At 44.4% G+C, this 47,855-nt stretch carries 46 protein-coding genes and 3 pseudogenes; 26 read left to right on the plus strand and 23 right to left on the minus strand.

Going from position 1 to position 47,855, the window contains the following annotated elements:
• Nucleotides 1-167: 167 nt before the first annotated feature.
• The 4 genes from QUA80_RS23470 to QUA80_RS23485 form a co-directional block, all read right to left on the minus strand.
• Nucleotides 168-2,522: a hypothetical protein gene (locus QUA80_RS23470; RefSeq protein ID WP_333427426.1), complete on the minus strand. Its 2,355-nt coding sequence runs from the start codon at nucleotides 2,520-2,522 to the stop codon at nucleotides 168-170.
• A 110-nt stretch (nucleotides 2,523-2,632) separates the two neighbouring features.
• A complete protein-coding gene (locus QUA80_RS23475) occupies nucleotides 2,633-3,055 on the minus strand; it encodes a plasmid mobilization protein (RefSeq protein ID WP_333427427.1) in 423 nt (140 codons plus the stop codon).
• Nucleotides 3,056-3,540: 485 nt separating this feature from the next.
• A complete protein-coding gene (locus tag QUA80_RS23480; RefSeq protein ID WP_333427428.1) occupies nucleotides 3,541-3,798 on the minus strand; it encodes a hypothetical protein in 258 nt (85 codons plus the stop codon).
• Between the two features lie 1,255 nt (nucleotides 3,799-5,053).
• On the minus strand, nucleotides 5,054-5,176 hold the full coding sequence (locus QUA80_RS23485) for a hypothetical protein (RefSeq protein WP_333427429.1): 123 nt from the start codon (nucleotides 5,174-5,176) through the stop codon (nucleotides 5,054-5,056).
• Nucleotides 5,177-5,319: 143 nt separating this feature from the next.
• On the opposite strand from QUA80_RS23485, the gene QUA80_RS23490 reads away from it, so the two are divergent.
• On the plus strand, nucleotides 5,320-5,526 hold the full coding sequence (locus QUA80_RS23490; protein WP_333427430.1) for a hypothetical protein: 207 nt from the start codon (nucleotides 5,320-5,322) through the stop codon (nucleotides 5,524-5,526).
• A 103-nt stretch (nucleotides 5,527-5,629) separates the two neighbouring features.
• On the opposite strand, the gene QUA80_RS23495 is transcribed toward QUA80_RS23490, so the two are convergent.
• Complete coding sequence (locus QUA80_RS23495; RefSeq protein ID WP_445302281.1) at nucleotides 5,630-8,236, minus strand: Tn3 family transposase; 2,607 nt, start codon at nucleotides 8,234-8,236, stop codon at nucleotides 5,630-5,632.
• 102 nt (nucleotides 8,237-8,338) lie between these two features.
• Between QUA80_RS23495 and QUA80_RS23500 the strand changes: the two genes are divergently transcribed.
• The 4 genes from QUA80_RS23500 to QUA80_RS23515 all read left to right on the plus strand — a co-directional run bounded on the left by QUA80_RS23500 (nucleotide 8,339) and on the right by QUA80_RS23515 (nucleotide 12,938).
• Nucleotides 8,339-8,965, plus strand: a complete 627-nt coding sequence (locus QUA80_RS23500; protein WP_333427431.1) for a recombinase family protein — start codon at nucleotides 8,339-8,341, stop codon at nucleotides 8,963-8,965.
• A gap of 783 nt (nucleotides 8,966-9,748) precedes the next feature.
• Entirely contained in the window at nucleotides 9,749-10,426 is a 678-nt protein-coding gene (locus QUA80_RS23505) for an Npun_F0813 family protein (protein WP_333427432.1), read from the plus strand.
• Nucleotides 10,427-10,582: 156 nt separating this feature from the next.
• Entirely contained in the window at nucleotides 10,583-11,647 is a 1,065-nt protein-coding gene (locus QUA80_RS23510) for a hypothetical protein (RefSeq protein WP_333427433.1), read from the plus strand.
• A gap of 298 nt (nucleotides 11,648-11,945) precedes the next feature.
• On the plus strand, nucleotides 11,946-12,938 hold the full coding sequence (locus QUA80_RS23515; protein WP_333427434.1) for a hypothetical protein: 993 nt from the start codon (nucleotides 11,946-11,948) through the stop codon (nucleotides 12,936-12,938).
• 61 nt (nucleotides 12,939-12,999) lie between these two features.
• Here QUA80_RS23515 and QUA80_RS23520 read toward each other — a convergent pair whose 3' ends face one another.
• On the minus strand, nucleotides 13,000-13,257 hold the full coding sequence (locus tag QUA80_RS23520) for a hypothetical protein (RefSeq protein ID WP_333427435.1): 258 nt from the start codon (nucleotides 13,255-13,257) through the stop codon (nucleotides 13,000-13,002).
• Nucleotides 13,258-13,660: 403 nt separating this feature from the next.
• Between QUA80_RS23520 and QUA80_RS23525 the strand changes: the two genes are divergently transcribed.
• Complete coding sequence (locus QUA80_RS23525) at nucleotides 13,661-14,014, plus strand: IS630 transposase-related protein (protein ID WP_333427436.1); 354 nt, start codon at nucleotides 13,661-13,663, stop codon at nucleotides 14,012-14,014.
• A gap of 81 nt (nucleotides 14,015-14,095) precedes the next feature.
• Nucleotides 14,096-14,608 carry an IS630 family transposase gene (locus tag QUA80_RS23530; protein ID WP_333427465.1) on the plus strand — a complete coding sequence of 171 codons (513 nt, stop codon included), beginning with the start codon at nucleotides 14,096-14,098 and terminating at the stop codon, nucleotides 14,606-14,608.
• Here the strand turns inward: QUA80_RS23530 and QUA80_RS23535 are convergent.
• Nucleotides 14,593-15,048 carry a transposase gene (locus QUA80_RS23535; protein WP_333427466.1) on the minus strand — a complete coding sequence of 152 codons (456 nt, stop codon included), beginning with the start codon at nucleotides 15,046-15,048 and terminating at the stop codon, nucleotides 14,593-14,595. The genes QUA80_RS23530 and QUA80_RS23535 overlap by 16 nt on opposite strands.
• Entirely contained in the window at nucleotides 15,026-15,562 is a 537-nt protein-coding gene (locus tag QUA80_RS23540) for a winged helix-turn-helix domain-containing protein (protein ID WP_333427437.1), read from the minus strand. Before QUA80_RS23540 ends, QUA80_RS23535 begins: the two co-directional genes overlap by 23 nt.
• 427 nt (nucleotides 15,563-15,989) lie before the next feature.
• Here QUA80_RS23540 and QUA80_RS23545 point away from each other — a divergent pair, with 427 nt between their 5' ends.
• Nucleotides 15,990-18,005: a PatA/PatG family cyanobactin maturation protease gene (locus QUA80_RS23545; RefSeq protein ID WP_333427467.1), complete on the plus strand. Its 2,016-nt coding sequence runs from the start codon at nucleotides 15,990-15,992 to the stop codon at nucleotides 18,003-18,005.
• A gap of 110 nt (nucleotides 18,006-18,115) precedes the next feature.
• A complete protein-coding gene (locus QUA80_RS23550; RefSeq protein ID WP_333427438.1) occupies nucleotides 18,116-18,307 on the plus strand; it encodes a DUF5837 family cyanobactin class RiPP in 192 nt (63 codons plus the stop codon).
• Between the two features lie 31 nt (nucleotides 18,308-18,338).
• On the opposite strand, the gene QUA80_RS23555 is transcribed toward QUA80_RS23550, so the two are convergent.
• Nucleotides 18,339-18,875: a transposase gene (locus QUA80_RS23555; protein WP_445302284.1), complete on the minus strand. Its 537-nt coding sequence runs from the start codon at nucleotides 18,873-18,875 to the stop codon at nucleotides 18,339-18,341.
• A gap of 115 nt (nucleotides 18,876-18,990) precedes the next feature.
• Between QUA80_RS23555 and QUA80_RS23560 the strand changes: the two genes are divergently transcribed.
• The 8 genes from QUA80_RS23560 to QUA80_RS23595 all read left to right on the plus strand — a co-directional run bounded on the left by QUA80_RS23560 (nucleotide 18,991) and on the right by QUA80_RS23595 (nucleotide 28,986).
• Entirely contained in the window at nucleotides 18,991-19,224 is a 234-nt protein-coding gene (locus QUA80_RS23560; RefSeq protein ID WP_333427439.1) for a cyanobactin biosynthesis system PatB/AcyB/McaB family protein, read from the plus strand.
• A gap of 52 nt (nucleotides 19,225-19,276) precedes the next feature.
• Nucleotides 19,277-21,025 carry a LamG-like jellyroll fold domain-containing protein gene (locus QUA80_RS23565; protein ID WP_333427440.1) on the plus strand — a complete coding sequence of 583 codons (1,749 nt, stop codon included), beginning with the start codon at nucleotides 19,277-19,279 and terminating at the stop codon, nucleotides 21,023-21,025.
• Between the two features lie 147 nt (nucleotides 21,026-21,172).
• Nucleotides 21,173-21,373 carry a DUF5837 family cyanobactin class RiPP gene (locus QUA80_RS23570; protein ID WP_333427441.1) on the plus strand — a complete coding sequence of 67 codons (201 nt, stop codon included), beginning with the start codon at nucleotides 21,173-21,175 and terminating at the stop codon, nucleotides 21,371-21,373.
• Nucleotides 21,374-21,705: 332 nt separating this feature from the next.
• A complete protein-coding gene (locus tag QUA80_RS23575; protein ID WP_333427442.1) occupies nucleotides 21,706-22,515 on the plus strand; it encodes a class I SAM-dependent methyltransferase in 810 nt (269 codons plus the stop codon).
• 1 nt (nucleotide 22,516) lies between these two features.
• Nucleotides 22,517-24,817 (plus strand): TOMM precursor leader peptide-binding protein, encoded by a 2,301-nt coding sequence (locus QUA80_RS23580; protein ID WP_333427443.1) that lies wholly within the window; start codon nucleotides 22,517-22,519, stop codon nucleotides 24,815-24,817.
• Nucleotide 24,818: 1 nt separating this feature from the next.
• A complete protein-coding gene (locus QUA80_RS23585) occupies nucleotides 24,819-26,231 on the plus strand; it encodes a SagB family peptide dehydrogenase (protein WP_333427444.1) in 1,413 nt (470 codons plus the stop codon).
• Nucleotides 26,232-26,283: 52 nt separating this feature from the next.
• On the plus strand, nucleotides 26,284-28,641 hold the full coding sequence (locus QUA80_RS23590; protein ID WP_333427445.1) for a PatA/PatG family cyanobactin maturation protease: 2,358 nt from the start codon (nucleotides 26,284-26,286) through the stop codon (nucleotides 28,639-28,641).
• Nucleotides 28,642-28,863: 222 nt separating this feature from the next.
• The gene (locus QUA80_RS23595) at nucleotides 28,864-28,986 is read left to right on the plus strand and encodes a hypothetical protein (protein ID WP_333427446.1); all 123 of its coding nucleotides are present in this window, start codon (nucleotides 28,864-28,866) and stop codon (nucleotides 28,984-28,986) included.
• A gap of 100 nt (nucleotides 28,987-29,086) precedes the next feature.
• Here the strand turns inward: QUA80_RS23595 and QUA80_RS23600 are convergent, their stop codons facing one another.
• Complete coding sequence (locus QUA80_RS23600; protein ID WP_333427447.1) at nucleotides 29,087-29,266, minus strand: hypothetical protein; 180 nt, start codon at nucleotides 29,264-29,266, stop codon at nucleotides 29,087-29,089.
• A 366-nt stretch (nucleotides 29,267-29,632) separates the two neighbouring features.
• Here QUA80_RS23600 and QUA80_RS33915 point away from each other — a divergent pair, with 366 nt between their 5' ends.
• Together QUA80_RS33915 and QUA80_RS23605 are read left to right on the plus strand one after the other, a co-directional pair.
• Nucleotides 29,633-29,911, plus strand: coding sequence for a DUF4277 domain-containing protein (locus QUA80_RS33915; protein ID WP_445302282.1), 279 nt, complete (start codon nucleotides 29,633-29,635; stop codon nucleotides 29,909-29,911).
• Nucleotides 29,912-29,951: 40 nt separating this feature from the next.
• A pseudogene (locus QUA80_RS23605) lies at nucleotides 29,952-30,683 on the plus strand (IS1634 family transposase); the annotation flags it as partial.
• A gap of 12 nt (nucleotides 30,684-30,695) precedes the next feature.
• Here the strand turns inward: QUA80_RS23605 and QUA80_RS23610 are convergent.
• Complete coding sequence (locus tag QUA80_RS23610; RefSeq protein ID WP_333427448.1) at nucleotides 30,696-31,229, minus strand: IS66 family transposase; 534 nt, start codon at nucleotides 31,227-31,229, stop codon at nucleotides 30,696-30,698.
• Between QUA80_RS23610 and QUA80_RS23615 the strand changes: the two are divergent.
• Nucleotides 31,219-32,397: pseudogene (locus tag QUA80_RS23615) on the plus strand (IS1634 family transposase); the annotation flags it as partial. The gene QUA80_RS23610 and the pseudogene QUA80_RS23615 overlap by 11 nt on opposite strands.
• 522 nt (nucleotides 32,398-32,919) lie before the next feature.
• Here QUA80_RS23615 and QUA80_RS23620 read toward each other — a convergent pair.
• The 3 genes and pseudogenes from QUA80_RS23620 to QUA80_RS23630 all read right to left on the minus strand — a co-directional run.
• Nucleotides 32,920-33,705: pseudogene (locus tag QUA80_RS23620) on the minus strand (transposase); the annotation flags it as partial.
• Nucleotides 33,706-33,747: 42 nt separating this feature from the next.
• Nucleotides 33,748-33,906 carry a hypothetical protein gene (locus QUA80_RS23625; protein WP_333427450.1) on the minus strand — a complete coding sequence of 53 codons (159 nt, stop codon included), beginning with the start codon at nucleotides 33,904-33,906 and terminating at the stop codon, nucleotides 33,748-33,750.
• 176 nt (nucleotides 33,907-34,082) lie between these two features.
• A complete protein-coding gene (locus QUA80_RS23630) occupies nucleotides 34,083-37,985 on the minus strand; it encodes a hypothetical protein (protein ID WP_333427451.1) in 3,903 nt (1,300 codons plus the stop codon).
• A 145-nt stretch (nucleotides 37,986-38,130) separates the two neighbouring features.
• Here QUA80_RS23630 and QUA80_RS23635 point away from each other — a divergent pair, with 145 nt between their 5' ends.
• Nucleotides 38,131-38,361, plus strand: coding sequence for a hypothetical protein (locus QUA80_RS23635; RefSeq protein WP_333427452.1), 231 nt, complete (start codon nucleotides 38,131-38,133; stop codon nucleotides 38,359-38,361).
• A gap of 79 nt (nucleotides 38,362-38,440) precedes the next feature.
• Here the strand turns inward: QUA80_RS23635 and QUA80_RS23640 are convergent, their stop codons facing one another.
• Nucleotides 38,441-38,632 (minus strand): hypothetical protein, encoded by a 192-nt coding sequence (locus tag QUA80_RS23640; protein WP_333427453.1) that lies wholly within the window; start codon nucleotides 38,630-38,632, stop codon nucleotides 38,441-38,443.
• A gap of 237 nt (nucleotides 38,633-38,869) precedes the next feature.
• Here QUA80_RS23640 and QUA80_RS23645 point away from each other — a divergent pair, with 237 nt between their 5' ends.
• Nucleotides 38,870-41,635: a HEAT repeat domain-containing protein gene (locus QUA80_RS23645; RefSeq protein ID WP_333427454.1), complete on the plus strand. Its 2,766-nt coding sequence runs from the start codon at nucleotides 38,870-38,872 to the stop codon at nucleotides 41,633-41,635.
• A gap of 147 nt (nucleotides 41,636-41,782) precedes the next feature.
• The gene (locus tag QUA80_RS23650) at nucleotides 41,783-42,022 is read left to right on the plus strand and encodes a hypothetical protein (protein ID WP_333427455.1); all 240 of its coding nucleotides are present in this window, start codon (nucleotides 41,783-41,785) and stop codon (nucleotides 42,020-42,022) included.
• Between the two features lie 302 nt (nucleotides 42,023-42,324).
• Here QUA80_RS23650 and QUA80_RS23655 read toward each other — a convergent pair whose 3' ends face one another.
• The 4 genes from QUA80_RS23655 to QUA80_RS23670 all read right to left on the minus strand — a co-directional run bounded on the left by QUA80_RS23655 (nucleotide 42,325) and on the right by QUA80_RS23670 (nucleotide 44,194).
• Nucleotides 42,325-42,597: a hypothetical protein gene (locus QUA80_RS23655; RefSeq protein WP_333427456.1), complete on the minus strand. Its 273-nt coding sequence runs from the start codon at nucleotides 42,595-42,597 to the stop codon at nucleotides 42,325-42,327.
• A gap of 115 nt (nucleotides 42,598-42,712) precedes the next feature.
• Nucleotides 42,713-43,405 carry a siphovirus Gp157 family protein gene (locus tag QUA80_RS23660; protein ID WP_333427457.1) on the minus strand — a complete coding sequence of 231 codons (693 nt, stop codon included), beginning with the start codon at nucleotides 43,403-43,405 and terminating at the stop codon, nucleotides 42,713-42,715.
• Nucleotides 43,406-43,408: 3 nt separating this feature from the next.
• Nucleotides 43,409-43,660 (minus strand): hypothetical protein, encoded by a 252-nt coding sequence (locus QUA80_RS23665; RefSeq protein ID WP_333427458.1) that lies wholly within the window; start codon nucleotides 43,658-43,660, stop codon nucleotides 43,409-43,411.
• Nucleotides 43,661-43,702: 42 nt separating this feature from the next.
• Nucleotides 43,703-44,194, minus strand: coding sequence for a hypothetical protein (locus tag QUA80_RS23670; protein WP_333427459.1), 492 nt, complete (start codon nucleotides 44,192-44,194; stop codon nucleotides 43,703-43,705).
• Nucleotides 44,195-44,390: 196 nt separating this feature from the next.
• On the opposite strand from QUA80_RS23670, the gene QUA80_RS23675 reads away from it, so the two are divergent.
• On the plus strand, nucleotides 44,391-45,404 hold the full coding sequence (locus QUA80_RS23675; protein ID WP_333427460.1) for a hypothetical protein: 1,014 nt from the start codon (nucleotides 44,391-44,393) through the stop codon (nucleotides 45,402-45,404).
• Between the two features lie 109 nt (nucleotides 45,405-45,513).
• Here the strand turns inward: QUA80_RS23675 and QUA80_RS23680 are convergent, their stop codons facing one another.
• Genes QUA80_RS23680 through QUA80_RS23685 form a run of 3 tightly spaced genes read right to left on the minus strand, consistent with a single transcriptional unit; the run spans nucleotide 45,514 to nucleotide 46,610 of the window.
• The gene (locus tag QUA80_RS23680) at nucleotides 45,514-46,053 is read right to left on the minus strand and encodes a transposase (RefSeq protein ID WP_333427468.1); all 540 of its coding nucleotides are present in this window, start codon (nucleotides 46,051-46,053) and stop codon (nucleotides 45,514-45,516) included.
• Nucleotides 46,053-46,361, minus strand: a complete 309-nt coding sequence (locus QUA80_RS33920) for a transposase (RefSeq protein WP_445302283.1) — start codon at nucleotides 46,359-46,361, stop codon at nucleotides 46,053-46,055. Before QUA80_RS33920 ends, QUA80_RS23680 begins: the two co-directional genes overlap by 1 nt.
• Nucleotides 46,362-46,391: 30 nt before the next feature.
• Nucleotides 46,392-46,610: a hypothetical protein gene (locus tag QUA80_RS23685; protein WP_333427461.1), complete on the minus strand. Its 219-nt coding sequence runs from the start codon at nucleotides 46,608-46,610 to the stop codon at nucleotides 46,392-46,394.
• A 181-nt stretch (nucleotides 46,611-46,791) separates the two neighbouring features.
• Here QUA80_RS23685 and QUA80_RS23690 point away from each other — a divergent pair, with 181 nt between their 5' ends.
• A complete protein-coding gene (locus QUA80_RS23690) occupies nucleotides 46,792-47,040 on the plus strand; it encodes a colicin E3/pyocin S6 family cytotoxin (protein ID WP_333427462.1) in 249 nt (82 codons plus the stop codon).
• Nucleotides 47,041-47,101: 61 nt separating this feature from the next.
• The gene (locus tag QUA80_RS23695; RefSeq protein WP_333427463.1) at nucleotides 47,102-47,365 is read left to right on the plus strand and encodes a DUF7683 domain-containing protein; all 264 of its coding nucleotides are present in this window, start codon (nucleotides 47,102-47,104) and stop codon (nucleotides 47,363-47,365) included.
• Between the two features lie 214 nt (nucleotides 47,366-47,579).
• Here the strand turns inward: QUA80_RS23695 and QUA80_RS23700 are convergent, their stop codons facing one another.
• Nucleotides 47,580-47,768: a hypothetical protein gene (locus tag QUA80_RS23700; protein WP_333427464.1), complete on the minus strand. Its 189-nt coding sequence runs from the start codon at nucleotides 47,766-47,768 to the stop codon at nucleotides 47,580-47,582.
• Nucleotides 47,769-47,855: the final 87 nt, after the last annotated feature.

The raw sequence follows: 47,855 nt of genomic DNA on the forward strand, positions 1-47,855 counted from the left end.
TGAGGACGCCCAGACATTTTAATATTCTCCTTTACTTTTCAGGTAACTCTAGCATAACTTTAGAAAAATGGTATAATGCCTTGGTTAGTAACGCTGGCGCGATGGGCATGAGAGCGGTAGTTGTCGTTCAAGTAATCGTTTTGCATTGGATTTTTCCTCAAAATGGTTTAAGCTTGCAATTCGTTGCTGTCTTCTTGCGATCGTTCTTTGCGTTCTGGCGAGGTATAGTTGTAGTCTTTAGAGGCTTGAGAAGCTCTAGATTGAGTTTTTTGTGGCTCTGGGGAGCCGACTACAGCCTCCATTTCTTCAACAGCAATGTGGCACTGTCGAACGTCTGGCGGCTTTCCTTTGACCAGAACGGCATCGAACACTTGTGCGTCACCTTGGCGGGGGTCAGTTCCTATCAGTTGTTTTGACCCGTCCGGCAGATCCAGTATTTCAAATTCGTATTTGACTGCCCCGGTCGTGCCGTCTTCGCGGCGCGATTCTTTCCAAGGAAACACTGGATCTTTTTCTCCGCTAAAGCGTTTGGGAAAGGTGTCCTGAAACTTTTCAACTAAAGCCTGGGCAGTTGCTAGTTTGTTGTACTCTTCTTGCGACTGAGGCAATTTGAAAATGGCTTCTTTTTCTTCGGGAGTTAGCTTGTCCCGATCTGGCTCAAATTTCCAGCGATCGCCATTCTTGGTTCCGGCAAAAATTTCGGTATTATCGCTGCCTTTTACGGCAACTTTAACTTCGTTATTTTCACCAGTTACATACAAGCTGCCGCCACCATCAAATGCAATTCCCGATCGGGGAGACTGTCCCGTAGCGAAAGCATAATTGACCAAGCAATCTGCTACAGCTTCTCGCTGCTGCTGTACTTTTGTTTGAGCTACCATTTTGCTAAGAAGATCCTCTGGTTCGCTTTCCTCCTTGTCGATACTGTTAGGTGCAGTAACTGCGGGCTGAACTTTTTGACGGGTTTCTGGCACTTTTGAATTAGGATTAAATTCCGATCCAACAGGCATTTCAACGGTCATTTTATGTTCTAGTTTGTCAACGATGCTTTCAAGGCGATCCAACCTCTTTGAGAGGTTGCCTAAATAGTCTTGAATTTGGTCTAACTGTTCGCTGATGCTGGTATCTTTATCGAGCTGTAAAGGCCTAGATTTCTGGGATTTTGGGTTGAGCTTGCTCTCTAGATCGCCAATCTTTTCGCCAATTTTAGCTGCCTTGGTTTCGGGATTGTTGATTTGAATTCCCTTGGTTCCCTTGGCTTCAATGTCGCGATTGCTTCTCTGAGGCTGGCTCGTTTCCAATTCCTCTGGTTCAGTTGCAGCAGGTGGTTCTAATACCTGCTTAGCCCGTTCAGCAAGTTTTTCAGTGCGTGTATCTATCGCCTCTATGCCGGAAATGACATCAGCGTGTTTAGCACGAGTCGCAACTCGGTCGGCGCGAGTGTTTAATGAGTCAATCTGTTCGAGAATTTTTTCGAGTTTTTCTGCTTGTTCTTTTTCCCTCGCTTGTTCAATGTAATCAATTAGTTCCCCAATACTCTTTGCTCCAAGTAGACCCATTAAAGAGGCAGTTTGAACGGTTAAGCCACTTACGGTTAATCCGTTAATTTCGCTTCCCATAGAAGCGACACTTGCTCCTTGGCGTTCGGTTTCTTTTAGAACAGTTTCAACGGTGTCGAGTAAAGGATATTTTGCTTCGGGATATTTTGCTTCGGGCTGTTCAGCCACTTTTTGCTTGATTTGTCCGTTATCATTCTGATTTTGAACGCTGCGATTTTTAGCGATTTTGCCCAATACACCATTGGGGATAGGAGCATCCTCATCATCAGAAAGTAGTTCTTCAATATTATCTTCTTCCTCCTTTTTTTTCGTTCTGCTGGCAGTTTTTTGAGAAGCTACTGACTTTCCTAGCTGGCGTTTGGACTGCGATGATTTGCGAGTTTGCGTATTGTGGCTGGGAAGGTCTGTATCTTCTTCTAGATCGCTTAAATCATCCTCCAATTCATCATCTAGTTCATCATCTAGTTCTTCATCAAATTCTTCGGAAATGCTGTCCTCCTCTAATTCATCAGTGGCATCCAGCCCGATTAAGTCCATAATTTGGGATGGAGTATAGTAATTGTTATTGTCTTTGGTTTCAACGTCGGCCTGTTTCAGATTTTTTACTAAATAGACACCGCTGGTTCTCTGGCTGGGGTCTTTAGTTAAATAGAAAACAAAGCCAGACACCTCGCCTCCTTTTCCTTCAGTAACTAAATCCATGCTGACACTAGCTTTGTGATTGCCAGATTCATTGATTCTGTCGGGTCGTTTGTTGAAGGATTCAACGAAGTTTTTGAAATCATCCCAGTCCTCAATGTCGCCTTCTTCTTGGATTGTTTCTATGGCAGCATCGAGGGTTTCCTGAATGTGTTCTAGTTTTTTGACGTGTTTGGGATCTGTGGCTGTTAGGACAGACCAAGTACGTTTTGGGGCTGAGAATTGTCTTTTGGAGTTTGGCTTAGTTGAGACTTTTGCAGCCATCTTTTCTCACCTCCTACGAGGAAATTAGATGCGATTGTTAGGTTCGATATTGAACTTTCAGCAGTGCTTTAGATTGTCAAACAGGACTATTGGCTAGTTGCGCGATCGCTTTATTGGTAATCCACAAGCGGGGGTATTGGTTCGCGGGTTTGGCTCAAAAGTTCTTTTCTGACTTTGCCTCTTAGTTCTTGGTGATACTCGCCTAGCATTCTGCTGAATTCTTGCAGAACTTCTAGGTTTTGTTTGGGTAACTGTCCTGCTTTTACTGCTGTCTCTACACCCTTGGTCATTTGGCAAATGTGCGTGCTCATTATTCGCAGTTGGGCACAAGTTCCTTCATTGATAGCGGGGACTGTGCGGTTAAGGCTAAAAGCGCGTTTACGCAAGTAGTCAGACAGGCTTTTTTCACCTGATTCTGCGGCAAGTTTCACTAAATCTGCCTTTTCCAAGGTGGTTAGGCGCACTCGGACGACTTCAGTCTTTCCGTTGGGTTTGGAAAGTTGGTTTTTGGCAAGAGTTGCAGTTGTAAGCACATCAATTCTTTAGGGCTAACTAATGGTTTATTAAGGTTAAGTTGAACAGCAAGGGAGTAGGTCAGAGCGGTTTTTGGCATTAAGTTAACTTAATGCTGAGCAACCGATGTTCGCTACAATTTTCTGAACCTTGATGGCAAGGTTTGCGCGGCGATTTATCCATTGCTTTCATTAATTCAATTGTCAGCAATTATGTGGGATATGAGCCTGTTTCTTTCGGTTTATGTTTTGTTCGGTCACAAGTCGCATTAGTGAGAAGTGACCGGAGCAGTTTTTATCATCCATATGGCTGATTCGAGGGTGGATACTGCTGGCTGGATTGCTTGTAGCTTTTGACTGTCAAAGTCGGACATGGTTGTTTTAAAGTCTGTAAATTGCATCATTGTTGAGCATGATTTACAGCCAATCGTGCTTTGTTGTTGAGGACGGCTCTTAGTTTGCGATCGCCGTCGCTCAACAAAGTCTTAATATTTAGTGTTGGTAGTTTAAGCAAGTCTGAGTTGGTATTCCCAGAAGAATCGCTCTGTGTTATCCCGGCTGCGACACAGGTATTTCCAAATGTCCAAGTCTGTGTCCATTACTAGGCCCATGATGATATAAGATTTTTCATTGTCTGTCACTGCATCCCCAAAGTTAAAATCCGGTTGCGCCCAATAATCGGGCAGGGCGATCGTAGTCGGTTCAGGGGCGGTAGCATTGGTTGGATGCGCGATTTCAGTCGGCGCGTAGTGTTTTTGTGGCATTTGGTCGATTTTAAGAGCAAGTGAGCGCCCTGCTTACTGGCGGTAGCCAGAGGAGAGGTATTCGTCAGCTACTTCTGCTGAAGCGAATATATGTCGTTGCCCTTTGCACAAATTCTGACAATTGGGCGATTTGGGCGATTTGCTCATTTTTACCCTCTCTTACGTCTATTTGACATGGCTTGCTATGCGACTGGCGTACTAACTAGGAGGATTCAAGAGGTGTCGGAGTACAAAAAATCAATTAAAAAGCAGCGAAACTTAATTCAACTTAATTAAATTTTGTGAATTTTGGAGGAAATATTAGGAAATATTAGGGACAAGTAGGAGATATTAGGAAAAAAGAGGAAATAAGAGGAAATATAAGGGTTAAAATATAAAGCTTTTTGTAGTCATCAGTAACAATTGTGATGTTGTTTCTTCTCACAAAAAGTTGCACCCTCTGTGTGGAGAATGCAACTCGCGCTTATTGCTGGCAGGCATTACTTCTTAGAAGAACCTGACCTTTGTAGTAGTCGTAACATCACTGGCATGAGTACCTGAATCAGCGAGGCAACAGAGCAGATGAAGATAGCGAACACTCTGCATGAGCATTCTGGCAGCCCGAAAAAATTACTCTTCCACTTCACTTCTCTTATACAAAAGTGCGTTAGCACTGCATTCAATCAAACTCGGCTCCCTGTACTGCAACTCAAGAAGAGAAAAATGCTACCACCTTTGTCCGATAGGTTGATATGCAATAGCTAAATGGCTATAACAAGGCGGCAATCTTTTAGGCAACCTTAACAGCCTATTCAATTAGTTCGACTTGCTCAATTGTGAAAGTACAGCTTGCTATAAATGCTACCACTTTTGAGCCTCTGCTACATTTGCTTAAAATATTTACTGTAGAGTTTGCTGTTAAATTGTTAAATTGATATTAAGCGTACCGGGACAGGAAAAAACCTCAAAATTAACTTTTTGGGGCCGCTCGACGATGAGTTTTTCTGAGTTATTGCTGTAGTTTTTGAGTTTTTATGAGTAAAATTGTGTAAGCTCAGCTTGAACTGTTAACCCAATTTTGGGCGGTGTTAGCAACAAAAAACTCAAATTTATGCAAATTTATGCAAGCTGGGAAGAACTGGAAAAAAGCAGGGAAAGATGGTAGCAAGCAATGTTGGGAGATATATTTATATCGGTAAAGGAAAGATGGTAGCAATAGCAATGTTGGGAGATATATTTATATCGATTTCTCGAACTTGTTGCGAACCCTTGGGCTTCAAGAAACTACAGAACCAGGCGCACCGCTGTGTCGCTGGCAGTATGAGGGCATTTCAATTGATGTGATGCCGTGCGATGAATCGGTGCTGGGGTTTTCCAACCGCTGGTACAGGCCGGGCATTGCTAACTCTATTCGCTACCAACTTCCAAGTGGTAGGCAAATCCTAATTTTTTTAACGCCTTACCTCCTCGCCTCCACGCATAGAAGCTTTCACGGGTAGAGGTGGCGGTAACTTTTATTTTAGTTCCGATATTGAAGACATCGTGGCATTGCTTGACGGGCGTTTGAGTTTGTTCGAGGAAGTGCAGCAAGCTGACGAAGAAGTGAAAGCATTTTTATCAGAATGGTTTCGAGCCGAGTTGGAAAATCTGTGTTCCATCGCGCCTGCTTTCCTCTCGTCCGCTGCTAAAAATTCAGGTCGCACTCGCTTGCTATTGCAAAGAATTGAAAGGCTGGCGATGGTAGTTTAGTAGTTGACGGGGTGAAATGAGCAACCGTACAGAAAGTTAGGCTAAGGCTGAAACGCTTACTACACAGGCATTCTAATCATCCTGTTCGTTAGGGTCATCCTTGTCACGCAGCGAACGCATTTCCCCCTGCATCACGGCAACAGGCAAAGAGAAATGATAACGTCCCAACATATTGATGTGAGAATGTCCTCTCATGCGATAACCGCGCTACATCTTCTTGATTCATGCTCTGTTGGGTGCCGATCAAAGTCAGCGCAGCATCCATATAATATGTATTCCATAGGACTAAAGCATTTACGACCAATCCCAAAGCCGAAAGTTGGTCTTCTTGTCCTTCCTGATAACGTTGACGCAACTCTCCCTTTTGACCATGAAAAATAACTCTGGCAAGCCCATGCCGTCCTTCTCCCCGATTTAGTTGAGTCAAAATTCGACGACGATAAGCTTCATCATCGACATAGTTTAATAGGTACAAAGTTTTGGCTATACGCCCCAACTCCCCAATCGCTCGACCCAGAACAGAAGGCTTGTCACTTCGGTATAAAGTTCGGATAATATCTGTTGCGCTCACCGTTCCTAACTTTAAAGAACCTGCAACTCGCAGTATGTCATCCCAATAATTTTCAATAAAAGCGATATTGACCCGCTGCCGTGCTATTCCATTTAGAACCCCATAATTTGCTGAAGAATCTAAACGCCAAAAGCGAGCCTCTCCCACATCAGCCAGTCGAGGGCTGAATTGGTAGCCCAGTAACCAGAAAAGACCGAATATTACATCACTATAACCACTTGTGTCAGTCATGATCTCCTTGGGTTCAAGAGATGTCTGTTGCTCCAAAAGCCCCACCAACACAACCAGAGAGTCGCGCAGTGTTCCAGGAACCACCAAACCGTGAAAACCTGTAAACTGGTCTGAGGTAAAATTGTAATAAGTAATACCTCGACCCCGACCAAAATATTTGCTATTTGGGCCTGAATTTAGTGTCTGCACAGGCACCACAAAACGCAATCCATCTGCCAAAGCCACTTCTCCCCCACCCCAAGTCTGCGCTAATGGAATATGAGTTTGAGCATCAACCAACCGGGCATTAGCACGAATCAAAGTTTCAGAACGAAGGTAATTTTGCTGTATCCAAGCCAATCGATTGCGAGTCAGGGCTGGGATATCTGCGCGGCTCACTGGCTTGAGACCAATGTTGCAACTCTGAGCTATCAGCACTGCACAGACACTAATGGGTAAATCCGTTACTCGTGAGTTTTCTTGACTACAATGGTTAAATTCATCCATAAACCCTGTTTTCGCATGGATTTCCAGCAAGGCTTCCGGCAAATCCACACGGGGGAGTAGTTCTGATACCAGTATTTTGAGAGCTTTTAAACTGGCAGGTTCTTCCAACTTATCCAGGTTGGTTATTGTTAAAGTATCACGTCCTTTTTTGTTAGGTTCAACTCTTACTGCTGCATTGCTGGGCAAATTATTAGCAGTGCGAAGAAATGCAAAATTGAGCTGCTGCTTCAATTTTTCTAGTTCTGCTTCAGGTGTTGGTTGTAGGTTTAGTGCGCGACAAACCTGCGGTCTGGCTGACTCCCAATCTGAACCTTGTAGTAATTTGGCATGGGGGTTACTCCAACGTATACTGGGAGTGATAAACAATTCTCTCCGGCGTAAACCCTCACACAATCGCTCTAAAGTACAGAAAGTATAAGCGCGACGGTCAATAAAAGCTGCGGCATCCAAGTCTTTTATTGTGCGTAGCCGTTCCTTTTTTCCATCCCGCACTGATTTGGAGAGTAAATCCTTGATCAATAACTCCAGCACATCGAGGGTTTCATCAGCAGCTTCCGCTTCCAGGATGTGAATAAAGGCAAGTAGAGTTGCAATTCTCCGCTCAAAAGGCATACGGGCAATCGCAGCTACACGAATTGTTGCTGCATGGCGGGCAAGAGCTTTTAATCGGCTGGCTGGGATACTAGAAAAGTTTAAAGTATTGATGCCAACTTCACGCACTTTAACCAGACGATTTAAAGCATTGATCAAAGCGGGTGCGCTGTGACGAGTTGGCGATCGCCGTAACTGATCTAGTGGTGTGTACCAAGTTTTCTCATCAGGTAATAGTAAGGCTTCAAGCTTGAACCGTTGTTCGGAAGAAGGAATTTTTGATAACATTCGCCACAGCCTCTTCGCCGTCCGCTCCCGTATGCTGGCAACCAGACGCTCCAAAACTGTAACTCCGGGTAAAAGGATTTTATGTTCAACTAATCTTGCTGTAACCAAGTCAAATAAAACACTGGGGCTTTCCGAACCAACCCAGGCACGTCCATACAGCCAACGAATCAGTTGCCAGTGTCCCGGTTGTCCGCTAAAATCTCGATAGCCATAGCGTTGTTGAATCTCGCCCTGATGTTCCCAATGGGTTACAGTACGCTCAAGGTAGCGTGGCAAACATTCGATATCTGCGATTCCTAACTGAGTGGCTATGTGGGTGATAACACCAGGCAGAACATCAATGGGATTTTCCAAAAAAGTCCCCAAAAACCTGACGCTAACTAGCTGCAAGGCAAAACCCAGACGGTTATGATTTCCACGTCGAATTAAAACGCTTTCCAAATCTGTATCGTCAAGATGAAAGTATCGAGCCAATTGCATTGGTGTTGGTTCCGACTCATAACGTCCGTAGCGTTGCCGCTGTTCGAGAGTAAGAAATCCCATCCATAAGCCCTAAGTTGTACTAATTAAAGTGTAGGTTATTTGGTACAGTAAATAGAAACGGTGCAGTAAGGGTTTGAGACCTATAAAATCCAGAGGGTTTAATTGGTACAAAGAGTTGCCATTTATTGTCGGGTTTCGACAACTGACCAGTCCTGTGAGCGGCAAGAACGGGACTTATTAGAGTATGCTGCCGTTTGTGGTTTTGAGGTAATTGGCATTTGGTTGGAAACAGTGTCTGGAACCAAGCACTATCGCACAGAACGCTCCAAAGTTATGGCGTTGGCTCAAAGTCATAGCATTGATGCCATTTTGGTGACGGAGATGACCCGATGGGGACGTAGCACTATTGATCTAATTGAGACTTTGCAGGAATTGCACAGTTGGCATGTTTCCTTAATTGCTCAAACTGGATTGCAATTTGATTTGAATACACCACAAGGCAGATTAATTGCCCATCTCATGGCATCTTTGGCTGAATTTGAACGGGATTTGCTGCGAGAAAGGGTACGGAGTGGGGTGGCGGCGGCTAAAGCGCGAGGTCAGAAATTTGGCAGACAGCCGGGACAAAGGATCAAAGCAGATAAGTTGGGCTCTAAAGTTTTGCAGATGGTTAGTGAGGGGTATTCTTACCGCAAAATTGCAGAAATTCTCAACCTTAGCAAGACAACAGTCAATGATATTGTCAAACGTCACAAACAGTCAGTCTCGGAAATAGCGTTGGAGAAGTAAACCTGAAAAGCTTATTCAGCAATTGTTTTAGGCTTAGCGTAACTTTCTGTACGGTTGCTCATTTCACCCCTACTTCCAAAATCAAGATCGGAGCGTGGGATTGATGTTCTTACTCACCCTAGCTTTAAGGGTGTTTACCTTGATAGAATTTGTCGTTCGATTGGCTTTGCAAACTTCCCAACAAAAGTTGGCGGGGCTTTATGCTGGCAATCCTAAGAGAGCTACAGAGCGACCCTCTGCTGAGCAATTATTGAAGGCTTTCGACAACCTTAACCTCTATTTATTTCCTGAAAATTCCATTGTTGTTACGACGCTTTCGGATCTTCAACGACAGATACTTTTTTTGCTCAAATTGCCAGAATCCATTTACCACCTACATCTCAAGCCCCATAAGCCTTAATTCCGTCACACCTTTCCAAAATGAGCGAACGGACAGTAGAATAGCGCTAATATAATATTTTGAGCCCAGCAACCCCAAACGCTTTTGCTGGCGGGAGGGAGAGCTGCTTAAATTGGGAACCTTTCAAACATCGTCGGACAGCCGATGTAAGCTTGTTGAGGGTAAAGTAGTCTGAAATATTGCTGTATGAACTAATTCTTAGGGTATTTTAGACCTCCCTGTGAAACAAGAATCACCGTTCTTTTAGGGCTGTGAGTGTCAAGAAGCAAAAAACCTAAATCAGTGATATTTAAAATCACCGGACTTTTAGGACAGCGATCGCGTCAAAAATCAGTGCCAAAAGCACAGCACCTCGGCCATGACAGGAGTCAAAGCGCAGTGTCATGTTTATTCTGAAACGGCAGGATGTTGAAATATCTAACTTTCAACACCCAAAACGGGATCAGCAGATTCCAATTCTCAATTATCAGGGGCAGACATTTCGCCTGATCAGCGCCTTCAACGGCAAGCAAGCAGAAGACGCCAGAGCCTTGTGGCGGGATTTAACCGACAACCGAGGCAAAGCCTGCGTCCTGCTGGAAGAGCCGGATCGGTACAACGTCTGGGGCAAAGTCCGCTTAGACCAGCTCATCGGCGAAGAGGCTGGTGGTGCGGACGCAGCAGCCAAACCGCCGCTGTTCGCCCAAGCCTGCCTGCTGCTGCTCCAAGCAGTTTATTTCGATGTCGAAGACCTCCTAGGGGCAAGGCAAGCCGCATCGTTTCAGAAAGATATCGCCAAGGTATTTCAACAGGGAAACTTCCCCCAGGCAGACTCCCCTGATGCGGTCAAAAATTGGTTAACTGTCAGCCCCTTGCAAAGTCACAAAGTACCGCCTTGGCAAGAGCAGCATCTCAAAACCTTGCTGCAAGAACTGCACCGTTTGGGCAAATCGTATTTTGGCGATACCGGTTTCGCTGAAGGAGTGAATGAGGTGCTGCAAGATATGCCAGCACCCGATCGCAATCAGTTTTTAGATTGGCTCAAACAATCAGCCCTCAACAAACTGTGGATTGCAACATAAAAAATCTCGGACAATTGCTCGGACGATCGCGATCCCGGTCAAGCAACAAGCTAATCCGGTGTCAAGCTGTTATCGATCGAGCAGATTGTTAAGTCCGTTTAGATGCCACATCACCTTGTGGCAATAAAATTGCTAGTTAGACCTCTAAAAATCCCTATGAGCAGCACTTCAGAAAAGTCATCTACTTCTCCATCTTTGTTTTCAGCTCAGAACCTCGTCATTGCTGGCATTACCTGGGCTGTCATGGCGCTGCTGTTTTTTTTGCTATTCAGCGTCCCCGTCTCCAAAGAAGAGGGTCTGCCACTTTGGTACTCGATCGGCACTTTGGTTTTTGAATGCGGGGCATATCTCGGAGCGGCGCTAGTTTGTTTTAGAAACTGGCAAAGCCCTCATATGGTCAGCGGGCGCAACGTCTGGCTGGGGATTGGTCTCGGGATGCTGTTCTACTTTATCGCCGGCGTGCTATTTGGCATTTGGGAACTCTATTTCGGGATTGACCCGGACGTGTCCCCAGCCGATGCCTTTTATCTGGTCAGTTATGTGGCATTGATCGGGGGCATGGTTCTAGCCGTGACTTCCAAGCGGCTGAATCTAGAAATTTGGCAGTGGGGTCTGTTATCGGGAATTGCTGCTTTTGGGATTGTTGTAGCGCTCTGGGTGGCGGCTCCTGACTCTTGGAGGGCACAGCTAGGGCTAGCTCCGGCATCGACTCAAGAAGTAGTGACCCAAACTGCACCAGACTCAAATCAAGCAACAGCCAAAGCCCCTGGTTTGAAGGACTCGCCCGGGTCAAAGGCAAAAGGATCGACATCGCCTGATGCTAAGCCTGCACCGGACGCAGCAGAAAAAACTAAAACTCCAGCTCCCGCATGGGTTACAGCACTAGATGAGCAACTGTTGCCCTATGCTTATGCCATCAATATGTTTTACATTGTGGGTGATGTTTTTCTGCTGATTATTGCTACAGCACTGCTGCTGGCATTCTGGGGAGGACGTTTTTCGCAATCTTGGCGGATGATTGCGGCTGCAACTTTTTCGCTGTATATCGGGGATATGTACTTTAAGTGGCGTGATACTCAGGCCGAGGGCAGTTACCAAAGTGGCAGTTTGCCGGAAGTATTTTTTATTTTCAGCGCCGTCCTGTTCGGAATAGGAGCTATCTTGGAACATGACATCTCAACCCGTTCTCGCCAGAGCAGGCGTGGCAGGCGCACTGCGTAGCGAGTTAAACTCGACAGCGGCAGGCTGCTAATGGGGCAGGCTACTAGGGATGCAAAAAAGACTTTGCATCCCCCAACAACATTCTGGTCGTTTAAATCCAGCTCGACATCGCAGTTTGCTGCTCGTTACCCTGGCTCGAAATACTTATTGTGGCTGGGAAACTCGCCATCATAACTAATTCTTCAAAAGTTGGATTTTATTTGATATTATCGGGAAATTAGGCAGGCAGTTCAGGTATGGCGGGACTCGATGGTGCCCGTTAGCCACCAAGTCCGAAAAGTCAAAGTTTTGGATAACCATGACGCCCACAAAACTCTCCGATTCTGACAAATCCGAAATCCTCAGGCTGTACCGACAGTCGGACGAGAACACTATCACTCTGGCCAAGCGGTACGGAGTGAGCAGTTCTACTGTGAGGCGCATTCTTCAGAGTGCTTTGTCGGATTTTGAATACGAATCTCTAGTCCATCAAAAACAAAAACGTTTACCCGATCGCGCTAGCGTTCTGGAACCGACAGAGGATGCTGCTGACTCCTCGCAGTCCGTTAGTGAGTCAGATCCTCTGTACCCCCCTGTGTCGGAGTCGCGGGCAAATTCGAGTTCAAGACTCCGGAGGCATTCTTTATCTACTGGTGAATCGATTGCTGGGAGTGAAGCTCGATCGACTTTACTCTCAGGTTCAGGTATTTCTCACTTGTCAGAAGCTGAAGCAGCTAATCTTACAGAGCGCTCAGATGAGTTCGCTGTGGCGGGCAAGTTAAAAAATGAGATCCCAGAATCTGGAATGCTTGCAGGTGAAGATTTTAGCGATTTTGATGATGGGGAGGATGAGGAAGAAGACGATGATACAGATTTAGATGACTTTGACGCAGAGGATTTGGACGAGGCAGACTCTCTATTTGCTGCTAGTTTGCTGGGTGTTCGATCGAGGGGGGCGTCTGGCGAACTGCGGGCAAAAACGATGATTCAAGTTTTGCCTTTAAGTGAAGCCTCTATTCCCAAAATTTGCTATTTGGTGGTCGATCGGGCTGCGGAGTTAATTGTTAGACCTCTGAAAGCTTTTGGCGAACTCGGTCAAATTCCGCCTGAGGAAATTCGAGAGAAAACTTTGCCAGTTTTTGACAATCATCGAGTCGCACGCCGATTTTCGACTCGCAATCAAAGAGTTTGTAAGGTTCCTGACGGCAGGATGTTGCAAAAAACAGCCCATTATTTGCAAGCCAAGGGATTTACTCGGCTGCTGATTGACGGTCAGGTGTATTCAACTGAGACAGACAAAATACTCAATTAATTCGATCGTTCAGTTCAACCTATTTAGTTGAGAATCCTCTGTGTTAGAACCAGGAAATATGTCAAATTTCTTCTAAGGGTTCTGTGCGATCGGGGTTTACTCGATCGTCCCGAAATTGGGGACGGCGAGAAACTGCGGGTTCTTCTGATATACTCCACAACGGCAGCAGCACCGCTCCTCCGATCGCGCCGGTACTGAATCCGAGTGCCAATACTACTCCGACTGGCATTTGTATTGATTTCAAAAAGAGAAAGTTTAAACCCACATTCCGCACCCCCAACTGGCACATACGCGGATTGAGGAGGTAAAAGTGAATCATCGGGGATAATAATGAGTAAAAATACTCCAAAATTTGTGCAACTATCGCATCATCCAGTTCGGAATCCCTAAAAATTGACGCGAGGGCATGAATTAAATCTTCTTAACCCATAAAACGTCAAAAATCAGACCGTTAACAACTATTAATTCCAGCATATATCGCCTGCATTATGACAATAATACATCACTGCTGAATCAACAATTATTTAATTCTACGTCAATTTTAACAATCAATATTCAACTTCATTTCACAACAAGAAATAATAAGACCGACAGGTGACTGGAAACAAATTTAATACAGCCAACCGTTCGGATGTCAAATTAGAAACTTGCTGAATTCCTTGAATACAAACGGTATGAATCGATTGAAATCTCTGGTAAGAATAAATTAAAAAAATACACCAATGAAAGCATATTCAGTAGATTTGCGAACAAAAATAGTAGCAGCCCATCTAGATCAGAAGCTGTCGATCGGAAAAACAGCAGAAATATTTGCTTGCAGTAAAAGCTTAGTTCAAAAACTGGTCAAGCAACAAAAAATAGAGGGGAATTTACAGCCGAGACCTAGGGGGAAACCGAGATATAGTCATTTGAAGAATTCCACAGCTTCTTTGAGAGAAATAGTGGCAGCACATTCCGATGCAACCTTACTAGAATTGTGTGAGTTATTTGCCCAGAAAACGGGAAATTGGGTGGGTAGAACAGCCATGTGTAACGCATTACAAAAGTTGGAATTAAATCGTAAAAAAAAACAGTGAGAAATAGCCAAGCCGGCACTGAAAGAGTCATGAAATTAAGGTTAGAGTATTGGGAAAAAGTCAAGCATATCGACCCAAACAATAAGCGTATTTTTAGATGAGACTGGAGTATTATTAGGTTTAACCAGAACTCATGCACGTTCCCAACGAAGAACGAGAGCCTATGCGGTCAAACCTTTTTATCGAGGTCAAAAAGTCACAGTAATTGGTGCAATTAGTCTCACGCAAGTAGTGGCATTAATGACCATAGATAACTCGATGGATAGCCAAGTATTTGAGGTGTTTATAGAGAAATTCTTAGTGCCACAATTGTGGGAGGGAGCAGTAGTAGTGATGGATAACTTACGAGCCCATAAAGCAGATGTAATTAAGCCTATGGTTGAAGCTGTGGGTGCTTCTATCTTGTGTTTGTCCCCATACTCACCTGACTTTAATCCAATTGAATTATGGTGGTCGCAACTCAAATCTTTATTGCGACGGTTTTCACCAACCACCACTAAAATGGTTGACACGATAATTGCTGTCGCTCTTGACTTGATGAATCCGAAACATCTTAAAAACTGGTTTACTAATTGCTGTTACTGTACCTCATAACATCCGGAAGTGCTGTATTCTACCAGGTTATAATCCGGTGAATAAGGAGGTGTATGGATAAATTCTATTTCTAAGGTTGAGTCGATACCCAGTTCCGATAATTCGCTTTTTAACAGATTTTTCATCTTTTTCTTGTGCGTCGAATTGTTATCTAAAATTACTGTTAATTTGTGAAATCCTTGTTGGGATGCCTCGCTACATAACTCAATAAAATAGCTAACAATGTCCTCTGTTTTGGCGCGCTGAGTTAATTTTAAATATTCTTCACCTGTAATGGCATCCACACTCATCAGTCCATTAAATTTATTTCGTTTCCTTTCATTGCTTGGGATTTGCAGTCTGCTATTCTTTTGTGCCCAAGCATAAAATAAGCTGGGGCGATCGTAAACAGCAAATTCGTCAAAAAAGATGATTTTCTCACCTACTTGCTGCCATAACAGTTTTTTTAAGGATAGCTATAAACTCTTTCTGAAGTTCTTTGTCAGCATTTGCATAATCGCGATGTGCCTTTTGGTGGGATAATTTTAGTGAGTCGAGAATTTCATAGATACGACTATCTTTGAGTGAAACACCCCATCTTTGTTCAATCACTTCGCTAATTATCTTCCCAGTCCAAATGTATCTATCTATACCATAGTCCGTTGGGGTGGTTTCTACAATCATTCTTTTGAGTTCCATCTGTTGTGACTCATTTAAACGAGAGGGAACTTGATGTGTAATTTGTTTGGTTAGTTCCAACAATCCACCTTGTAAAAATTTATCTATCCATTCAGTTAAAGTTACATAGCTACATCCCACCTGTTGAGCGACTTCTGACCTACCCTTTCCTTGCCACAAATATTTAATTGCTAATAATCTTTGCCGGATATAGCTTTGTTGATTTTGATAGTATAACTTTTGCCACAACTCCCAGTTGGGCTGAATTTCACGTAATCTCTCAGTACGGTTTTTCATGACTTAACGCGAGGCTCAATATATTTGCGCTCCTGATTATTGCTATCTATTGTACACTCATCCTCATACTTAGCCTTACTACCTATCTATATTTTATTAAGTATTATTGCTTAGCTGTTTGTGAACTGACAACCAGCTCTCTCGTGGAGCGAACAGTCCACCAATACAAAATCTTCTGGCGGGAAGGGAGTAATCAAGTGAGGCTCTTCGTTTTTGGTCAGCCTCGAAGCGAGGAAATCCAACAAACTTTTAGCCTTGCACCTTTAAACACAGTATGTGGCTTATTAATCTGTATCCTGAGCTACTATTTAACGTGCGCTTACCCTGAAAGGTTACGTTATGTGAATTTTGCTTGAGTAAGCCAAATTGGTCTGGTTTCATGTTTAACTAACTACAACAGAAATTTGAATAAGAGGCAGTGATTTCCTTGCAAACTTCAGGAATTTCCTTACTAACCTCTCAAACGTTGGGTCATCCACAAGTTTGCATCGCTGTACTCGATGGGCTGGTTGATTTAAAGCATCCCTGTTTCCAAGGTACAGACTTGACTCAGCTATCGACTTTAGTTAGTGGACAGGCGAAACCGGATGGCGGGATGTCTCTTCACGGCACTCATGTTACCAGCGTCATCTTTGGTCAACCGGGTAGCCCAGTCATGGGGATTGCCCCTAAATGCAAAGGGCTGATCGTTCCGGTGTTTCACGACGATCACCTCAACCTATCTCAACTCGATTTAGCCCGTGCGATCGAGCAAGCTGTCAACGCAGGGGCGCACATCATCAACATCAGCGGCGGACAACTCACCGATGAAGGCGAAGCAGAAGGGTGGCTGAAACGCTCGGTTCAGCTTTGTCAAGAAAATAACGTGCTGATTGTGGCGGCAGCAGGCAATGATGGTTGTGCTTGTTTGCACGTTCCGGCAGCCCTGCCTGCGGTGTTAGCAGTTGGGGCAATGGACGATCGAGGTAAACCCATCGACTTCAGCAACTGGGGCGCAACTTACCAGAATCAAGGCATTCTCGCACCGGGTGAGAACATCCTTGGCGCGCAGCCGGGAGGTGGAACAACCCGGTTGAGCGGGACAAGTTTTGCCGCACCGATCGCAACGGGCGTAGCGGCGCTGCTGTTAAGTTTACAAATTCAGCGGGGCGAAAAACCCGATCCGCAAAAAGTTAGAGCGGCAATCTTAAATAGTGCTTTGCCTTGCACGCCTGCTGATACAACAGACGCGAGTCGTTGTTTAGTTGGCAAGCTCAATATTCCTGGTTCACTTGAATATCTTTTTGGAGAAACTGTGTCAGACACTAGGGAAGCGATCGCTGCATCTGGTTGCGGCTGCGGTGGAATGGAACAAAGCGAGGTCGAGTCACCCGAACACGCTCCTATTGATGATTTAATTGATGCAACATCCCTCGCGCAGACGGTTACAGCTGTACAAACCGCCGCACCTGCAAGCCAGTCTCAATCGGCTGCAAATGCGATCGCGCCCTCAATCCTCGTCTCGACTCCTCCATCTACTCACTCTATAAATTCACAATTACCTGCTATGAATTCTGCCTCAAACTTTGTTACTGCTAGTCAAGCACCAAGCGAACTCGCTGATAGTCAACTCGTATATGCGCTAGGAACCCTTGGCTATGACTTCGGGACGGAGGCAAGACGAGACTCTTTTAAACAACTGATGCCTGCCTACAGTATTGGTGGGATTACCGTGCCAGCCAACCCTTACGATGCGCGGCAGATGGTGGATTACTTGGCAGCAAGTCCTTCTGAATCTCGATCGCTCATTTGGACGCTGAACATCGAGTTGACCCCAATTTATGCGATCGAACCCCAAGGAGCATTTGCGCGAGACACCTACGCCGTCTTGCAAGAACTATTGGCAGGGCAAATTCAGGCCGAAAGCAGCGAAGAATTTGTAGAACGGGTGAGTATTCCCGGAGTTTTGACCAGGCGCACCGTGAAGCTATTTTCTGGGCAGGTTGTGCCGCTACTGGCACCGCAAAACCCTCGCGGGATGTATGGTTGGAAGATTAATACACTGGTAGCTGCTGCCATAGAAACGGTGCAAACTACCGTCGGAGATGCCCAAGAAGATGCAATCCGGCGCACGTTGGGCAGCTTCCTCAACCGGATTTATTACGATTTGCGGAATCTCGGCACTACCTCTCAAGATCGGGCGCTCAACTTTGCAGCGACGAATGCGTTCCAGGCGGCTTCCACGTTTGCCGAAGCGGTAGCAACTGGCATGGAACTCGACAGCATCACGGTGGAGAAAAGCCCCTTCTGTCGCTTGGATAGCGATTGTTGGGATGTGAAGCTGAAGTTCTTTGATCCAGAAAACAGTCGCCGTGCCAAGAAGGTGTTCCGGTTCACGATCGATGTCAGCGATTTGATTCCGGTGACACTGGGCGACGTGAGAACTTGGTCTTCGCCGTATTAATCAGACGGCTGGCAAACAGTCTTCTTTTACAAAGGAAGCGGTCAGACCCACCGACTGAGCAACCCTCGACAACGGAACAAAAACACAAACTACAAAAGGAAAAAACTCTCATGGACAAGAAAAACTTGATGCCTCAAGCGGCACAACCTGTCAACCGCAGCACTACCGGACAACTGCCTGCTGAGTTGGCAGAACTGTCGGAAGAAGCCCTGCAACTACATGGCGAAGACTCTGCGAATGCTGTGCTCGCTTCAGGCGAGGATGATGACGCATGTTCTTATGACGGAGGCGACGCAGAATAGGTTCCCACTCTACCTATGTCTGAAAATTTCCTCAAAACTGCCTTTCCTCCCGTCTAGGAGCTTGATTCGCCCGGATGCAAAATCCTCGATACTTTCGGGCGCAGTCTGACAAGCTACTGCCCAATTGCAAAAAAGCAGGATGCCATTGAGTTAAGCCATCATCAGTTAGTTGGTTATAGCTGCCATAGTTGCTGAACTCATAAAAAAAGCCCGATCGCATTTTAGCGGCTTTGGGGTTGCCGTGAATGTACCGTAAGGTGTTGAGCGCCCGTTCCTTGTCTGAAGCCCGAAAACCACCACAGAAATATCGCTTCTCCCAGAAGTGTCCTGTGCGATTCACCATCCGGTTAAAGCACATGGCAGTATACCAGTTGAGCCAGTGCATGATTTTTGGCAAATCATCAGGTTGAATCGGTTCAATCAAATAGTGAACGTGATTCGACAGGATGCAAACTGCATACACCTTAAAATTGAATTTCTCAATTTCTTGTTTGAGGGCATAGACAAACACTTCGCGGCATTCGGATCGTTGCAGTTTAAATTCTCTATTGTTGCAACTGATTGTGATGTGGTAAGCATACCCAGTTGGGAAGTGACGACGTTATCTCGGCATACGATTAGGAATAACGCGACGTTTTGGATCGTCACAGCTATAACACGCCCCAGTTCACTTAAAGGAAACTATGAAACTTCCCAAACAATCTCCTCCCGTCAAACGTCCCGATTTAATTCAGCCATATGAAGCCGTCGATGTGATTCACGGCAGCGTAGAAGAGTTGGTTAACATTCGGATGAAATTGCTGCATGGCGCGAACTTCAACGATCCAGCAGCATTTGAGTATCGCACCTACAATCAACTCAAAACCTCTGGCGGCTGTGGTTGCTTTCATGCTTTCGCTAGTTCTGCGTTTTTTTAGTTCAGTCACCTAAAAATTCATTTTCACAAGCTTAGGGAGACGTGTCACAGCTATGGCTAAATCAAAAAAAGGTCAAGAAGAAGCATCTAATTCAAGAGAGTTTTTGAATATGACGAAGCCAACAGAATCTTTGCAACCAGTCCTCGTATTTAATGGACAAAACGACGCGGTAAACTTAGGTAAAAAACCTCAATTTAAAATTGAGAAAAAAATTACTCTCGAAGCTTGGATTTGTGTAGCATCTCAAAAAGCATACACTGGGATAATTAGTAACATTTACGATACTGGCTCAACAGAAAGTGGATATGGTCTGTTCCTTGACGGCAAGAGTGGTATTTACTTTGGTTTAAAAGTTCCTTCAGTTGGAATTCAGTATCTCAGTAGTGGAGCCAACACGATTATCCTCAATCAGTGGCATCATATTGCGGGGACTTATGACGGTCAGGAAATGAAATTGTATGTCGATGGCATAGAAAAAGCTCAACGAGCATATCCAGGGATTAACATCAATTACAATCCAGAAAATGACTTATTGTTTGGGATGTTTAAAGATAATAATGAATTTCACACCGTAGCTGGAAAAATAGCTGAAATCCGACTTTGGAAAGTAGTCCGTACCCAGCAAAAAATTCAAAATAATCTCTACCAACGTCTGGCAGGAAATGAGTCTGGATTGGTTGGTTATTGGCCTTTAAATGAAGGCAGCAACAATACAACACATGACCGAACCAGCAATGCCAATCATGGTGTTATTCATGGGGCTAAGTGGGAACAGTCACAAGTGCCATTTACAATGCAGATCGCACAAGAAGAACCTGGAAAACTGAGCGAATCTGCAAGCGCCTCACCAAATATCGCTGCCAGTCCCTCCCCAGTGCCAACTGAACAGTTTAGACCGATCGGTCTAACAGGAGAACTAAGCGAGGCTGCAACCGCCCCACCAAATGTCGCACCCACTCCACCTCAACCTTCTGGAGAATCCAGCCCACCTGTAACGCCAACCCCTGCAACCCCTCAACCCATCCCCCCTGTTGCTTTGCAGGGTCGCCAGATGGTGTTGGTGCTTGATGAAAAACATCAGGGTATATCTGCGGGTGGAGGGGCCCTGAAACCGCAAGGGCGGTTCACCATCGAAGCCTGGGTATATCCTGCCACTAATGCCGGGAAGCAGGTGATTTTTGCCGAGGGGGAAACGCTGTTTTATCTCGAAGGCGGCAAACTCAAGTTTCAGACTCCCCGCGCTAAGGAAGCGATCGCATCAGGCAATGCAATCCAGCCTAAAAGCTGGTATCACTTTGCAGTAGTAAGGGGGGGGAGTCGTGCGGGAGATACGAAACTCTATATCAACGGCGTACAAAACGACAATCAAATCGCAATTCCCGCAGTTTTGGCGGTTGGCAATACCTATCTGGGCGGACAGCCAGACGTGCCTTCTTCCCGCTTTCAGGGCAAGCTGCTGGAGGTGCGGGTGTGGCGGTATGGGCGATCGCTCTCCGAAATTGAGGCAAATCGGTTGTATCCCCTCACGGGTCGGGAACTAGGCTTACTGCGCTGCTGGTCTTTTGATGAGAAATCGGGGATAACCCTTCACGATAAGACCACTAATCGGGCACTGGGAACACTCAGCGGTGATGCTGTCTGGGAAGAAGTGGAAATCCCGCTGAAGCTAAAGCTGGACGCGCAGGAAGTGCTAGTGCGATCGACCGGATTGAAAGATTACGGCTACTTGTTTAAGGAGATGGCAAAACAACAGAAAACTGAGGCAGATCCTCCCTTCCGGCGGGGACGGATTTGGGTATAATAAGATTAAGCGAGATCCCCTCTCGATACACCAAGAGCGATCGCCTACATACAGTCTTTTTTCACACAAAGGAAGCGGTCAGACCCACCGACTGAGCAAGCCTCGACAACGGGACAAAAACACAAACTACAAAAGGAAAAAACTCTCATGGATAAGCAAAACTTGATACCCCAAGCGGCACAACCCGTCAACCGCACCACCACTGGGCAACTGCCTGCTGAGTTGGCTGAACTCTCGGAAGAAGCCTTTCAACTATATGGCGACTCAGCCAACCAAGCTGCTGGTGTGCTCGCTCAAAGGGGACGTGTCGCGTGTTCTTATGACGACGGAGGAGACGACGCAGAATAGGTTCCCACTCTACCTATGTCTGAAAGTTTCCTCAAAACTGCCTTTCATCCCGTCTAGGAGGCTGATTCGCCCGGATGAATTGAGCCGCAATTGCCGATACCATCGGGCTTTCCGATACCTGGCAGTCGTGACGGGATAGGGAGAGGGGGAGACAGGGAGGTAGGGGAAGAAGAGGATGATGATTTTACTTTCCTATCTCCTCTTGCTCCCTTGCCTCCCTTGAGGTCTAAGCCAGCTAGGAGTTTATTTCCTCTTCGGACACTTTCTAGCTGTCTTACTTTTCGGGTTATACCCTTATCAACAAATAATTATCTCTATCAACTCACAAAGCTATGACAAACGTAAACAGGGAATACCGAAACTTTGCTCTGGAAGTGCAATTCAAGAACGACGATTTTACGGAGCATACTAAAGCATCGCATAGAAAATGGATTCTCAATCAAGTCCTTAATGAATGCGCGCATGAATTGCACCATTTAACTAAAGCATCAAAGAAATTTGTTGCGGGTTCAAAAAGACAAGAGATTAAAGAGGAATGGAGTCAAAGTCCAGCCCAATATGACAGTTCCCAACTGATTATTGAAGGGCAGCAAGTCATGCAAGACTGGGAACGTCCTGTGATGAAAGCAATGGCAGATATTGTGGCCGAGACCCACGGAGACATTCTAGAAATAGGTTTTGGGATGGGAATTTCAGCAACATATATTCAAGAAAGAGGGGTAAAATCACACACCATTGTCGAGTTCAATAATGAAGTTATAGAAGCTTTTAAAGCATGGAAAGAACAATATCCAGATCGAGATATTAAATTAATTCAGGGAAAATGGCCGGACGTAGAAGATCAAGTACAGATGTATGATGGTATTTTTTTTGATACTTATCCTACTTCGGAAGAGGAGCTGAAAAGTCTTTTAATTGCGTCGTGTATCAAGGATTTTTATGTAGGAGCAACTCATTTAAAAGAAGGTGGTATTTTTACCTTTTATACGGGTGAAATAGATTCCTTGAGTCGTTTTACTCAGCGATTTTTACTGAAGATTTTTAGCTCTCTCACTATTAGTACTGTTGATTCCCTATGTCCACCTGAAGATTGCCACTATTATATAGCAGATTCAATGGTTGTCGTAAAAGCAATTAAATGATGTGAAAATCCCCCAAATTAAACCCCACTTCCGCGTTGAAATCGTTGAACCCAAAAACGTCTATTTATTCAGCGAATCTGCCACGCACGCGCTGACGGGTAGCCTCTATTGCCAGATTCTGCCGTTTCTGAATGGTCAACACACCCTAGAAGATATTATCCAGAAGCTAGATGGACAAGTCCCACCAGACCACATCCACTATGTGCTCGATCGCCTGTACGAGAAAGGCTACCTTACCGATGCCGCTCACAGCCTCACCCCCCAAGCTGCTGCATTTTGGAGCCTGCTGAATGTAGACCCGCAAGTAGTGAGCGAACAACTTCCCCAGACCCAAGTTTTTGTCACCACCGTTGGCACAGTTGACGCACAACCCTTGATTGAAGCATTGCAGGCGATGGGAATTCCCGTGCATGAGGGGGCAGGGGGCAGGGAGCAGGGAGTAGGGGAGGCTCAATCTGGAAGTAGTTCCTTGCAGGTAGTTCTCACAGATGATTATCTTCAGCCAGAACTACGCCACATTAATAAAATAGCCCTGGAAACTCAGCAACCCTGGCTACTCGTGAAGCCAAACGGCGGGATACTGTGGTTTGGTTCTATCTTTGCTCCGGGAGAAACAGGCTGCTGGGAATGTTTAGCCCATCGGTTGCAGGGCAATCGAGAGGTAGAAACTTCGATTTTGCAACAGCAAGGGAAGACGGAGAGTGGATGTTTACCGACTACTTTTACTGCATTACCTTCAACAGTGCAAACTGCGATCGCACTCACAACCACCGAAGTTGCTAAATGGCTGGTGAAGCAGATTATCCCAGAATCAAAAATTCAGACATTAGCCGGGAAAATCATCACCCTGGATCAGACCAACTTCACCCTAAAAACCCACTCCCTGACTCAGCGCCCCCAATGTCGGGCCTGTGGAAATCCCGATTTAGTTAGTCAACAAGTCAAAAGTGCGATCTCACTCACCAGCCGCAAAAAGCTGTTTACTCAAGATGGTGGACATCGCGCCTTTACGCCAGAGCAAATCTTGAAACGCTACGAGCATTTAATCAGCCCGATTACCGGAGTCGTCAGCGAACTCGTGCGGATTTCTGACCCCAATAATCCCCTCGTCCACACCTACCGCGCCACCCATGCCTTCGGTACTTCTTCCAGTCTGAATAAGTTGCGAAAATCCCTCGGACACAAAAGCGGCGGTAAGGGAAAAAGCGATCGCCAATCGCAAGCCAGCGGATTCTGTGAGGCGATCGAACGCTATTCTGGCATCTATCAAGGCGACGAACCTCGTATAAATTCTAAGTTAGCTGAGTTGGGCGATCGCGCCATTCATCCACAAGAGTGTTTGCTGTTTAGCGATACTCAATATCAAAATCGGGAGGAATTGAATCAAAAGGCGATCGTCGATCACGATTGGATTCCGCAACGCTTTGATGAGACTCAATCTATTGACTGGACTCCCGTATGGTCATTAACCGAGCAAACGCACAAATATCTTCCCACTGCCTTCTGTTATTACAACTACAAACTGCCTAAAACTCAACGCTTCTGTGGTGCCGACTCCAACGGTAACGCCGCCGGAGGAACCCTAGAAGATGCCATTCTGCAAGGCTTTTTGGAACTTGTGGAACGCGATAGCGTCGCTCTCTGGTGGTACAATCGACTATCACGCCCGACTGTAGATTTAGCCAGCTTCAATGATTCCTATCTATTAGAACTGCAAGATTGGTATCGCAGCCAGCAACGAGAATTATGGGTACTCGATTTAACCACAGACCTAAATATTCCCGCTTTTGCCGCCCTCTCTCGCAACATAGGCGGCGGTGAAGAACGAATTATTTCCGGATACGGAGCGCACTTTGACGCTAAAATTGCGATTTCACGAGCCGTCACCGAGGTGAATCAAATTGGTGTCAATGTAGACCAGCAAGATTATTCCACCGCCCCAGATTCAGCCCTAAAATACTGGTTTTCCCAAGTAACTTTAGCCAATCAGCCTTATCTAGCGCCCTCTGTGCAGACACCACGCAAACAGTGCACCGATTACCCGCAACAATGGAGCAATGATATTGAGCAAGATGTCTTAACTTGTGTTGAAATCGTTAAACGTGCGGGACTAGAAATGCTGGTACTCAACCAAACCCGCCCCGATATTAACTTACCCGTCGTCAAAGTTATTATCCCCGGTTTACGTCACTTCTGGTCACGATTTAGGGCTGGACGGCTGTACGATGTCCCGGCAAAATTAGGGTGGCTTCCTGCACCTTTAGCCGAAGACCAGATGAACCCAATGCCAATGGTATTTTAATATGTCCGATAGCTTCACTCTTTCTTTCCGTCCTGAACTCGCCCTCACGACTGAAGGCGATCGGCTGACGCTGCAATTCGCTTCTAACAGCCTCACCTTGCATAGTCCTAAGCCGGGTTTGCGAACCGCATTAGAACACCTGAAACATTCCGCCCTCACCGCCTCCCAGCTAACCGCTTTAGTTGTAGAAGCGGATGGAGTCGAAGACGGCTTAAACTTTGAAATCCAGTTGCAAAAGCTGATTAACCTCGGCTGGATTTGTCATTCTGTTTTACCGTTAGCAACCGCGATCGCGATCGCTCCTAATTATCACTTTGTTGCTGCTGTTTTTGATGAGCAACAGCAGCCTCTAACTCTGTCTCGCTTTGCCTTTCTGCGTCAGGAAAATCAACAGTTTGTCTTAGAATCTCCCTTATCCAAAGCCAAAATAATTCTGCTAGAGTGGCGTGCTTGTGCCTTAATTGCGAAACTGGCTCAACTTGATTCCTCATTTACGCTCTTAACTTTAGCTGATTCGCTGATTGATGCAGAGATAGTGCGATCGTTCATTCAGTTACTGATGGCCACTGAAATGATTTTGCTAGAACCAGAAAGTGAAGCACTAGCCGAATGGCAATTTCACAATCTTCTGTTTCATCGCCAAACCCGTTTAAATCGATTAGACGATTCGCGTAAATTGAAAATACCTCGCTTCGAGGATAGCGAGCGATCGCACTTTGTAAAATCGCCCATGAGCGATCGAGTAATTTCCTTAGAGAAACCTAACCTAGAAGCGTTAGCCAAAACCGATATTTCGCTAACGCAGGCGATCGAATCCAGACAATCCATTCGGGAATACGACAACCAGCCCATCACCCTTAATCAGTTAGGAGAATTCCTCTATCGCTGTGCCAGAGCCAAAGAGGTTTACACCCCTGAGGACGATATCATGAACATTGGAGAATGCACAAAACGTCCCTATCCATGCGGCGGTGCATTATACGAACTCGAAATATATCCTGTAATCAATCGGTGTCAGGGATTAAATGCAGGATTATACCACTATCAACCTTTGTCTCACACCTTGCACGCGATCGCAGATTGGAATCCAGAGGTTGAAGCTTTAATTTTTGATGCCTGGAAAGCAACAGAACAGGAAGATGTTCCCCAAGTGCTTTTTATTATTACAGCCCGCTTTGGGCGGTTGTTCTGGAAATACTATGCCATTGGTTACGGCTTGATTCTGAAACATATTGGTGTTTTGTTTCAAACATTTTACCTGGTTGCTACCGCCATGCAATTAGCTCCCAGTGCGATCGGCATCGGTAACTCAGAACAATTCTGTAAAGTAGCCGCCCTGAATGAACACGAAGAGTCTTCTGTGGGAGAGTTTAGTCTCGGTTCACTGAAGCAAACAAACGACAATCTTTCCTAAAAGTTTCACCGATTGAGTCAATTTATAACCTTTCATTTCATCAATTACTTGTATGCCTGACCTTAATACCATTCCCGGTTTTTCTGCCCTGCAAGCTCTTACCCTCGGTGATTCTCGCATCAAAATTGCCGTCCTTGATGGCGCAGCCGATCTGGATCGCGCCTGCTTTCGCGGTGCTAAATTGAGCAAAGCCACAGCTTTTTGGCAACCAGACTTAGAGCCGATCGATCCGGTTTACATCCAAAAAGAACTACAAATCAGGGCGCTTACAGATAAAAAAAAGGCTTTGAAGAAGGCATTGAAGGAGAGCAAAAATCAGAATACAAACACAGCATTAGAGAGTAAATCCGAGCAAATTTCACCATCCATTGCTCAGGTTACGCCGTCAAATAGTGTGCGATCGCACAATTCCATGACAACCATCTTCAACGCTGTATTAGAAAACACGGAAGCGCAGTTATTAGAACAATATCGCCAGTTAAATAACTCCAAGCAGCAGCAAACAACACTCAAGCCAAAACTACCCACAAGCATTGACCACGGCCCTACAATTGAGGAGTTAGAAGCAGAAATCAAGGTGCTGGAAGACTCAATTCCTAAGCCTGTGGGGGAACGTCTAAATGGTATCTTTCATGCAACAGGCCTCTTTAGCACACTGTTTGGGCAACCAGGTTCCCCAGTGGAAGGAGTCGCTCCCTACTGTACCGCCATCAACATTCCCCTATTTGAAACCGCAAGTAGCGATGAGGCACTCTCTCCCCTCAACATGGCTCACGCATTTAACCTAGCATTGAAATTGGGCGTAAACATCATTCACTGTGCCGCCTGTCATCCTACTCAAACCGGGTTTGCCCAGGAGATGATCCAGAAAGCGGTGAAACAATGTCAGGACAATAATATTCTGATTGTCGCTCCATCAGGCAACAACAAAGGCGAATGGTTTTGTGCTCCTGCGATTTTGCCAAATGTCCTAGCAGTGGGCATGATGAAGGATAATGGACAACCTGCAAACTACAGCAACTGGGGCGGACAGTATCAGGAACAAGGCATCCTAGCACCGGGCGAAAATATCGTGGCGGCACAACCAGGCACCGATGAACCCGTACGCCAAGAAGGAACCAGTTCAGCTGCCCCCTTAATGACTGGTCTTTCTGCCTTAATGATGAGCCTACAATTGCAACGCGGCGAACAACCAAACGCGGAAGCAGTGCGGATGGCTTTTCTCAACAGCGCCATTAAGTGCGACCCTAAAGAAGTTGCAGAACCAGAACGTTGTTTAGCCGGGAAATTGAACATTGCTGGAGCGTATCAATTACTAACTGGGCAGCCCTTACCCGGCATTCAACCGCTTGTTGCTGTCCGTCCACACATTGTTCTGCCAGCCAACAGCAATTCTTTCCCAGATAGTTCCGAGTCTGCGCTGACCGACTTTTCTCAACCCAAGAGCGAGATTCACACTCCTGCACCCACTCAACTCATCACCGCCTCAGCCACACTTGCAGACGTTCCCTCTTCTCCCCCCGCTTCTCCTACTTCCCTCACCCCTTCCACCATCACCCCCAGCGCCGTTTCCAGCAAAGTCTACGCCCTCGGCACCCTCGGCTACGATTTCGGCTCCGAAGCCCGTCGCGACACCTTTAAGCAACAGATGCCTGCATTCAGCATCAATGGTGTTTTAGTTCCTGCCAATCCTTACGATGCCCGCCATATGGTGAATCACCTAGAGTTAAGCCCTGCTGAAAGCAAATCTCTTATCTGGACGTTGAATCAGGAACTTACCCCCATCTACGCCCTAGAACCTCAAAAGGCTTTTGCCAGTGAAATCTATGCCGTCTTTGGGATGTTGCTGGCTGGACAAGTTCAGGCCGAATCTAGCGATGATTATATCGAGCGAGTCAGCATTCCCGGCAATCTGACCGCTCGCACCGTCGAACTCTTTTCCGGGCAGGTTGTTCCTGTCCTTGCGCTGCCAAATATTAGAGGGATGTACGGTTGGCAAGTCAACGCCCTTGTGGAAGCAGCCGTTGCTACCGTTAGCCCTGAAACCAGCGAACCTGATGGTGTGGCAATGCGGCGTTCCCTCAAGAGTTTTCTGCATCGCATTTACTACGATTTGCGAAACTTAGGACACCTCGATCGCGATCGCGCCCTCAATTTTGCAGCCACTAACGCCTTTCAAGCCGCCTCCACCTTTGCTGAAGCCATTAATAGCGGCATGGGACTAGACAGCATTGAAGTTGAAAAAAGCCCCTTTTGTCGCTTGAATAGTAATTGTTGGGATGTGAAGCTGAAGTTTTTCGACTCAGAAAACAGCAGTCGCGCCAAAAAGGTGTATCGATTCACGATCGACGTTGCTAATCTCATGCCAGTCACTTTGGGCAAAGTGCGATCGTGGTCTGTCCCCCGTTAGTGGGCTAACTCTAACCTGAAGTTCCCCCCGTAGAGGGGATGCTCAAATCTTGCAAATCCTGACGCTGCAAGTAAAAGTCAGCTTTTTGCCCCCTGTATCGTACCCATGTATCTTAAGAAGGTTTTTTTCTCTCGCTGATTCAACAAAACTTCAATCCTGAAGAACAGACAGACAGATACTATCGATCTGCTTCTCACCCTAGAGCCGCTTACTTCCAGCAAAATGTCTCACGAAATGGAGAAAATCCAAACGATTGAAGCCACTCTCAAGAAAATACCCGAAATTCAAAATGTATGGCGTTTGGGTATAGATAATCTGTGGGATATCCACATAGCTAAATGTTAGAACCCACATTTTGCACTCTCATCATCAGAGTTGGTGCCGGCCGCGTAAAAGATAAATGCCCCGGCGGCAGTCAAACGACGCGGAAACCGGAGATCTCGAACTAATAAAAACTTCGCGATCGCTCTTGGTAATAACTGTCCACACATCCCGATAATTCTTCGGTTTTGACTCGCCCGTCGATCGCGCCACCGCACTCGCTTGGACACCCCGAACCCACCAACCAAAAGTCGATCGCGCGTTCGATCGGCCCGACGGCGAAACCACACAAAACCTCTCGCATATTGGGGTAGATCTAGCGAAGCTGTTACCGGGGGCAAAGTAGGCTGAAACCCTTGCTCCTTGCAGGATTTCACTCTGGCAACTTTCCCCTGATGGCCGTGAACGTGCTGTCGCATGGCGGTTGTTCTCAAGTTGCCGTTTCAACCCACATTCCGCACCCCGAACTGGCACATACACGAATTGAGGGGGTAAAAGTAAATCATCCGAGACAAGAGCGAGTAAAAATACTCAATTATTTTGGTGGCGCTCGGTAAAAGAGCAAGTTTATGACAGATCCGTAACCCGATCGCATCCGCGAAAATGCGTTAATGGCGATCGCTCTTGTGTAACAAATCATCACCAAAAATAGTGTAAACTGGCGATCGCGATGAACGTTCAAATCAGGATTCAGCAGCCCATGCAGAAAGCATCCCAGATGAAAGTGGAAAACCTAGATCATCTGGGCTTGATAGCCGGTCTAGTTGATTCCATAGGAATAGTCCAAAAAATCAATGAATTAGTAGGCGAACAACCAGGCGAGATAGTCAGTCCCGGTCTGGTAGTCAAAGCCATGATTATCAATGGATTAGGGATAGTTTCCGCCCCACTATACTTAGGGCTTGCTGAAAAAGTGTACGTAGTGGAAAAACGAGGCTACACAGCTTAAAAAATAGTAGGTTTATTGCTAAATTCCCAAATTTATCCAGGTAGTAGAGAGCAGTTTACGTCGTGATGCTGACCAACGTAAACTATCAAAAAACCTCAAAAAAGCTGAAGTTGAGGGTCAGAAAAAGTTGCGAGAGTTATCAAATATTGAATTTGCTTGTGACGCCAATGCCTCAGCAGCAGCAAGTCGTTTATCCAAACAACTAAAATATCATAATTTAACTCAAATTAGCAGCAGAAAAACTACAGCAAGACCAGCTAATAATTCGACAATTTCTTATAACAAATCTACCTCTAGCTTGATATTTAAAGTTGAAACAAAACTGGAATTAGATGCTAGTGTGGTAGCCCGCATAACCAAAGCTAGTGGCAGATTTATCTTAGCTACTAATGTGCTGGAAGCTCCGCAATTAAGTCCTGATGAAATGATTGTAAAATATAAGGAACAGCAGTCAACAGAGAGAGGGTTTGGGTTCCTGAAAGACCCCCTATTTTTTACGGATAGCGTATTCCTCAAGTCGCCGGAAAGAATCGAGGCTTTAACTTTGATCATGGGTTTGTGCTTGTTGGTTTATACTTTAGGTCAAAGGTTACTTCGGCAAAACTTGCAACTCACTAATAAAACCGTAAAAAATCAATTGGGCAAAGGAACAAATCGACCTACTTTGCGCTGGATATTCCAAAGTTTTCAATCGATTCATGCCGTTTATATTCAAGGAATTCATCAAGTTTCTAATTTGACATCAGAACGGTTGGCCATATTAAGTTTATTTCCAGGTAAGGATTCAGGTCTGAAAAATGGGAACGATCTCAGGCATAGCCCAGTCACAAGAATGGGCAGAAATAGCCTCACGGAAAAAAGCCATTACTGAACGAGCTTGAAAACGACAAGTTTGAATCACACTCAATAGATTAGCCGTTTCCTCAAATCGTTTCATCGAACGAGAGCCGCCAGACACTTTCCGTTTCGTGACAGCTAGCCGTAGAGAACGTTCTGCTAAATTATTATCTGGACGCACCGAGGGGTCATTGAGAAAATACCACCACTGTTGAGCCTTATCCCGTAAGGATTTGAGTAACAAACCAGCAGCATAACCCACAAGGCTCAACCAAGTGTCAAGGGCAAGATTCAATCGTATTTTGAAATCAGTTGCCCACAAGTCATAGATGAGTCGATCTTTTGTATTTCGCCAGGACTCATGGGCGATAAAAGCTTCATCTATTAATGACAGAAATACTTGAGCGACTGCTACTTGCTGTTTGTGGATGTTAATTACTTCACTTAATTCTGTAGATACAGAATCTTCTATGACAACCATAAAAATCGTTCATGGCTATTCAAGAGATCGAAGACCAGACCTCAAACAATTTATGCTTGCTCTGGTCGTAACTGGAGATGAAGACGTACCATTATATCTCAAAATAGATGATGGAAATGCCGACGATAAAAGTGTTTTTGTATAGAGATTGAAAGAATTTAAAAAACAGTGGACATTTGATGGGATATGTGTAGCAGACAGTGCCTTATACACAGCAGAAAATTTGTCAGCAATGGCAGAAATGAAATGGATAACCAGAGTACCATTAAGCATAAAAGAAGCTCAAGATAAAATCTGCAACATAGAAGAGAGTGAGTGGAAAGACTCTCAAATAAAAGGCTATAAAATAGCAACTAGAACCAGTGAGTATGCCAACATCAAGCAAAGATGGCTAGTAATAGAAAGTGAAATCAGAAAGCAAGCCGATCTTAAAAAAATAGTCAAGAGAGTAGAGAAACAGTTAGAAGCAGCAAAAGCCACACTGCGTAAGCTATCCACACAAAACTTTGCTTGTATTGCCGATGCAGAAGCTGCGATAAAAAAGTTATCAGACTCATGGAAGTATCACCAAATAACAGAAATTAAATCCCAAGAAAAGCCAGTTAAAAAAACAAAAATAAAGCTCAAAGAATCGAGCGAGACACAGACAATAGTCTATCAAGTGACAGGTGAAATAGAACCCCGAAATTCAGCAATAGAAGCGGAAAAAGTCAAAGCTGGGAGATTTATATTAGCCACAAATATCTTAGATACTGAAGCAGTGAGTAATTCAGAAGTATTATCGGAATACAAAGCGCAGCAAAGTAATGAGAGAGGATTTAGATTTATCAAATATCCGTTATTTTTCACTTCGAGCGTATTCGTGAAAAAGCCCGAGCGAGTTGAAGCAATTGGAATGATAATGGGACTGTGTTTGTTAGTACATAACCTGGCACAAAGGAAATTGAGACAACAATTATCAGCTATCAACGAGCAAGTGAAAAATCAGGTAAATAAATTGACCGATAAGCCGACAATGCGCTGGATATTTCAGATGTTTCAGGCGGTGCATTTAGTGACGATAAATGGAGCGAAGCAGGTCAGTAATTTAACCCAAGACCGCCAAGATATTTTGCGGCATTTAGGAGAGTATTGCTGTCAATACTATTTAATGTTTTCAAGTGAATAACGATTGAGATCGATGTGTAGATATTTGTAAATAATTTTCATTAATTAGTCAAGATAATTTCCTCTTGGCACAAGTTGTATTGCTTTAAAAGATGAGCAAGATAGATAAAACACTGTAGTTTAGACTAAAAAATGAGCGCAGCTAAAAGTAGCCACCTTTGAATCTTAGGCAAGCTGTTACTCAAAAACTCAAAAAGTATAAGATTAAATAGCTAATCTTGAAGACTTTTTACGCCCTTGAAACCCGTTTTTTGACAGTGGGATAGCACGGTGCCTTGGTACGTACCTTTCCTTTTTCCCAACCGGGGGATTTTCCCCTCTGTTTGGGCATTTTTGTTGGAGTACCAATGTCAACTAAAAGCGAAAACATTGATTGGGCAACACGTCAGTAAAGTTAAATTGATAGTAGCAGATTGCTCTCGTCAGTCTATTCTCGATTACTAAATCTCTGGCCAACCAGAGTTGCCAACTCATCAAGGGCATTAAATCACTCCAACGCTCGGATTGTTCGGGAGTTCTCAAGTTAGGCAATGTCCAATGCAATCGTTGCGAAAGCAAACCTATACCAATGATCGACTCCAAAACGTCGTAAATATTTGAACCAGACTGTTTCCAAAGGTAGAGTTCGTTCTCCAACCCAAGCCAACCATAAGGGTGGAAACGGCTGACCATTTGACATTGGCTTCATTCTTTCTACCAGGATTAAATTGACTTTTTGTTCAGGGGCACGATAAAAATGCAAGTCAATCCATTGTCTGAGGAGGACTTTTCCCAAATCTGGATGTTCCTCAATTTCAATCTCTGTATTCGCTTGAAGCCATCTGGTTGGGTCATTGAGTCTCATTTTTTGCCCGTGTTTTCGTGGTCTACCGCGACCACTATATGCTGGTGGTGCTGACCACAAACAGGCATTCTTTCGGACTCTCATTAAGCAATCAGCTTGAATATCTGCTTGCGCTAATACCCAGGTTGCATTGCCATATTCTCGATCCAAAACTGCTAAAACTGGGTTGACGCTCTGTTCACAGACAAGTTTAAGTTGGGAAGCTGCTTGAAGTATCGGTGAAGACCCACTACTAATTCTTTCATGGAGTAGGGGTAATGCCCAACTTCCTTGAGCTTCTGGTATCCACGCAATGGTACTGTATCCCTGTCCAATAGTTACGCCCCTCTGATATTCATGGGTTCTGTCTTTTAACGTTTTGGCGTCTGGTCTCCCCCATGTAGTGTGGTCGATTGCTACTAATATGTGTTCCGTTGGGGGTGCTTCTTTCTGTAATTGCTCTCCATACAGCAGCATCAGTTTTTTTCGGTCTGGTCTACAGTCTTGTAACGCTTCATAAGTGCTTGGCTATTGACGCTTGAATAATGGATTGAGTGAAAATTCCGCGAGAGACGACGCATTCGGAGTGGTCATCACTGCATCCATCAGCTCGAATGTGGCATCCTTGGCTTGCACCAATAATTCGTATGCTGCTTGACGAAAGTCCCTTAACCGTTCACTGTTCATTTAAGGAGTGGATAGGTTTTATTTTTCACCCTCATTCTCTCCCAGCGGTGGCTCTAGTTCTTCTTTTGCCACCGTTCTCATCTTTGGTTAGTCTAAACTACAGTGATAACCCCCAATGGAAAATTTTCCATTGGGGGTTGTGCGATCGCCCCAGTTCCCCAACCACCCCTTCTCGACTAAACCATTTCCAACTCCCTCGGTTTCGATTCAGACGCAGGCGTGAAAGCAGTTCGGGACTGGGACAAAGCTTTCTCTCGCTCCACAATCATCTCTTGAAAACGAGCTGCTGCTTGCTCTGTCAGGGGAATTTGAACATCCCCGGTGTGAACGTTAGCTTTAAACACGGTGCGCTTGGACTCGTTTCTGACAAAGCAATCCCCATTCGGCTGTACGTAAGCTGTCCATTGGTTGTCGCCAAACTTAAAGTGCTGAGTGCTATCGGAAGGAAGCTGCGATCGCTCCGTCGCCGTCTGTCGGCATCGCCGTTGCTTGTAGGTTTCCGACACGACGCTAAAGAGCGTGTCTTGCAGAGAAAGCCGCCAGTTGTCAGCTTTAGCGTTGGTGGTGTCGCGCTTTCCGTTATTAACTGCCGTTTCTGGTTTTGAAGCAGATTCTTGTTGGAATTTTGGCGGTTGATACGTGCTACTGTTTTGAGCAATTCCGTTTGGGCGGATCGCTGAGCGAATCGCGTTTCCCGCAGGCTTCGCCAAATCAGAAGTCTGAGATACTTCAGGTGAATCGATCGATGGCAATTGAATTTCAGGCAACCGAATCGATTCGCGATCGACTTTCAGCATAACCGACCGGCCGCCTTTGTCGGGGGAAAGCGTCGCCTCAAAAGTAGTTCCAGGGGGAAACTTAGGACTTTCGGGGGAAAATGTACCCAAGTTTTTCCCATCCAACTGGATAATCGGAGTGCCTTGAAATCGGTAATACTTCTCGTGAGTGGGAGGTAAATCTATCGTTCCCACTTGCAAAGTTACTTTCCGATCCTTCCATTTTGACTTGGAGAAATCTTCCTCTGAGTAATCGTTATCGGGATGTTTGACATTGACTACTTCTATTTGATTTACCCGATAATTTGACAAAGCATCGGATATTTCATCCATGAATAATTTGTAAACAAGTGCGCCTCTACCTGCTTTATCTTGAGACTCAATCCACCGACAATCGACGGGAGGTACGATGAGGAGTCTGGTTTCATTACCGGAGTAGTTGGTTACTTTCAAAGAGTCGGTGTCGATGCGATCGTTAGAATTATCTCCATATTTAGCATCCAGTTTCGCCACCATGCTCTGAGGTAAGTTTTTGAAGGCGAATTCAACTAGAGGCAATTCGGGATGGGCAGTGGCTTCGTATGCAATGCCTTTGCTATCCAGTGCGTCTTTCCATTGGTTAGGAAGGTCAATGGTTCTGCCGTCTTTAGTTTTCACTTTCTGGAAAGGAACTTGCAGAACGTAGACATCTCGCGGCAAGGCTTCGTGAAGCAATTCGTAGTCTTCTTGGAGGGAAAAGGTAATTTCCAAATCCTCTGCTAGCTTCTGGCAAATTGTCCGGTGTTTGCTCAAATTATCGGAAGTGTGGGTAGCTTGGAATAACGCATGAGCAGCCCTGGTTTTTCTGTCAGGTGTATCCCAAATTTCGTCAATTTCGGCTCGATAGCTGTCATAAAGTTTGCCCATTTCCTCTTTTCGAGCTTTGATGTCGCTGCCAGTGCGATCGTAGATAATACTTTTGTCCTCTTGAAAGCGCTGCACCAGGTCTTTCGCCCATTGTAATTCGTTTTCTTCCCAATATAAATCATTTTCTTTGCTGTGTCGGTACTCGATTCCTCTCTCTACTAAGGCATTTTTGTACTCATAGGAAACGTGCAATTCTTTTCCTTCTTTTTCGTACTCAATGCCTGCTGCATCTAGTTCCTTGCGATTGTCTTTCGACACGATGAGATGAGCCGGAATCGGGGGAAGAATGTGCTGAAATTCATCTCGGTTGCGGTGGATGAGTCGCGTCTGTTCCCAATAAGGGTTAACGGCTTCTTTGGCTAGGACGTAAACAGCATTGGGAAAATCGGCGGGCATGGGAAATTGTTTGTACAGTCGGTCGTCTCCTTTGTACTGGAAAAAGTAAGTGCAGCTTTTATGTTTCTCGCACCATTCATCTACTTTTTCTAGTAAAGTGTCGGGATTTAGACCTGTTTTGTCTTTCACTTCTTTGGCATCTTTACCCCGCAGCGAGTTTTTCTGGTAGTCAACTTCGTACTGTTCCATGATGCTGAGAGCGGCGATGAATCGCTTTTGCTGCTTGAGAAATAGCTTTTCATCTTCGCCGGGGTTGGGGAGTGCTGCTGCTACCTTGCCGATGGCTAAAGCGACGATTCCGACTTCATTTTGAGAACTGGCAACTCCGATTTGTTCTAGGGTGGTAAACTTGCGATCGCCTGCTTTAACTTTACCTTGTCTGACTTCAGAATCGTCTTCTCGATACCGAACTTTCGTATAGGGAACTTTCTCAGCCTGTACCACTTCCCCGAAGTCAAATAACCCGTCTTGTGCTGGTAAGATTTGTTGGGCAATGTGAGGGATTTTTCGAGATTCGATGCCAAAGGGTTCGTCACCATCAAAGTCTCCTTGATGGAACTTTTCTAAGTCTTTGGGATTGAACCAAATTACACCTTTGATTTTCGCCATGACAGTGCGAGTTTCTTCTGGAATATTTTCCAGGTTTTTTGCGTGGATATTCTGGTATATTCTCAGACCATCTTTGTTGAGAATTGGGAATCGACCTTGAACGCATTCTCCTGCTTCTAAATGGTTAGCGCAAACCGTGCCTTTGGGTAAATCTTCGCAGGGTAAAGCCATTGCAGAAGTCATTGATAAAGCTCCCCTGGTTGCCAGATTTCGCCATTTGGATGCCAGCCACCTTTCTGCCATATTGGTGAATTCGGGACTGCCTATCATCAGTCCGAATTTATCGGATTTGAGCATCTGGATGTCCTGTCTTTCCCGCTTTTTATCCTCGGTACTTTCGTCGCTGTCACCGTTGATTTCGTCCTCAATTGTAGTTGATAGTTTGTCCTGCTGTTCCTTGAGTTTTCTTTCGTTCAAACGAGCTAAATATGCTTCGCGCTTGTCGTAATCTTCAATTATGGCTTGGCGCAATTTCATCGGGTCGCGCTGTAGTGCTGCTAGTCTTTGAGCTTCGGCTTTAGCTGCTGGTACTAGGTCTTGTTTTTGGGCGTCTTCGTCGAACCAAACCCCAGTGGACTGCCAGCTTGTTTGGGTGATGCCGATTTGACTGTTTTTGCGATTGCCAAGGATGGCTTTTGGTAATTCGTAATCGCCACAAGGAATGAGTTCTTTGAGTCGTTTTTTATTGATGCCTTTGATGCTGGAACGGTCTAAAATAAGTTGAGGTTTGTTCCCTTCAGAGTCGGCTAATGAGTCGAGTAAATTGTCATCGGGACGGATGGTTCCTTTAGCCAGAAAGCTGACTTGGGGTGTGGATTCTGTATGGTCTGTATTCCAACTGCGAAGCCAAGCGAAACGAAATTGGCTGGCTCGATTTTTCTCGCCGCCGATGCTTTTGAGTAATTCGGAACTGATTGCACCGTGACAGTCTCCGGTTCGATATTTAGCATATTGCGGGTCGGTGAAATCAACAATTTTTACTCGCAGATGGTCGCATTCTGATACGCCGGACATACAAGTGCTGACTAGAAGGGAACCGTAGCGACAGGCGGTGTCTTTTTCGGTTACGAATAAGTCTCCGATCTTTTTGGCTAGGGTTTCGTCACCAAAGTAATAACTGTTGCCAGATTGAAATATCATGCGTCGCTTGATGCCGTCTTCTGGGTCGTGGATGCTGGCGCGTAATTGGCGAGAATCTGGATTGGATTTGTCGAGTTTGACGATCGTTAATGACTTCAGTTCTTCTGGTTGAAACATTGCTTGCAGAATTGAGTGGCGCAGGATTTCTGGATTGTTGAAAAATTTGCCTGCATTTCGACCTTTGGCATCAGTGTAAGCGGCATCGAAAACGGGAATCTTGAGTCCTTGTTCGGTAACAACTGTGGCGACCATGAGTTTATTTCTCCCTAGAATTGAGGTGTTAGAATAGGAATTGTTGAAACAGTTGGTAAGGCAGGTAAGAAAAGTCTATCTAAGCCTTAACAGGTTGAAACTCGGTCAAGTGTTGACCGTTGGAAGTGTTTTTAAGGTGATTGAAATGAATCTAAAGGTTGATGCAATTGTTAATCCGGATCTGTTTGAAGATGAGGATACCGAGCTGGTGGAATTGGCGATCGCTCCTGAAGATGAGGATAAATACCCATTCGTGCGTCCCAGTAGCGCTCCTGCGGATTTGATGGACAGACCGGGGAGGGTTATTGGAGAATGGGAAAATATGGATTTCGATGAGCGAATTCAGGCTGACCCTACATATATCGATAGGGTCTAGGCGTAAGGGACGCAGAGTAGTGGGGTTGGGCGTTTGGTTCGATGGGGCGGCGGTAGCCGCCCTGTAAAGATTATCAGGTTTACTTACAAATGAGAATTACCACAACTTGTGGCGAGTGTTGTTTCTCACTTGAAGTTTTGTGCTGAGTTACGCGCTTAGTCGTTGATGCAGGAGAATTATCCAGAATTTGTTCCTCACCCCAAGGGAAAGCAAGTTGGACGGCGGTGGGTTGAGATTTGGAGTATCCGTTTGAAGTCTGCAAGTTGTCCATAAGTTTATCCTCTTCTTTGGATAGGTGGATTGCTGATTGAACCCAGATTAAGTTGAAATCATAAAAATCCGTCTGGAAAAAACCTTCCATTTAAACTGGAAAAAACTATCCAGATACCTATAAAGCTTGCTCGGAAAAAATTTGAAACACCTAGACAGTGCAGTTATAATAAAAATTAGTTTATAATGTGATTTTGAGGTAAAATAGGTGTAATTCCTGCTAAAATCAATGTAGACTATGAATACTTGGAGCATCTTCCTGACTAACATAGCTGTTACACATAAGTTATCTACCACCCAAATCAACATTCTATTATTGCTCCTGCCTGATGAAAATAGAGTCACGAGTGTTGTTGAGGTTGAGGCAATTCTTGGAACTAATGATTCAGTAACGAAGCAGTTAACAGAAATTTTCAAAAAATTTGCTAAAGATTGTTCTGATATCGCAGGCAGGAAACCTGGTAAATTGCATAAGTTACAAGCATGGCTAAAAACACAATGGGAGGGGTTGGCAATACAGGAGGTTGATAATGGCTTGCCAAGCGCGATCGCACCTGACTGGCGACAACTTTGCCTTACCATGCTTGAGCGTAAAAGACGCCTTACCGTCGATTATTGGCTCAACGGTGCGGATAGGCTACCCTTTGAACAACTAGATTTTGTGCCACTGGGATTGCTACAGCAGAAAAAAGATCGGGCTAACCGAAGTATTGGTTATGGGGTAACAGAAAGCTTTGACACAGAGAAACAGTTTTTTGATGAAGTTCTGCGGGATGGAAAAAACAGTCCGAAAAGCCAAGGGAGACGGTTAGCGATTATTGGAGAATCGGGGGCTGGAAAAACTACGTTATTGCTCAAAATTGGGTTTTGGATGTTGGAACAGTTGGAACAGACAGATGAAGTACCGATCTGGATTGATGGGAGAGAGGTAGGCACAAAACCGCTACACCAATATTTGAAAGAGTGGCTGCAAGAAGGTTCTGAAAAGCTAGGCTCTTTACCGCCGGAATGGATTGCAAACCTAGAGCAACACTTGGAACATGGTCGTATTTGCTTGTTGCTGGATGGAATTGAAGAGCAGGGAAGCCAATTGATCGAAAAGTTGACAGGCTGGGTAGGAAAGTGCCGAGTAGTATTAACCTGTCGGACAAATATCTGGAACTCCAGCAAAGATGCTTTAGAAGTTTTAGAGTTTGATACTTATCACAATCTAGGCTTGGGAATTGAGCAAATCAAACAGTGCATTGATGCTTGGTTTGCCAATGACGCAGAAGATTTATGGGCTGAGTTAAATAAGCCAATATATCACCGCATTAAAGATTTAGTTAGTAATCCTCTATATTTAACCTTTTTATGTCGTACTTGGCAACCACTACGCAAATTGCCCCGTACCAAAGCCGGTCTAATTCAATGGTTTCTTAATACAGACTATGACCGGAGTATTCCAGACTCTAAATCCCAGAAGCAACGCTTGATAAATTCTCTAGGACAATTGGCAAAACAGGCAATTGAGCGAGGAGAGTCTCCGTTGTCGCGTTCCATAGTCTGTTCTGAATTAGGAGAATCGGATGAGGATTTATTTCGGTTAGCTATCAAACAGCTTGGATGGTTGCAGCGTGTGAGTCCTTATCAAGAGGTCTATGACTTTATACATGACTCATTTAAGGAGTATTTTGCAGCGAAATCTATACCGCATTGGGATTACTTTTTAAAGCACGTTCCTCACAACCCAGATAAAGGTACTTATCTCATTTTTGAGCCCCAGTGGAAAGAGGTCATTTTACTATGGTTGGGACGTGAGGATCTCGACAATGAGGAGAAAGAAAAATTTATTAAGTCATTGGTAGAGTTTGAGGATAGGTGTCAAGACTTTTATTCTTCTCAAGCGTGTTGTTTAGCAGCGTCGGCAATAGCCGAATTTAAACAGTGTAGACGTGCTAAGCAGATTGTGTTGTGGCTTGTTAGATTCGGCTTCAGTTTGGAGACGTTTGACACTCCAATCGCACAGTTGGCCAGAGAAACACTTCCAGAGACAGATCGTACCCTTGCTATCACTACCGTAATTGACACAATCAACAATAGGCTAAATCTTTGTATCGGTTATTTATTGGTTTGGGCATTAGGGGAAATTGGTATGGGTTCACCAGAAGCTATTTCTACTCTCCTTTCTTTGATTTGCACTAGCACCCCTGATGCCACCCGTTATGAATGTAACTCTAACCACTATCAAGCAATTGATAGTTTAGGGCAAATTGCGTTTAACCATTTAGAAGCAATTAAAACTATAATTAACCTAATTGATAGCCATCCCGATATGCTTACCCGCATTAAAGCTGCTGACTGTTTAGTTAAAATCGCACCGAGTCACAAGTCAAAAGCTATCAATACTTTGATTGAATTAATGGATTCTGAACAAAATGGTAATCTTCGTTCTAAAGCAGCTTATAATTTGGCTAAGATTGATATTCAATACTTAGAAAAAGCAATTGAAACTCTCATCAAAACAATTGATAGTTATAATGAATTTAATCCTAATAATTTAATTCATCATTTAACAGCTAGTCGCTTAATAGAACTTGCAGATAAGCACCCTAAAGCAATTGCGTTGGCCCCCTTACTTGAAATCACATCGAACTATCCAGAATCAATTACAGAACTAATCGATCTGATTTGCCGCAGTCCTGACTCATCTATTCGTGTTGGAGCAGCAAAAAAACTAGAACAACTTGGAACAGGTAATGATGAAGCAGTCAAAACACTGATTGAAATGATTCACTCTAATACCGATTCGTTGAGCCGTGTTCTAGTGGCTGAATGTTTGGGTAAAATACTCCTAAACCATCAGTTAGAGTTAGCAGTTTCATCCATGAAAGACTGTCTATGCGATCGGGTTGCTGAAAGTGATTTTAATCTCTATTACAACTGCTACAAAGCGATTTGGCCTTGTTCCCAAAACATGAGCTACCCAAATTTTTTTATGGCTTGGCACGATCCTTTTTGTTGAAATTAACTAATAAGGGGTGGACTATAGGCGTATTCAAAAGGTCAGGAGCCTGAAACATCGGAGATGGCAGCCTAGCACATCCCAGTCCCCCAAAATTATAGAATCCCAGTTTCTGCGCCGTTCGATGGCAAACTAAATAATGACATAGTGAAAGGATATGAGATGATGGCGCGACTCGTTAGTGACTTTAAAGTATTGCCCCTCATCTCATTCGATGCGGGTGCAGCTACGACATTTGAGCAATTAAAGTCACAACGGCTTCAACTGGCAAAGATGGATGCAAGAATCGCGGCAATTGCACTGTCCCGTGAATTGATTCTGTTAACCCGTAATCATCGAGATTTCGGGAAAGTGGCAGGGTTGGCAATTGAAGATTGGACAATTTGAGGCATCAAGAATATCTTTTGGAGTAAGGTTAGCATGGTATTATTGCTTCACTTGCGATCGCTTTTACTACCGCGCACACACACTGCTGCGTGATATAAAGCGATCGCATATCTCAACGAAGCGAGCCTGTGCTTTCGGTAGTCCGATTTCCTTGTCGCAGAACGCCTGTCTGCTGATGTTTGCATCGGATACTCGATCGGGATCTGCGATCGCGGTCAAATAGCAGCCCAATCTTTTGGAATCTTTCCTCTATTATTTAATAATTGTCATAGTGTTTATGGGCGCTCGCCCCCTTACTGGTGTTAATTTAAATCATTTTTGTTCAAAGCTCCACTTAGTAGTAGAAGCGGCTCATCGGCGTAGGCTTCTATTTCCAAGAAATCGGTCATTGCTTCAGCGACAGCGGCTCTCATCGAACCAAGAATTACGAATAATCGCCCATCTTTAATCGGAAAAGATATATCTAGGTGATTGTCTCCATCCTCAATCAAAATGACAAGTTTTCCTCGATAAATTCTGTAGGTAATTCTGTCAAAGGTTGAAATATCAAATGAATGGTTGTTGTGTTTGTTCATAGAAAGAGTTATACTAGAGTAATTCAAAAAGATGGGGTAGCAGATAGCCCTTGCAATTGTATAGCTATCTGCTGTTAGTGAAACCTCCCGCACTTCTTTGGTTGAAGATTTTCTACTAACCAACTCGTGCTTTTACCTTCTTGTTAGAACCCTCAATGCTTTTAGGAAGCGCCTTTTCTTTACGCCCAGTATTCTGCGTTGTAGTTGAATGAGTTTCCTGAGAGTTTGCAGCAGCACGATTAGAAATTACCTCAGTTGCAGAGGTAAGATTTGATGGTACTATTCCGTATTCGACTCTAAGTTTACGCTCAATTCGAGTGCCATCAACGGGAATGCCTTGTTTCCAATCGGCTACAATTTTGCGTTTGTTGGCTGTAACAACTAACTTTTCTGTGCGGTACTCTGTTGGCAAATCACAAGGATTTATTAACACTTCGCAAATTGGCGGATTTTCCTTGAGTCGGATGTGACGCGATCGCCCCGCAATCTCGGTAGGAATTACTCCCATTGAGTGAAATTGTAGCAAAGTTTTATCTAGACTGTTGCGCCACCGTTCCAGTCGTTCAATTGCCTTAGTATGCAGTTCTACTAAATGTTTTAAGCGTGCTTTGACGGCACAAATTTCGGCATCTAGTTGGTCTGCTAGTTCGGCTTGCGTATCAGCAGCAATTTCCTGGTTTGTCTGGTTTTCCCAAATTTCTTTGAGAATAGCCTCTTCTGCTTCGGGAGTTTCAGCAGTTTCCAATTGATTCCAGAGTTCGACTGCTTGTATCGAATATCTGGCTAACGAATCTTTAGCTAAATACATTAGTTACCACCTTCCACAACAATGAAAATACTCATCAAAAGTTTCAAGGCTAGCGAGTATAGCTAGCGTTCCTGGTGTGAGTTCGTCTTCCAAACTATGATAGTCAATGCTTTCCTCGCCTACTTCCCCAATTTGTGTCTCTGGGATAAGTTCTAGGAAGTCGGATTTGACATCCACTATTTCAAACAAAGGAGTATGAGTGCAGGCGATCGGCGAATTTGTTGTATTGTCAGCTTCACATTTTTCCAGGGACACAGTTGTGTAAAACCTCGTCGAGTATTTCAAAGTCAACAATGTTTAAGAGTGTTTTCCATTTCGCGTAGAAGCCCTTAAGGCTTCTACTTTTTTCAAAGCAGGAATCCGCTGCTTGCGAGAGGGAAGTTTTTCTTCAGATACCTCTGATAATTCTTCGGAAAGGTTATCTTCGTCGCCTTCAAGATCGTCGTTAGTGAAATCAGCATCGTTATCCTCATCCGCGTCACCCACTTCGCTGTCATCTGTCTGAACTTCTGGTTCTGGCGATGCAGCAGGTGAGGTAGTTGAGGTAGCGATGATGTCATAGCCCAGTTCTAGGATTAGCGATCGCACGACACTTTCCATCTGCTGTTCCGATAACCCAGGAGTCGTTCTCTTGAGTTCTTGCCGTTTCATCAACATCCACACTTTCAGAGTTTCTTCAGGCGTTGCAGTCTTCAATGCCAATTTGATTTTTCTTGTCAGTTTGTCCCGCGTGGATTTGAGACGGTCTGTGGCAATTTTTTGTGTATTATTGGGCTGATTTGTAGGCATGAGTAGTGGCGTACCAAATTATTATTTCCACCAAAAAAACAGGGCGTTAGCCCATTTATAAATCGATGACATCGGAAATTAGGTAGAGAGATTTGTAATTCCTTGGTCTGATGGGAGACGACGCCCATATTTAGTAGCTTAAAGGCTGAAAATACACATAGTCTGAGCTTATACATCGCCTACAAAAAGCATAACCATGAGCCAAATAAGAGGCTTTTACCCAGTTATTCTTATCCCCGATTCAATTCGTCAGTTTTGCGCGGATAACCCGATACCTATTTTGGAAGAAAGTGCTTCCTCTACAAGAAAACCGCCTTTGACGCCGCGATTGCCAGTTTCCAATAATTCTCGTTATTCCCTGGTAATTCAACTTTGGATAGCTAGTGTTGCGGTAGTAATGTTGGTTAACTGGCTGTTTGGCATGAGTGTTATGGCTTTCTGGTCATCGGTAACCTGTTCGTCAGTGAGTGCAGTAGCGACTTTTTCCTATCTGCGGTTTGTTGATTTTCAAGTGCGCGATCGCTACAAGCAACGACTAGCTGAGTATCAACAACAGCTATCCAAATACGAAAGTTATCAATTGTGTAGCTTGCAGCCCAATGGCAAGGAAACTGAGCAATATAATTCTCTGTTGCAGGAGCGATATAAACTGCTTAAGAAGTTGTTGAAAAAAATTGTTCAACCGCCAGCAAGTCAGAGTAAGGGAGGAGCACAGCAAGGGGTAAGTGAAAAACAGTTTTTTGTTTACTTATGTCGTTATTTCTCTGGGTTTTATGACTTCTGTATGGGTGGTGAATTTCCTATACCCGGTACATCTTTTCGTTACACTGCTGACTTTATTTTGGTTCATAAACCGACAGGTTTAGCAATAGATATCGAGATTGATGAACCTTATGATGGGCGAACGGGAAAGCCTCATCATTGTGTGGATAGGGGTAAAGACAATCAGCGCAATCTGTTTTTCTTAGAGAGAAATTGGGTAGTGATTCGGTTTTCTGAGTTGCAAGTTGTCAAATACCCTGATGCTTGTTGTAAGGCGATCGCTAAAATCATTTCTCAAATTACGGGCGATTATAGAGGATTAGTTCAGTTGGGAAAGGTTGCTGATTTGTTTCCCGACAAGCAATGGACAATAAAAGAAGCTACTTATATGTCTAAAGCCAAATTTCGTAACGGTTACCTGCCAGAGATTTTGGCAAGGGTAAACTGACATATACCTGTAATTGGAATTAACTATCAACTGCAAGCAAAAAAAACAAGCCAGCCGATTGCTGGATAAGAATATATCTATATTTTATATAGAACCCATTTGACATCTTTTAAGCTGCAAGCCTTTTGACCATCAGCCTAATAAAACAAACATTAACCTTGGCAGTTGCATTAGCTAAGGTTCTCTCAAAGTTTTTAATGAGTATTTTGCACCTTTCCATACTCGCATTCGATCGTTCAATTATCCACCTAGCCCTCACCGGAACAAATCCCGACTTTCTCTGGGCTTCTTTTTCTACTTTCGATGGTTTTTTTGAGAGTTCAAACTTGATTTTAGTCATAATTTGTGGATAAATCTTCTGCAACTCAATAGTCAGATGTTCGGGATGATATCCGTTATCTAGCAAGATGGTAATTTTGGGGATGTTAACGGGTTTAGACTTGAAATAATCGAGGTTTTTACTTAACATTTCAATCAAGCCGGCATCATCTGATAAATTAGCTTTTGTGCAGTGAGTAAAGAACGGAAAACCAAGCGTGTCAACAGCTAGATGCCTTTTAATACCATTGGTAGATTTATAAAAACAATATCCTTTCGATGCAATACTGGCATTACAGGTATTTTTCACGGCTTGTGAGTCAATAATGATTAACGTAGTCCACTTCGGTTTTTTTTAACCTGCGCTCGTACTTGAGAATGTAAGACACTCATCAGTTCTTCAATCACTCCTTCTGACCGCCACTGTTTGTAATACCAATATACAGTTGAGTAGGGTGGTAAGTCTTTTGGTAAATCTTCCCAATTGCAACCATTTTTGAGTTGATAGAATATGCCATCCAAGATTTCTCTTTTTGTCCTGTTGGGGGGTCGAGTTCGCTTTTTAACGGGTAATATTTGATGTAATAGAGGTTCCAGGATGAACCATTCGGAGTCCGTTAGGTTACTAGAATACGGCATGACGGTTTGAGGGTGTGGGTGATGGTAATTTTAGCTCAAAACTTGATGGGGGACAACCAACTTGAAAATCTGTCCAGGCGATCGTTTCAACCGAATGACTTCAAAAAAAAGCTTTTGAGGGCGACTGCTGTGAGCGATCGACTGTTGTGAAGCCGATCGACTGTTGTGAAGCCGATCCGACTGCTGTGAAGCCGATCCGACTGCTCTGAAGCCGATCGACCGTTGTGGACGATCACTAAAAGATGTCAAATGGGTTCTATAAAAGCCCTAGAATTTAGGCTATAATCATTAAAGTTAGTAGTAACTTTTTCAAGTAAGCCTACTAATTTCCCAATGTGTTTCTAAAATTTACTCCCTTCAATACCCTCTTTAGTACAGGGAGGAGTGTTAAGGGGTAGTTATAAATAAGCACAGATATAAGGAAATTAGTATGACATATGTTCCCGCACCAAAAACTCTTGAAGCCTTTCCAAAAGCTAAGCGAGTTAAACCAAAAACACCCCTCCTCCTTGTAGGGGGATTAAGAAGTAGATGGGAGGATGAAGAGTGCATATATGAGTGGGATTATAGACATGGTTTAGTGGAAAAGTATGATAAACGGGGTAATCATCTGGGTGAGTTTGAGCCTATTAAAGGAGAACGAATAAAACCTGGAGTTGCTACTCGTAAACTAAGTTAATAAAAATGGGGGGCATAAAGCCCCTCTTCTCTACAAAATAAATTTAATAGTGGATAAAGTAATGAGTATTAGCGCACATAAACCAGTAGTTCAAAGAGTTGTACGTTGGTATGCTAAATGCGGTAACGACTTTATAGGAGAGAAAGTTTTGGATAACGTAAACCTTTCTTACCTAAAAAAACTTTTTAGAGTTGAATCAAATAATCCTATGTACGAATGTTATCCTATTGAGTATTGTGAACATAAAAATTATCTTGAAAAGGCTTTTAATTTGAAAATCAACCTAGAATTATATGATTATTTTATAGAGTGTGATGCTATCTGAAATATTTTAAATAAGCTTATCATTCATCTTGAAATCCAAGTAGTGGAACGCGAACTCAATATTTCACTAAATTTTTGGCATATTCCAAGTAGTAACCGACTGCCAGTGATGAGCTTGTGTAAACAGTCGGTTGAATTTTACGAGCTAAATTAGGGCCTCTTCATCATTTAGTATATCCGCCAAAGCAAATCCGAAATTCCAAACTCCCGCTCGCTTAACGGGGCAGTATATCATCAAGACGAAGTTGCAAGCTTTTTAGCAGAGGCGAAATAATCGATTGACCGAGGCGAATTAGCAACCTCTCAAAAATTTGGTGGTTGTATTTAGGTGTTGTTGCAGTTTGGCGATCGTTCATTGAATGGAATTTCTTAGCAATGCTGAGCGATCGAAGTACCTCTCTCATAAAAAAACTGGCTAGTAGACGTAGGCGGGAGTTAACCTACCATTGATTATTTCTTCAATGCTTTGCCCGAATAAGTCCATTTGAAGG

It is taken from the genome of Microcoleus sp. F4-D5 (assembly GCF_036704885.1).
GTDB lineage: Bacteria > Cyanobacteriota > Cyanobacteriia > Cyanobacteriales > Microcoleaceae > Microcoleus.

Excerpts from the sequence above, each read along its gene's own strand:
- QUA80_RS23470 (WP_333427426.1), bottom strand. The coding sequence starts at position 2,522 with ATGGCTGCAAAAGTCTCAACTAAGCCAAACTCCAAAAGACAATTCTCA.
- QUA80_RS23480 (WP_333427428.1), bottom strand. The coding sequence starts at position 3,798 with ATGCCACAAAAACACTACGCGCCGACTGAAATCGCGCATCCAACCAAT.
- QUA80_RS23485 (WP_333427429.1), bottom strand. The coding sequence starts at position 5,176 with ATGCCCGGCCTGTACCAGCGGTTGGAAAACCCCAGCACCGATTCATCG.
- QUA80_RS23495 (WP_445302281.1), bottom strand. The coding sequence starts at position 8,236 with ATGGGATTTCTTACTCTCGAACAGCGGCAACGCTACGGACGTTATGAG.
- QUA80_RS23505 (WP_333427432.1), top strand. The coding sequence starts at position 9,749 with ATGTTTATTCTGAAACGGCAGGATGTTGAAATATCTAACTTTCAACAC.
- QUA80_RS23510 (WP_333427433.1), top strand. The coding sequence starts at position 10,583 with ATGAGCAGCACTTCAGAAAAGTCATCTACTTCTCCATCTTTGTTTTCA.
- QUA80_RS23515 (WP_333427434.1), top strand. The coding sequence starts at position 11,946 with ATGACGCCCACAAAACTCTCCGATTCTGACAAATCCGAAATCCTCAGG.
- QUA80_RS23520 (WP_333427435.1), bottom strand. The coding sequence starts at position 13,257 with ATGATTCACTTTTACCTCCTCAATCCGCGTATGTGCCAGTTGGGGGTG.
- QUA80_RS23525 (WP_333427436.1), top strand. The coding sequence starts at position 13,661 with ATGAAAGCATATTCAGTAGATTTGCGAACAAAAATAGTAGCAGCCCAT.
- QUA80_RS23540 (WP_333427437.1), bottom strand. The coding sequence starts at position 15,562 with ATGAAAAACCGTACTGAGAGATTACGTGAAATTCAGCCCAACTGGGAG.
- QUA80_RS23550 (WP_333427438.1), top strand. The coding sequence starts at position 18,116 with ATGGACAAGAAAAACTTGATGCCTCAAGCGGCACAACCTGTCAACCGC.
- QUA80_RS23560 (WP_333427439.1), top strand. The coding sequence starts at position 18,991 with ATGAAACTTCCCAAACAATCTCCTCCCGTCAAACGTCCCGATTTAATT.
- QUA80_RS23565 (WP_333427440.1), top strand. The coding sequence starts at position 19,277 with ATGGCTAAATCAAAAAAAGGTCAAGAAGAAGCATCTAATTCAAGAGAG.
- QUA80_RS23570 (WP_333427441.1), top strand. The coding sequence starts at position 21,173 with ATGGATAAGCAAAACTTGATACCCCAAGCGGCACAACCCGTCAACCGC.
- QUA80_RS23575 (WP_333427442.1), top strand. The coding sequence starts at position 21,706 with ATGACAAACGTAAACAGGGAATACCGAAACTTTGCTCTGGAAGTGCAA.
- QUA80_RS23585 (WP_333427444.1), top strand. The coding sequence starts at position 24,819 with ATGTCCGATAGCTTCACTCTTTCTTTCCGTCCTGAACTCGCCCTCACG.
- QUA80_RS23590 (WP_333427445.1), top strand. The coding sequence starts at position 26,284 with ATGCCTGACCTTAATACCATTCCCGGTTTTTCTGCCCTGCAAGCTCTT.
- QUA80_RS23595 (WP_333427446.1), top strand. The coding sequence starts at position 28,864 with ATGTCTCACGAAATGGAGAAAATCCAAACGATTGAAGCCACTCTCAAG.
- QUA80_RS23600 (WP_333427447.1), bottom strand. The coding sequence starts at position 29,266 with ATGCGAGAGGTTTTGTGTGGTTTCGCCGTCGGGCCGATCGAACGCGCG.
- QUA80_RS33915 (WP_445302282.1), top strand. The coding sequence starts at position 29,633 with ATGAACGTTCAAATCAGGATTCAGCAGCCCATGCAGAAAGCATCCCAG.
- QUA80_RS23610 (WP_333427448.1), bottom strand. The coding sequence starts at position 31,229 with ATGGTTGTCATAGAAGATTCTGTATCTACAGAATTAAGTGAAGTAATT.
- QUA80_RS23625 (WP_333427450.1), bottom strand. The coding sequence starts at position 33,906 with ATGAACAGTGAACGGTTAAGGGACTTTCGTCAAGCAGCATACGAATTA.
- QUA80_RS23630 (WP_333427451.1), bottom strand. The coding sequence starts at position 37,985 with ATGGTCGCCACAGTTGTTACCGAACAAGGACTCAAGATTCCCGTTTTC.
- QUA80_RS23635 (WP_333427452.1), top strand. The coding sequence starts at position 38,131 with ATGAATCTAAAGGTTGATGCAATTGTTAATCCGGATCTGTTTGAAGAT.
- QUA80_RS23640 (WP_333427453.1), bottom strand. The coding sequence starts at position 38,632 with ATGGACAACTTGCAGACTTCAAACGGATACTCCAAATCTCAACCCACC.
- QUA80_RS23645 (WP_333427454.1), top strand. The coding sequence starts at position 38,870 with ATGAATACTTGGAGCATCTTCCTGACTAACATAGCTGTTACACATAAG.
- QUA80_RS23655 (WP_333427456.1), bottom strand. The coding sequence starts at position 42,597 with ATGAACAAACACAACAACCATTCATTTGATATTTCAACCTTTGACAGA.
- QUA80_RS23660 (WP_333427457.1), bottom strand. The coding sequence starts at position 43,405 with ATGTATTTAGCTAAAGATTCGTTAGCCAGATATTCGATACAAGCAGTC.
- QUA80_RS23670 (WP_333427459.1), bottom strand. The coding sequence starts at position 44,194 with ATGCCTACAAATCAGCCCAATAATACACAAAAAATTGCCACAGACCGT.
- QUA80_RS23675 (WP_333427460.1), top strand. The coding sequence starts at position 44,391 with ATGAGCCAAATAAGAGGCTTTTACCCAGTTATTCTTATCCCCGATTCA.
- QUA80_RS33920 (WP_445302283.1), bottom strand. The coding sequence starts at position 46,361 with ATGCCGTATTCTAGTAACCTAACGGACTCCGAATGGTTCATCCTGGAA.
- QUA80_RS23690 (WP_333427462.1), top strand. The coding sequence starts at position 46,792 with ATGACATATGTTCCCGCACCAAAAACTCTTGAAGCCTTTCCAAAAGCT.
- QUA80_RS23695 (WP_333427463.1), top strand. The coding sequence starts at position 47,102 with ATGAGTATTAGCGCACATAAACCAGTAGTTCAAAGAGTTGTACGTTGG.
- QUA80_RS23700 (WP_333427464.1), bottom strand. The coding sequence starts at position 47,768 with ATGAGAGAGGTACTTCGATCGCTCAGCATTGCTAAGAAATTCCATTCA.